Origin of the sequence: Enterobacter sp. GD03975 (assembly GCF_029838645.1) — a bacterium.
Classification (GTDB): Bacteria; Pseudomonadota; Gammaproteobacteria; order Enterobacterales; family Enterobacteriaceae; genus Enterobacter; species Enterobacter quasihormaechei.
In genome coordinates this window covers 1-54235 of sequence record NZ_JAOBZC010000019.1, presented here as the reverse complement: position 1 = coordinate 54235, position 54235 = coordinate 1, and the positions used below count along the sequence as shown (strand labels likewise).

General features: G+C 55.8%; 54 protein-coding genes, 1 tRNA gene and 2 pseudogenes. 24 read left to right on the top strand and 33 right to left on the bottom strand.

Annotation, left to right across the window (positions count from 1 at the left end):
* The 10 genes from N5C09_RS20680 to N5C09_RS20635 form a co-directional block, all read right to left on the bottom strand.
* The coding region (locus N5C09_RS20680; protein ID WP_279749794.1) for an alpha/beta fold hydrolase at positions 1–360 on the bottom strand (360 nt) is incomplete at its 3' end.
* A gap of 9 nt (positions 361–369) precedes the next feature.
* Positions 370–900 (bottom strand): cupin domain-containing protein, encoded by a 531-nt coding sequence (locus tag N5C09_RS20675; RefSeq protein ID WP_279749793.1) that lies wholly within the window; start codon positions 898–900, stop codon positions 370–372.
* Positions 901–910: 10 nt separating this feature from the next.
* Positions 911–2167 (bottom strand): MFS transporter, encoded by a 1257-nt coding sequence (locus N5C09_RS20670; RefSeq protein WP_279749792.1) that lies wholly within the window; start codon positions 2165–2167, stop codon positions 911–913.
* 25 nt (positions 2168–2192) lie between these two features.
* Positions 2193–3380, bottom strand: coding sequence for an FAD-dependent oxidoreductase (locus tag N5C09_RS20665; protein ID WP_279749791.1), 1188 nt, complete (start codon positions 3378–3380; stop codon positions 2193–2195).
* On the bottom strand, positions 3377–4303 hold the full coding sequence (locus tag N5C09_RS20660) for a VOC family protein (protein ID WP_060572201.1): 927 nt from the start codon (positions 4301–4303) through the stop codon (positions 3377–3379). The genes N5C09_RS20665 and N5C09_RS20660 overlap by 4 nt, the downstream gene beginning before the upstream one ends.
* Before the next feature lie 78 nt (positions 4304–4381).
* Positions 4382–5170 carry an IclR family transcriptional regulator gene (locus N5C09_RS20655; RefSeq protein WP_041908334.1) on the bottom strand — a complete coding sequence of 263 codons (789 nt, stop codon included), beginning with the start codon at positions 5168–5170 and terminating at the stop codon, positions 4382–4384.
* Positions 5171–5182: 12 nt separating this feature from the next.
* On the bottom strand, positions 5183–5932 hold the full coding sequence (locus tag N5C09_RS20650; RefSeq protein WP_003860050.1) for an SDR family oxidoreductase: 750 nt from the start codon (positions 5930–5932) through the stop codon (positions 5183–5185).
* Positions 5932–6954: an aromatic ring-hydroxylating dioxygenase subunit alpha gene (locus N5C09_RS20645; RefSeq protein ID WP_279749790.1), complete on the bottom strand. Its 1023-nt coding sequence runs from the start codon at positions 6952–6954 to the stop codon at positions 5932–5934. Before N5C09_RS20645 ends, N5C09_RS20650 begins: the two co-directional genes overlap by 1 nt.
* A 10-nt stretch (positions 6955–6964) precedes the next feature.
* Positions 6965–7273, bottom strand: a complete 309-nt coding sequence (locus N5C09_RS20640) for a recombinase-like helix-turn-helix domain-containing protein (RefSeq protein WP_028014353.1) — start codon at positions 7271–7273, stop codon at positions 6965–6967.
* The gene (locus N5C09_RS20635; protein ID WP_003860044.1) at positions 7270–7593 is read right to left on the bottom strand and encodes a non-heme iron oxygenase ferredoxin subunit; all 324 of its coding nucleotides are present in this window, start codon (positions 7591–7593) and stop codon (positions 7270–7272) included. Before N5C09_RS20635 ends, N5C09_RS20640 begins: the two co-directional genes overlap by 4 nt.
* 414 nt (positions 7594–8007) lie before the next feature.
* Between N5C09_RS20635 and N5C09_RS20630 the strand changes: the two genes are divergently transcribed.
* A complete protein-coding gene (locus N5C09_RS20630; protein WP_279749789.1) occupies positions 8008–9219 on the top strand; it encodes an MFS transporter in 1212 nt (403 codons plus the stop codon).
* 3 nt (positions 9220–9222) lie between these two features.
* Here N5C09_RS20630 and speB read toward each other — a convergent pair whose 3' ends face one another.
* The 4 genes from speB to N5C09_RS20610 form a co-directional block, all read right to left on the bottom strand.
* Positions 9223–10143 carry an agmatinase gene (gene speB / locus N5C09_RS20625; protein ID WP_017382921.1) on the bottom strand — a complete coding sequence of 307 codons (921 nt, stop codon included), beginning with the start codon at positions 10141–10143 and terminating at the stop codon, positions 9223–9225.
* 286 nt (positions 10144–10429) lie between these two features.
* Positions 10430–12406 carry a biosynthetic arginine decarboxylase gene (gene speA / locus N5C09_RS20620; protein WP_022649348.1) on the bottom strand — a complete coding sequence of 659 codons (1977 nt, stop codon included), beginning with the start codon at positions 12404–12406 and terminating at the stop codon, positions 10430–10432.
* 8 nt (positions 12407–12414) lie between these two features.
* On the bottom strand, positions 12415–12546 hold the full coding sequence (gene yqgB / locus N5C09_RS20615) for an acid stress response protein YqgB (protein ID WP_129741668.1): 132 nt from the start codon (positions 12544–12546) through the stop codon (positions 12415–12417).
* Between the two features lie 351 nt (positions 12547–12897).
* Positions 12898–13068: a hypothetical protein gene (locus tag N5C09_RS20610; protein ID WP_279749788.1), complete on the bottom strand. Its 171-nt coding sequence runs from the start codon at positions 13066–13068 to the stop codon at positions 12898–12900.
* A gap of 138 nt (positions 13069–13206) precedes the next feature.
* On the opposite strand from N5C09_RS20610, the gene metK reads away from it, so the two are divergent.
* From metK to ruvX, 8 genes are all read left to right on the top strand, one after another.
* On the top strand, positions 13207–14361 hold the full coding sequence (metK, locus tag N5C09_RS20605; protein WP_003860037.1) for a methionine adenosyltransferase: 1155 nt from the start codon (positions 13207–13209) through the stop codon (positions 14359–14361).
* Between the two features lie 407 nt (positions 14362–14768).
* Positions 14769–16166 (top strand): galactose/proton symporter, encoded by a 1398-nt coding sequence (gene galP / locus N5C09_RS20600; RefSeq protein WP_063867839.1) that lies wholly within the window; start codon positions 14769–14771, stop codon positions 16164–16166.
* A 58-nt stretch (positions 16167–16224) separates the two neighbouring features.
* Positions 16225–16722 (top strand): SprT family zinc-dependent metalloprotease, encoded by a 498-nt coding sequence (locus N5C09_RS20595; protein ID WP_193526987.1) that lies wholly within the window; start codon positions 16225–16227, stop codon positions 16720–16722.
* A gap of 94 nt (positions 16723–16816) precedes the next feature.
* Complete coding sequence (gene endA, locus N5C09_RS20590) at positions 16817–17524, top strand: deoxyribonuclease I (protein ID WP_063867834.1); 708 nt, start codon at positions 16817–16819, stop codon at positions 17522–17524.
* Between the two features lie 51 nt (positions 17525–17575).
* A complete protein-coding gene (gene rsmE / locus N5C09_RS20585; RefSeq protein WP_279749787.1) occupies positions 17576–18307 on the top strand; it encodes a 16S rRNA (uracil(1498)-N(3))-methyltransferase in 732 nt (243 codons plus the stop codon).
* 19 nt (positions 18308–18326) lie between these two features.
* Complete coding sequence (gene gshB / locus N5C09_RS20580) at positions 18327–19274, top strand: glutathione synthase (RefSeq protein ID WP_279749786.1); 948 nt, start codon at positions 18327–18329, stop codon at positions 19272–19274.
* Between the two features lie 74 nt (positions 19275–19348).
* Positions 19349–19909 carry a YqgE/AlgH family protein gene (locus N5C09_RS20575; protein WP_022649353.1) on the top strand — a complete coding sequence of 187 codons (561 nt, stop codon included), beginning with the start codon at positions 19349–19351 and terminating at the stop codon, positions 19907–19909.
* Positions 19909–20325, top strand: coding sequence for a Holliday junction resolvase RuvX (gene ruvX / locus N5C09_RS20570; protein ID WP_006811925.1), 417 nt, complete (start codon positions 19909–19911; stop codon positions 20323–20325). The genes N5C09_RS20575 and ruvX overlap by 1 nt, the downstream gene beginning before the upstream one ends.
* Before the next feature lie 10 nt (positions 20326–20335).
* Here the strand turns inward: ruvX and N5C09_RS20565 are convergent, their stop codons facing one another.
* A complete protein-coding gene (locus tag N5C09_RS20565; protein ID WP_279749784.1) occupies positions 20336–21316 on the bottom strand; it encodes a type IV pilus twitching motility protein PilT in 981 nt (326 codons plus the stop codon).
* A 17-nt stretch (positions 21317–21333) separates the two neighbouring features.
* Here N5C09_RS20565 and N5C09_RS20560 point away from each other — a divergent pair, with 17 nt between their 5' ends.
* The 6 genes from N5C09_RS20560 (at position 21334) to N5C09_RS20535 (ending at position 25074) form a co-directional block, all read left to right on the top strand.
* The gene (locus tag N5C09_RS20560; protein WP_063451232.1) at positions 21334–22035 is read left to right on the top strand and encodes a YggS family pyridoxal phosphate-dependent enzyme; all 702 of its coding nucleotides are present in this window, start codon (positions 21334–21336) and stop codon (positions 22033–22035) included.
* A 21-nt stretch (positions 22036–22056) separates the two neighbouring features.
* Positions 22057–22623 (top strand): YggT family protein, encoded by a 567-nt coding sequence (locus tag N5C09_RS20555; RefSeq protein ID WP_063451231.1) that lies wholly within the window; start codon positions 22057–22059, stop codon positions 22621–22623.
* Positions 22620–22916, top strand: coding sequence for a DUF167 family protein YggU (gene yggU / locus N5C09_RS20550; RefSeq protein ID WP_003860023.1), 297 nt, complete (start codon positions 22620–22622; stop codon positions 22914–22916). Before N5C09_RS20555 ends, yggU begins: the two co-directional genes overlap by 4 nt.
* Before the next feature lie 3 nt (positions 22917–22919).
* Positions 22920–23513: an XTP/dITP diphosphatase gene (locus N5C09_RS20545; RefSeq protein ID WP_015571839.1), complete on the top strand. Its 594-nt coding sequence runs from the start codon at positions 22920–22922 to the stop codon at positions 23511–23513.
* Positions 23506–24648: a radical SAM family heme chaperone HemW gene (gene hemW, locus N5C09_RS20540; RefSeq protein WP_279749783.1), complete on the top strand. Its 1143-nt coding sequence runs from the start codon at positions 23506–23508 to the stop codon at positions 24646–24648. The genes N5C09_RS20545 and hemW overlap by 8 nt, the downstream gene beginning before the upstream one ends.
* 63 nt (positions 24649–24711) lie before the next feature.
* Positions 24712–25074, top strand: coding sequence for an endonuclease domain-containing protein (locus tag N5C09_RS20535; protein ID WP_279749782.1), 363 nt, complete (start codon positions 24712–24714; stop codon positions 25072–25074).
* Positions 25075–25355: 281 nt separating this feature from the next.
* On the opposite strand, the gene N5C09_RS20530 is transcribed toward N5C09_RS20535, so the two are convergent.
* From N5C09_RS20530 to trmB, 3 genes are read right to left on the bottom strand one after another with little or no spacing between them, the layout of a single operon-like run.
* Complete coding sequence (locus N5C09_RS20530; RefSeq protein WP_107533729.1) at positions 25356–26072, bottom strand: DUF2884 domain-containing protein; 717 nt, start codon at positions 26070–26072, stop codon at positions 25356–25358.
* 57 nt (positions 26073–26129) lie between these two features.
* Positions 26130–26456: a YggL family protein gene (locus N5C09_RS20525; protein ID WP_006178455.1), complete on the bottom strand. Its 327-nt coding sequence runs from the start codon at positions 26454–26456 to the stop codon at positions 26130–26132.
* Positions 26456–27175, bottom strand: coding sequence for a tRNA (guanosine(46)-N7)-methyltransferase TrmB (trmB, locus tag N5C09_RS20520; RefSeq protein ID WP_022649361.1), 720 nt, complete (start codon positions 27173–27175; stop codon positions 26456–26458). The genes N5C09_RS20525 and trmB overlap by 1 nt, the downstream gene beginning before the upstream one ends.
* A gap of 144 nt (positions 27176–27319) precedes the next feature.
* Between trmB and mutY the strand changes: the two genes are divergently transcribed.
* The 4 genes from mutY to N5C09_RS20500 all read left to right on the top strand — a co-directional run bounded on the left by mutY (position 27320) and on the right by N5C09_RS20500 (position 31347).
* A complete protein-coding gene (mutY, locus tag N5C09_RS20515) occupies positions 27320–28372 on the top strand; it encodes an A/G-specific adenine glycosylase (RefSeq protein WP_279749781.1) in 1053 nt (350 codons plus the stop codon).
* 26 nt (positions 28373–28398) lie between these two features.
* Positions 28399–28671: an oxidative damage protection protein gene (locus N5C09_RS20510; RefSeq protein ID WP_003862425.1), complete on the top strand. Its 273-nt coding sequence runs from the start codon at positions 28399–28401 to the stop codon at positions 28669–28671.
* A 124-nt stretch (positions 28672–28795) separates the two neighbouring features.
* Positions 28796–29872, top strand: a complete 1077-nt coding sequence (mltC, locus tag N5C09_RS20505; RefSeq protein WP_112791628.1) for a membrane-bound lytic murein transglycosylase MltC — start codon at positions 28796–28798, stop codon at positions 29870–29872.
* A gap of 218 nt (positions 29873–30090) precedes the next feature.
* Positions 30091–31347: a nucleoside permease gene (locus N5C09_RS20500; protein WP_063451223.1), complete on the top strand. Its 1257-nt coding sequence runs from the start codon at positions 30091–30093 to the stop codon at positions 31345–31347.
* Between the two features lie 79 nt (positions 31348–31426).
* Here the strand turns inward: N5C09_RS20500 and citG are convergent, their stop codons facing one another.
* From citG to N5C09_RS20460, 8 genes are read right to left on the bottom strand one after another with little or no spacing between them, the layout of a single operon-like run.
* Positions 31427–32230 carry a triphosphoribosyl-dephospho-CoA synthase CitG gene (gene citG / locus N5C09_RS20495; RefSeq protein ID WP_279749780.1) on the bottom strand — a complete coding sequence of 268 codons (804 nt, stop codon included), beginning with the start codon at positions 32228–32230 and terminating at the stop codon, positions 31427–31429.
* On the bottom strand, positions 32208–32747 hold the full coding sequence (gene citX, locus N5C09_RS20490; RefSeq protein WP_279749779.1) for a citrate lyase holo-[acyl-carrier protein] synthase: 540 nt from the start codon (positions 32745–32747) through the stop codon (positions 32208–32210). Before citX ends, citG begins: the two co-directional genes overlap by 23 nt.
* Positions 32744–34267: a citrate lyase subunit alpha gene (citF, locus tag N5C09_RS20485; RefSeq protein ID WP_279749778.1), complete on the bottom strand. Its 1524-nt coding sequence runs from the start codon at positions 34265–34267 to the stop codon at positions 32744–32746. Before citF ends, citX begins: the two co-directional genes overlap by 4 nt.
* A gap of 10 nt (positions 34268–34277) precedes the next feature.
* On the bottom strand, positions 34278–35153 hold the full coding sequence (gene citE / locus N5C09_RS20480) for a citrate (pro-3S)-lyase subunit beta (RefSeq protein ID WP_063867814.1): 876 nt from the start codon (positions 35151–35153) through the stop codon (positions 34278–34280).
* Positions 35150–35443 (bottom strand): citrate lyase acyl carrier protein, encoded by a 294-nt coding sequence (gene citD, locus N5C09_RS20475; RefSeq protein ID WP_107533737.1) that lies wholly within the window; start codon positions 35441–35443, stop codon positions 35150–35152. Before citD ends, citE begins: the two co-directional genes overlap by 4 nt.
* Before the next feature lie 16 nt (positions 35444–35459).
* A complete protein-coding gene (citC, locus tag N5C09_RS20470; protein WP_112791622.1) occupies positions 35460–36482 on the bottom strand; it encodes a [citrate (pro-3S)-lyase] ligase in 1023 nt (340 codons plus the stop codon).
* Between the two features lie 13 nt (positions 36483–36495).
* On the bottom strand, positions 36496–37359 hold the full coding sequence (locus N5C09_RS20465) for a fumarylacetoacetate hydrolase family protein (RefSeq protein WP_015571851.1): 864 nt from the start codon (positions 37357–37359) through the stop codon (positions 36496–36498).
* Positions 37360–37376: 17 nt separating this feature from the next.
* Positions 37377–38738, bottom strand: coding sequence for a 2-hydroxycarboxylate transporter family protein (locus N5C09_RS20460; RefSeq protein ID WP_279749776.1), 1362 nt, complete (start codon positions 38736–38738; stop codon positions 37377–37379).
* Positions 38739–39083: 345 nt separating this feature from the next.
* Between N5C09_RS20460 and N5C09_RS20455 the strand changes: the two genes are divergently transcribed.
* Together N5C09_RS20455 and N5C09_RS20450 are read left to right on the top strand one after the other, a co-directional pair.
* Positions 39084–40721 (top strand): sensor histidine kinase, encoded by a 1638-nt coding sequence (locus N5C09_RS20455; RefSeq protein WP_193035130.1) that lies wholly within the window; start codon positions 39084–39086, stop codon positions 40719–40721.
* A complete protein-coding gene (locus tag N5C09_RS20450; protein WP_064909937.1) occupies positions 40711–41403 on the top strand; it encodes a response regulator in 693 nt (230 codons plus the stop codon). The genes N5C09_RS20455 and N5C09_RS20450 overlap by 11 nt, the downstream gene beginning before the upstream one ends.
* 76 nt (positions 41404–41479) lie before the next feature.
* Here the strand turns inward: N5C09_RS20450 and N5C09_RS20445 are convergent, their stop codons facing one another.
* Positions 41480–43618 carry an ornithine decarboxylase gene (locus N5C09_RS20445; RefSeq protein ID WP_279749775.1) on the bottom strand — a complete coding sequence of 713 codons (2139 nt, stop codon included), beginning with the start codon at positions 43616–43618 and terminating at the stop codon, positions 41480–41482.
* 181 nt (positions 43619–43799) lie between these two features.
* Between N5C09_RS20445 and N5C09_RS20440 the strand changes: the two genes are divergently transcribed.
* The 3 genes and pseudogenes from N5C09_RS20440 to N5C09_RS20430 form a co-directional block, all read left to right on the top strand.
* The gene (locus N5C09_RS20440) at positions 43800–44513 is read left to right on the top strand and encodes a DUF554 domain-containing protein (RefSeq protein WP_064909939.1); all 714 of its coding nucleotides are present in this window, start codon (positions 43800–43802) and stop codon (positions 44511–44513) included.
* A gap of 95 nt (positions 44514–44608) precedes the next feature.
* Positions 44609–44684, top strand: a tRNA-Phe gene (locus N5C09_RS20435).
* A gap of 102 nt (positions 44685–44786) precedes the next feature.
* A pseudogene (locus tag N5C09_RS20430) lies at positions 44787–45767 on the top strand (DEAD/DEAH box helicase); the annotation flags it as partial.
* A gap of 50 nt (positions 45768–45817) precedes the next feature.
* Here the strand turns inward: N5C09_RS20430 and N5C09_RS20425 are convergent.
* From N5C09_RS20425 to N5C09_RS20400, 6 genes and pseudogenes are all read right to left on the bottom strand, one after another.
* Positions 45818–46696, bottom strand: a complete 879-nt coding sequence (locus N5C09_RS20425; protein WP_279749772.1) for a Wadjet anti-phage system protein JetD domain-containing protein — start codon at positions 46694–46696, stop codon at positions 45818–45820.
* Positions 46693–47931: a hypothetical protein gene (locus tag N5C09_RS20420; RefSeq protein ID WP_279749769.1), complete on the bottom strand. Its 1239-nt coding sequence runs from the start codon at positions 47929–47931 to the stop codon at positions 46693–46695. Before N5C09_RS20420 ends, N5C09_RS20425 begins: the two co-directional genes overlap by 4 nt.
* Complete coding sequence (locus N5C09_RS20415; RefSeq protein WP_279749768.1) at positions 47931–48554, bottom strand: hypothetical protein; 624 nt, start codon at positions 48552–48554, stop codon at positions 47931–47933. Before N5C09_RS20415 ends, N5C09_RS20420 begins: the two co-directional genes overlap by 1 nt.
* Complete coding sequence (locus tag N5C09_RS20410) at positions 48554–52219, bottom strand: ATP-binding protein (RefSeq protein ID WP_279749767.1); 3666 nt, start codon at positions 52217–52219, stop codon at positions 48554–48556. The genes N5C09_RS20415 and N5C09_RS20410 overlap by 1 nt, the downstream gene beginning before the upstream one ends.
* 819 nt (positions 52220–53038) lie before the next feature.
* On the bottom strand, positions 53039–53596 hold the full coding sequence (locus N5C09_RS20405) for a hypothetical protein (RefSeq protein WP_279749766.1): 558 nt from the start codon (positions 53594–53596) through the stop codon (positions 53039–53041).
* A pseudogene (locus N5C09_RS20400) lies at positions 53593–54235 on the bottom strand (hypothetical protein); the annotation flags it as partial. The pseudogene N5C09_RS20400 and the gene N5C09_RS20405, both read right to left, overlap by 4 nt.

Sequence of the window (54235 nt, the reverse complement as noted above, 5' to 3'; positions counted from 1 at the left end):
CCGCTGCGCCGGCGCGGCATTGCCGTAGCCCTGCGCGGCGTCCGCCAGCACCAGATGAATGACGCGTTCAGGGAACTTCGCCGCAAACGCGCTGGCCACCAGCGCGCCCAGGGAATGGCCCACCATCACCGCCTGCCAGACACCGGCGCGATCGAGCATCGCCGCCAGCGCGTCGGCGTAATCTCCCGCGTTCGCCCGCTCAACCGCCAGCATCGGGCTTTCGCCGTAACCGGGCATGTCCCACGCCAGCACGCGAAAACCGTTCAGCGCCATCTGCTTGTGCCAGGACGCAGCGCCAGAGCTGATCCCGTGCAGCAGCATCAGCGGAATGCCGCTTCCCTGTTCACGAAAACCCGTCATGGCGCCCCCTTAGTTCCGCTTCACTTTTGAGAGCGGATGATCGGAAGGGTAGGTCGGGATTTCCGGCTTGTTGGTTCCCAGCATGACGCACATCAGCGCCTCTTCTTCCCCGTGGTTAAACAGGCCGCGATAGATACCCGGCGGGACGGAGATCAGGTCACGCTCGCGCAGCACGGTTTCGGTGTAGTTGTCGCCGTCCTGGATCATCAGCGTGATCTGCCCTTTGAGCATGAAGAACACCTCCTCCACGTCGTCGTGCAGGTGCAGCGGCCCTTCGCACTTCGACGGCAGCACCATGGTGGAGAAGGTGAAATGATCCGCCTGCACGGTGTTGGTGTCGTTCGCCACGCCGGTTGCGCCGGTGCCGATGTAGCGCATCTGCGCCCGGCGGTATTTCGGGTCAAAATCGGACTGGAACTTCAGCGCGTTCCAGTCGTATTTACGGCCTTCGAAGCGCGCGATGCGCGACTCGACCCACTCTTCCATTGTCAGGTGGTCAGGTTTGATGCCTGAAGTGTTGGTTACGGTTGAATCAGTCATGACACTCTCCTCAGTAACGTCTCAGCAGCGGCAGTAACAGGACGCAGCCCACCGCCGCCATCACCGCCAGAAAAATCAGCCCGGAATCCATGCTGTGGGTGAAGGCGATAAGTGCGCCCATCACCGCCGGCGACAGCGCGCCCGCAAAGTTTCCCAGCCCGTTGAAAATCCCCCCCGCCGTGGCGCTCACCCGGGGATGGGTAGCCTTCCCCAGCAGGGCGAAAATGTTGGGGGCGCCGGTGCCCCACATAAAGGTGCTGAAGCTCATCGCCGCGATGATGGCAAGCGGGGTATCAAGGTGCATCACCGCCGCCAGCCCGAAGGCCGCCCCCGCCATGGAGATAAAGCAGGCCGCCGCGCGCTTATCGACCCGGTCAGAGAGCCACGCGCCAATCACCTCTCCCGCCAGCATGGCGATGAACGGCATCGACGACAGCCAGCCCGCGTGCTCCAGGTGGATGCCTTTGCCCTTGATTAAGTAGCCAGGCAGCCAGCCATTGATGCCCCACAGGTAGGTCAGGAACGCGATGTTGAAGATGCAGATGATCCAGAAGTGCGGGCTGACAAACAGCTCGCGCCGCGCCGCGCGCCGCTCGTCCTGAGACGCCTGCGAGGTGCCGGGTTTTGCTTCCAGACGGATCCCGCGCAGGCCGATGCGCACAAAGATAAGCACCGGCACGGTCAGCATTGCCATGACAAAGAAGGTGCTCTGCCAGCCGAAGGTGTTCAGCAGCCAGAGGGAGAGCGGGAAGCCAATCGCCGCCCCTACCGGCGTGCCCAGCAGCCACAGCATGGTGGCGCGCGCCTGTAAATGCTGCGGGAAGTTGTGGCGCACGATGGCGAAGGCCAGCGGGAACAGCGGCCCTTCCGCCACGCCCAGCAGGATGCGCAGAACGATCATCAGCGTGTAGTTATGGGTAAAGCCCATCGCCACCATCAGCACGCACCAGATCGCCATCATCCCGGTGAGCAGGCGCAGCGGCGCAATTTTGTCGCCTAACCCGCTCAAAAATACCGACGAAAAGCCGTAGCTCAGCAGGAAGGCGCTCATCAGAATGCCGAGGCGCGTGGTGTCAAAATCGATGCCCATCGCCTGCTGGAAATGGGTATCGGAAAAGAGCGCCGCGATGCTGATTTTGTCGAAAAACGCCAGCAGCACGCAGGCCAGCAGCGACAGCGGGATGGCCCAGCGCACCGCTTTTTCAGGCGTGCGGGTTCCCTCACCGCTCGCCTCGACGGGCGCGGTGTTGGTCTCTAATGTGGTCATGTCTCCCCCTACGGGTGCGGGTTAGCTATCGCAGTGACATCAGTGAAAAAGTCGGGTCGGCGAGCGGTACGTCCGACAGGTCCCGTCCCGCCGCCATCCAGCGCTTCGCCAGCTTGACGGTGCGCGCATCGTTGAACGCCACCAGCTGCGTCAGCCGCCCGCGTTCATCCAGCGAGAAGAACAGCGCGTCTTCACGCACCCGCGTTTTGCCTCCCGGCTGCGGAATGCCGAGGATCTGAATATTGTGCTGGTATTGATCCGACCATAGCCACGGCGCGTCGTCGTAGCCTGGCGCATCGGGGTTAAGCATGGCTTTCGCCGTCGCCACCGCCTGATTCTGCGCGAAGGCCCAGGACTGGATGCACAGGCCGTAGTGATGGTGCTGTGCCACGTCGCCTGCGGCAAAGATGAACGGATCGGACGTGCGCCCCTGGGCGTCCACCACGATCCCCCGCTCGGTGCGAAGTCCCGCATCGCGCGCCAGCTCCAGATTGAGATCGACGCCGATCCCCACCACTACCGCATCAAAGGTTTCACGCTGGCCGTCGCAGTGGATGACCGGCAGGCCGTTATCGTCCTCCAGCTCCAGCGCGCCGCAGCCGGTACGGATATCCACCCCCTGCTCGCGATGGATAGCTTCTAAGCGCTGCGACACCTCGCCGCTCACCGAGCGCATGCACAGCGCGGGCTGCTGCTCGAACAGCGTGACCGCCACGCCGCTTTTGCGCGCGGAAGCGGCAATCTCCAGGCCGATCCAGCCGCCGCCGACAATCGCCAGTTTTTTACTTTCTGCCAGACGCGCCTTCAGGCGCTGCGCGTCCTGCCAGTGGCGCAGAGTGTAGACCTGCGGGTGCGCCGCCCACGCCTGCGAAGGCAGGCGCGCCCGCCCGCCGGTGGCCATTAAAAGGATGTTGTAACTAAGGCGTTCGCCGTTGCTCAAACGCACGGATTTCGCTTCACGATCGACTGATTCAGCACGCAGCGGGCGGTACCATGTCAGATTCAGCGCCTGCTGTGCTTCTTCGCTAAACAGCCGCGGGAGCGCCGCGTCCGGCTCCAGCAGAGACGCTTTCGACAGGGGCGGACGTTCGTAGAAATCCCACTCCTCTTCCGCCACCACGCAGATCTCGCCGTCGAAGCCCTCGTCGCGCAAGGTTTTCGCCGCCCAGCCGCCCGCCTGACCGCCGCCGATAATGACAATGCGCGACGTCATACCGCCTCCGGCTTTTTCTGCTGGCGGCGCGTGTCGTGGTCGATGCCGCCCTCCACCGCCCATTCGGTAAAGGAGACCAGGGAGTGCTCCAGCTCGCGCGGCTGCCAGTTTTCCGTCAGATAGTCGTCGTTGGTGTAATACTCAAACGCGCCGCCGGTCGGGCTATTGACGTACCAGAAGTACGCCGACGACACCGGATGGCGGCCCGGCCCGATAAAGGTGCTCCATTCATTTTTATTCATCGCGATACCGCCGCCGATCACCTCGTGGATGTCGCGCACGGTGAAGGCCACGTGGTTGAGGCCGCGCTTGCGGTTCGGCAGTTGCAGCAGGAACAGGTTGTGATGGCCGCCGCGCGCCCCGCAGCGCAGGAACACGGCGCGGTTGATGTAGCGGTCCGAAACCTGGAAGCCGAGCACCTCGCGGTAGAATTTCTCCACCGCCGCCAGCTCCTCCACGAAGAACACCACGTGCCCGACGTTGATCGGCTGGGCACGCTCATAAACCGGGCTCGGCGTGTCGATGCGGCGGGCGTCGCCCCACTGGTTAATCGGCTCAACATTCAGCTCCACGTCAGTCTGCTGGCTGACCTGCACGCGCAGGGTCATGCCGTTCGGATCGAGGCATTCCAGCGCGTCGCCCACTTCACGAAAGCCGGGCTGCTGCGCAAGCTTCGGGCGCAGCGCGTCGAGATCGGACTGTGCGGCCACCGCCCAGGTCATGCGGCGCAGGGTGTTGCCCGCTTCAAACGCCGGCGGCAGGTCGGGGCTGTCGATGGGGTTCAGCTCCACGCGCGCGCCGCTCAGGGTGGTAAAACGCTGGCCGCTGGCATCGCCCGTCAGGCCAAAATCACGCATAAATTTGGCGCAGTGCGTCAGGTCTTCCACGCCAAATTCCAGCTTTTCAATTCCGGTTACACTCATCGTTCGTTGCCTCATCTGGCCCAAAATGGGCGTAAAACATGCCCGACGCAGTCAAGCGCCTGACGTTAACTCACTGATTTAGCTGGCCTGTGACAAATATCCTAAGAAGCCAGAAATTTTATCCGCCGCGAGGCGAACCTCGTTTTGCAGCCGCTCGCGGTCGGTCTGCGGGATCTCCTCCGACGGCACAAGAATGCTGACCACCGCCGCCACGCGTCCGCTTCGGTCATACACCGGGTAGACGATGGAGGAGATGCCGTGGCGGAAGAAGGATTCGCCGATGACATACCCGCGGGCTTTGTCCTGCTGCACCATCTGCCACAGGGCCTCGCGGTCATGAAGCTGCCCCGGCGTGTTGCCCGGCAGGCGCTCGTGCGGGAACAACTGTTCGAAATCGGCGCGGGAAATATCGGTCAGCAGCATGCGGCCCAGCGAGGTGCAGTGCACCGGCAGGCGGGTGCCAATGCTGACCTGGTTGATGCGCGACCCGGCGGCGCTGACGCGGGCGATGTAGATAATGTCGCGCCCGTCGCGGATCGCCAGATGGCTGCTGCACTGGCTCACGTCGCGCAGTTGCTCGATCACCGGCTGGCCGACCTGCGCCACGTCCAGCGAGGCAATGTACTCAAAGCCGAGACGCAGCACGTTCATGCCCAGCGAAAAGGTATTGGTGCGCGCGTTCCGCTCCAGAAAGCCCATGTACTCCAGCGTCTGCACCACGCGATAGGCGGTCGCCTTCGGCATATCCACCAGCCGGTGCAGCTCGGCAAAGGTCAGATCGCGATGCTGCTCGCCAAAGGCCAACAGCAGCTGTAAACCGCGCTCCAGCCCCGGCACCAGATACTTCACTTCCTGATCGTTTGCCATAATCGCCACACCTTAGTTAAAAACAAAACCGCCGTTGACCGGGATCAGCTGCCCGGTGATAAACCGCGACAGATCGCTTAACAGCCAGACCACGCTGCCGGTGACGTCTTCCGGCTGCTGCGCGCCGGTTAACGCGCGGCCATTCTCGTAGAGCTGGTGGCGCTCGGCCGGAACATATTCGGTTGCCTCGACGCGGGTTAACCCCGGCGCGATGGCATTAATGCGGATACGCTTTTCACCCAGTTCGCGCGCCATTGAGCGGGTCATCGCAATCACGGCGCCCTTGCTGGCGACGTAGGCCATCAGGCGCGGCGCGCCCCACAGCGCGGTGTCGGACGCAACGTTCACGATGCCCGCGCCCTCGCGCAGCAGCGGCACCGCGGCGCGCGTCACCAGCCAGGTGCCTTTGACGTTAACGCTCATCACCCGATCCCAGAGATCCGGATCGTAATCGAGCATATTTTTGCCGCCGACGCCCGTCGCCATCGCCGCGTTGTTCACCAGGCCATCAATCTGACCCTGCTCGCCAATCGCGCTGAACACCTGCTCAATGGACTGCGGATCGGCCAGATCGATAACGTGCGGTTCGATCGCATAGCCCCGCTCGCTCAGGGCGTGGGCGCTCTCGGCCAGCTCGCCCTTGAGGATGTCGCACATCACCACCGCCGCGCCCTGCTCCGCACAGGCTTTGGCAAAGTGAAAGCCCAGCCCGCGCGCGGCGCCGGTTATGACGATGCGCTTGCCGCTCAGCAGCCCGTTCATCAGGCGGCTCCCTGCTGTTCTTCGCGCATCGCCAGCTGCTCTTTGGCGGCCTTTTGCATCATGCGGCGCAGGCGCGAGAGGCCGACGTCGTGCTGATACAGGTATTCATGGTCGCGGGCGTTGGGCGCCAGGCTTTCCAGCACCACGCGGTCCTGCTCCAGCACTTCCCAGTGCAGTTTTTCCAGACGGTTGCGGTACATGAAGCGCCACATGTCGCGCTGCCAGCCCTGCACCCGGCGAATGCGCCAGAAGAAGACGCGGCAGTTGTCGTTATCTTCCGGCACCACCATGCCGACGATAAAGAAGTGGCCGCCCGGCCCGAAGCGCTTCTTGTACGGAATGGAGAGGCGCATCCAGCAGGTGCCGCTGTTGCCCAGCTCCACCCAGTCAAAGTTGACGCCGCTCTGCCCTTTTTTCTCGAAAATAAAGCCGGTTTTGGTCGGCTGGAGCACCATGTCGGCCTTGCGATCCCCTTCCGCCATTGAGTGCGACGAGGAGTGCAGATAGGTGCCGTGCATCGGGTCCATCACGTTTTCCAGCGCGTACTGGTAATTGCATTTCCACGCGGCGGTGCAGAGGAAGTTGCTGAAGCTGTCCGTATCGGCGAGCTCGTCCGGGAAGGTCAGTTCGTCCGGCTGCTGGTCTGCGGTGACGCCAAACCACAGGAAGATGGCGCCGTGCGCCTCCTGCACGTTGTAGCTGCGCACGCACTGCTGGCCGACAAGCGGGCATTTGTCCACGGCGGGCACGTCTTTCACCTCGCCGTTGCCCGCGACCTCCACGCCGTGATACCAGCAGGCAATGCGGTCGCCCAGGTTCCAGCCCATCGACAGGCGTGCGCCGCGGTGCGGACAGCGGTCCTCCAGCGCCTGCACCTGGCCGTCTTTGTTGCGCCAGACCACAATCTGTTCGCCCAGGCGGGTAATGCCCACCGGCGCAGACTGCACCTCCCAGCTCGTCAGCACCGGATACCAGAGGCCGCGCAGACCTTTATCGAGATAGTGTTGTACGGTAGTCGTCATCGCGTTGCCCTCAGTAGCCGTTAACCTGTAAGAATGCCTGGAAGCTGGCCTCGCTCCACGGCTCGCCCTGCTGATCGTGCATGCGCACCGCGTTCAGCCCGTTCACCAGCTCCGGTAAGGTTTCAACTCCCTGCTCGAAGAGATCTTCCAGCGTGGCGATGAGGTTCACTTCCCAGCTTTCCGGCTCGCGGCTGCGGGTCTGCCAGATCAGGTTCTGGTAATCACCCGGCTTATGGATCGCACCGTTACCGCCCTCAGCCGGTGGGGCAAACTGACGGCTTTCCGGCAGCGCCGGGTTGTAATTCAGGGTGTCGCTCATGCCACGGTCTCCTCGACGAAGGTAATCTGAATCTGGTTTTCAAAAACCCGAACCGGGTAGCGGTTAAGGTTGCGTCCGCCGGGGCCGTGCAGGCACTGGCCGGTTTTAACGTCGAAGACCGCCTCGTGCAGCGGGCATTCCACTTTGCCGTCTTCCACGAAGCCCTGGCTCAGCAGGGCATAGGCGTGGGGGCATACGTCTTCCAGCGCGTAATATTCACCGTCAATCAAATACACGCCGATCTCTTTACCGTCGACGTTGCCGCTAAAAGGGAAATCTTCCTGTACTTGTTCTGCGTCACATACGCCTATCCAGCTCATCACGATCCTCCAGGCTTTTGTTTCATATATGAAACTCTGTTTCTTATTTAATACGGTCAATATAAAAGCGATGAATGTTTCGTCAAGCCGCAATGTGACGAATTTGTTAATCAAACGGTAATTAATTAACTAAGTGTGCAAAGGATCACGAAAAAATGCAGCGATATGAAATTTTCATTATTGCGGCGTGAAAGAATACGATTTATCGATGGCCTGAAATTTTAATAAAGAGTGATTGACTTCTTTTCTTTTTGTTCCTTAAAAATAAAAGAAGGGAAAATTATGGCGTTTCACCTGTGAAACTTAATTTTATTTTTCCTTTAATAAACAATGAGTTTCATAGGTGAACCATTTTCCCCCTGTGACAATCACGCGCATAAAAAATAGAAATAAGCGAAAAATAAGGCAGGCGTTATGACGGCAAGATGGCAAGGCACAGTGGCATTGTTATTACTCATTATTATTTCCTACGTCGACCGGGTAAATATTTCCGTCATGATTTTAAACCCGGAATTTGCCCAGCATTTTCAGCTAAATGAAAACAGAATGTTACAAGGAATGCTGATGACCTGTTTTCTGCTGGGTTATGGATTTTCGGCTTTATTATTAACGCCGGTTATTGAAAGTAAACTCCATTATCGACAGGGATTATTGAGCAGCATAGCGATTTGGGCAGCGGTATGCGCCATTTCCCCGCTGCTCGGATCGCTGATGGGCATGCTTATCGCACGCACGATCCTGGGGATCGCTGAGGGGCCGCTCTTTTCGCTGAAAACGCGCTTCATCAGCGATCACTTTAGCGCGCAGGAGATCGGCAAACCCAACGCCGTGACCGCGCTGGGCGTCTCGCTCGGGCTGGCCGTGGGCTTTCCGCTGGTGACATGGCTGATGGCGCATCTCGGCTGGGCCGGGTCGTTTTATGCCCTGGCGGTACTGAACCTGGTGCTGGGTGGCGGCCTTGTCTGGCGCTTCCTGCCCGCGCCGCGGGGTGCGGAGCAGATCAAAAAACCGGGCTTCGCAGAGACGTTTTCGCTTGCCTGGCAGACGCCGCTGCTCGGGTGGATCCTGCTGGTGGAGATTGCCACCCTGAGCTATCTCTGGGGGAGCAGCGCCTGGCTGCCCGCGTGGCTGCGCGATGAGCATCATTTCTCGCTGCACGCTACGGGCATGCTTGCGGCCATTCCCTTCCTGCTGAGCCTGGGCTCGAAGTTCCTCGGCGGGGTACTGCTCGACAAAATGCGCCCGGAACAGGCGCCGGTGCTGTTTGTGGTGGGCGGCGCGCTGACGGCGCTGTCCGTGGTCGCGCTGATGCTCAGCCATCAGCCTGCCTGGCTGGCGCTGTTTATGCTCTCGGCGAATATCTTCTGGGGGCTACAGGGGGCGGCTATTCCGGCGGTGATCCAGCATCACGCCGCGCGGGAAGCGGTGGGCAGCGCTTACGGCATTATCAATGGGATCGGCAATATCTGCGCGGCGTTTATTCCGCTGCTGATGGGGATGGTGATGAGGTCGGTGGGGTCGGTCAGCTCAGGCTTTTCGGTGCTGGTCGTCTCGCAGGCAATTACCCTGCTTGCCGGGGGAATGTTGCTGCTGCGCATGCGTCGCGCAGCAGCAATCAGCGCGTAAGGCTTATTCGCCTTTTTTCGCCGCCTGGATGTAGAGCATTTCCAGCGCCAGGGTCGCCGCGGCAAGCGCGGTGATCTCGGACTGGTCATAGGCTGGCGCCACTTCCACCACGTCCATCCCAACGATGTTCAGATCCTTCAGGCCACGCACCAGCTTGATGGCGCGGTCTGACGTCAGGCCGCCAATCACTGGCGTGCCGGTACCCGGTGCAAACGCCGGATCCAGGCAGTCGATGTCAAAGGTCAGATACACGGGCATATCACCGACGATCTGCTTAACCTGAGCCAGAATATCGTCCACGCCGCGATCGTTCACCTGGCCGGCGTCCAGCACGGTGAAGCCGTTATCTTTGTCGAACTCGGTACGGATGCCGATCTGCACGGAGTGGTTCGGATCGATCAGGCCTTCTTTCGGCGCGGTGTAGAACATGGTGCCGTGATCGAACTCGCAGCCGTTCGCGTAGGTGTCGGTATGCGCATCGAAGTGCACCAGCGCCATTTTACCGAAGTGCTTCGCGTGGGCGCGCAGCAGCGGCAGAGTGACGAAGTGGTCACCGCCGAAGGAGAGCATGCGCTTGCCGGCCGCCAGCAGTTTCTCTGCGTGCGCCTGCAATTTTTCGCTCATTTCGCGCGCGTCGCCGAAGGCGTACACCAGGTCACCGCAGTCCACCACGTTCAGGCGCTCGCGCATGTCGAAGTTCCACGGGAAGCGGTTGTGCTCCCAGGCCAGGTTGGTGGAAACCTGACGGATTGCCGCCGGGCCGTGACGACCACCCGCACGACCGGAGGTTGCCATGTCGAACGGTACGCCGGTGATCACCCAGTCAGCGTCGCTGTCGTACGGCTGGAAGTTCATTGGAAGGCGTAAAAAACCAAACGCGTTAGATACCAAAGAGTTATCGTACTGATGACCTAAAGTGCTCATGTCCAGACCTCTTTTAACGTCGATACATTAAAAACAGATGAAAAAAAATCCCCTCCGCGTCGTTAAACCCGACGAGGAAGGGATTGATTCGTAAATCGCATATTAGGGCGAATTATCGCCGTTAATTCATACGGGTTCAAGTGAGTATAGCATTCTGTCGGATGGCGGCTGCTCCTTATCCGGCCTACATTCGTAGGCCCGGTAAGCGCAGCGCCACCGGGCATTGGCGGCACAGCAGCCTGATGCCCTCACCCCACCCCTCTCCCACACGGAGAGGGCGTTTTACCTACTCGTCTTCCAGGTAGGTGTACCCGTACAGACCCGCTTCAAACTCTTCCAGGAACTGCTGCTGCAAGGCATCGTCCAGACCGGTGTTTTTCACCTGATCGCGGAACTGGGTGAGCAGTTTTTTCGGATCCAGCTGCACGTATTCGAGCATGTCCGCCACGGTGTCCCCTTCGTCGGACAGCTCAACCTCGACGCTGCCGTCAGGGAAGACAAACACGTCAACCGCTTCGGTATCGCCGAACAGGTTGTGCATGTTGCCGAGGATCTCCTGATACGCACCCACCATAAAGAAGCCCAGCATGGGCGGGTTCTCAGGATCGTACTCCGGCATTGGCATCGTCGTTGCGATACCATCACCGTCAACGTAGTGGTCAATCGCGCCGTCAGAGTCACAGGTGATGTCCAGCAGCACCGCGCGACGTTCCGGGGCGTGGTTCAGGCCTTCCAGCGGCAGAACCGGGAACAGCTGGTCGATACCCCAGGCATCCGGCATCGACTGGAACAGGGAGAAGTTGACGTACATTTTGTCCGCCATACGCTCCTGCAACTCGTCGATAATTGGACGATGCGCGCGGTTACTCGGGTCGAGCTGTTTCTGCACTTCATGGCACATGTTCAGATAGAGCTGCTCGGCCCAGGCACGCTCTTGCAGGCTAAAAGTGCCTGACGAGTAGCCGACGTGAATATCGTGCAGGTCCATCTGGCTGTCGTGCAGCCATTCGCGCAGGGAGCGACGCGTGCCCGGCTCGTGCATCTCCTGCCAGGTTTCCCACATGCTTTGCAGGGAACGTGGGGCATCGTCTGCCGGAGGCGTGGCTTCGGTGATTTCGCTACGCTCGACGCCGATGATGTTAGACACCAGCACCGTATGGTGCGCGGTAACCGCGCGGCCAGATTCGGTGATCACCGTCGGGTGCGGCAGGCCGTGCTCTTCGCAGGCATCGCCAATCGCCCAGATGATGTTGTTGGCGTATTCGTTCAGGCCGTAGTTGACCGAGCAGTCAGACTGGGAGCGGGTCCCTTCGTAGTCCACGCCCAGGCCGCCGCCCACATCAAAGCACTGGATGTTCACGCCAAGCTTATGCAGCTCAACGTAAAAACGCGCGGATTCACGCACGCCGGTGGCGATGTCGCGGATATTGGCCATCTGCGAGCCGAGGTGGAAGTGCAGCAGCTGAATGCTGTCCAGACGTCCGCGCTCGCGCAGAATCTCCACCAGCTGAAGCACCTGGTTCGCCGCGAGGCCAAACTTGGATTTTTCACCGCCGGAAGACTGCCATTTACCGGAACCCTGCGACGCCAGTCGCGCACGCACGCCAAGGCGCGGGATCACGTTCAGACGCTCGGCCTCTTCCAGCACGATCGCGATTTCGGTCATCTTCTCGATCACCAGATAGACCTTGTGGCCCATCTTCTCGCCAATCAGCGCCAGACGGATGTATTCGCGGTCTTTATAGCCGTTACAGACGATCACCGACCGGGTCATGCCCGCGTGCGCCAGAACGGCCATCAGCTCCGCTTTGGAACCGGCTTCCAGGCCCAGCGGCTCGCCGGAGTGGATCAGGGACTCAATCACGCGGCGGTGCTGGTTTACCTTGATCGGGTAAACGAGGAAATAGTCGCCGTTATAACCATACGATTCGCGCGCGCGTTTGAAGGCGGCGTTAATAGAACGCAGGCGATGTTGCAGGATCTGCGGGAAGCAGAACAGTGCAGGCAAGCGCTGGCCCTGCGCTTCACGGGCTTTCACCAGCTTAGCGAGATCCACGCGCGCTTCCGGGACGTCCGGATCCGGGCAGACGCTGATATGGCCCAGTTCGTTAACGTCGTAGTAGTTATTGCCCCACCAGGCAATATTGTAAGTGCGCAGCATCTTGCTGGCTTCCTGGGAGCTCATCGCAACCTCCTGCATAGAACGTAGTACACCCTGTTCGCCTGCTGACGAAGGCGAAAGCGAAGACATGTCGTCAGACATAGCGAACCTCAACTCTTTGTAGTAAGTGTAAAACAGTTGACTACTATCGCAGCGTTATACGGCGATAACAACCCATTAACGGCTCCATTTCCCAGCAGAGTATGCTGAAATCCAGACCGTGCGACCGGTTTCTTATTCATATCATTGTAAAACACGTATCCGAACTCTGTATGACAAGGTTCGGCGAAACCACGAGAAAACTCCTGTATTAACAAGAGCGCCCTTGTTCAGTTTTCACAAAGCGTGACCGGCTCTGGAATCCTGAGAAGCACCGAGATGGGTATAACATCGGCAGGTGTTTAAACCAGAAGTGCGGGTGGGAATCACATGCGCGCCAGAACGGCTGCGCTGAATGAGCGGAAAACGATGGTTCATTATCTCGTATCACCTCCACGGCCGCCTCTGCTGAAACGGACCACAAGCCAAAGCTAAAAGTTCACTGCTTAACCCGGCTGGAAGTGGCGACACGATGTGTTCATCGAGCGCTGATTTTATATGAGCCGCGCGCCGCGTTTTATACCGAGAAGGTCGCTAAAAAGCAAAATAAAAATGTGCAGGTTGCCAGCGCCGTCAGGAAAAATTTCCAGCAATGTTTTCAACGCAGTGAGAGGTGAGTCAAAAAAAACTGGAAATCGGGCGAAGAAGTGACCTAAAATAGCCATCCAGATGTTAATCCATCCATACCGATTAACACTCAGACTGCCAGTGTCAAAATCCTGTAGGCCTTGGTAGAATTATCTCCTTTGGCTATTCCACACAGCAGCTTGAGCTAACCAAATTCCTCTTAGGTGAAATAAAACATGGCAAAACACCTGTTTACGTCCGAGTCCGTATCAGAAGGACATCCTGATAAAATTGCTGACCAAATCTCCGATGCGGTGCTGGATGCGATCCTCGCGCAGGATCCAAAGGCGCGCGTAGCGTGTGAAACCTATGTCAAAACCGGCATGGTTCTGGTTGGCGGTGAGATCACCACCAGCGCATGGGTTGATATCGAAGAGATCACCCGTAACACGGTACGTGAGATCGGCTATGTGCATTCTGATATGGGCTTTGATGCCAACTCCTGCGCCGTACTGAGCGCGATTGGCAAACAGTCTCCGGACATCAACCAGGGCGTTGACCGTGCCGATCCGCTGGAACAGGGCGCGGGCGACCAGGGCCTGATGTTCGGCTATGCGACCAACGAAACCGACGTGCTGATGCCGGCCCCTGTGACTTACGCACACCGTCTGGTGCAGCGTCAGGCTGAAGTCCGTAAAAACGGCACTCTGCCGTGGCTGCGTCCGGATGCGAAAAGCCAGGTGACCTTCCAGTACGACGACGGGAAAATCGTCGGTATCGATGCCGTGGTTCTCTCCACGCAGCATGCTGAAGAGATTGATCAGAAATCGCTGCAAGAAGCGGTGATGGAAGAGATCATCAAGCCGGTTCTGCCGACTGAGTGGCTGAGCTCTGCGACCAAATTCTTCATCAACCCAACCGGACGCTTTGTTATCGGCGGGCCTATGGGTGACTGCGGTCTGACCGGTCGTAAAATCATCGTTGATACCTACGGCGGCATGGCGCGTCACGGTGGCGGTGCATTCTCCGGTAAAGATCCGTCTAAAGTTGACCGTTCTGCCGCGTATGCTGCGCGTTATGTGGCGAAAAACATCGTTGCTGCCGGCCTGGCTGACCGCTGTGAGATTCAGGTTTCCTACGCTATCGGCGTGGCTGAGCCAACCTCCATCATGGTGGAAACCTTCGGTACTGAAAAAGTGCCTTCAGAACAGCTGACCCTGCTGGTGCGCGAGTTCTTCGACCTGCGCCCATACGGCCTGATTCAGATGCTGGATCTGCTGCACCCAATCTACCAGGAAACTGCCGCGTACGGTCACTTTGGTCGCGAACATTTCCCATGGGAAAAAACCGACAAAGCCGCTCTGCTGCGTGACGCTGCCGGTCTGAAGTAATCGACTGACAGCTGCTAAAACAGGCCAGCCTTTGTGCTGGCTTTTTTTATGCCGGGTGGCGGCTGCGCCTTACCCGACCTACGATTATGTAGGCCGGGTAAGGCGCAGCCGCCACCCGGCAATCTTTGAAACCGCTTACACTATGCCGGATATACCCCGCTTTCAGAATATTCTCTTTGCATGATCGTAATTCTTCTGCTGTTACATTTCCTTTCAGTTAAGTCTGAAATTCATGCAAACGCGATGCATATCAATTAATTTACCTCTATATTTTCAAAGCTTTAATTATTTTTACGGTTACGGGTTAGTGTAACCGATTACACCATTGTGATTTGTCTCACATATTTTTATGAGCCGCTCACCTACCCTTAATATCGATAAAACTGATAACCCAACTGGAGGGCATAATGCCTGACAATAATAAACAGGGGCGTACGTCCAATAAGGCAATGACGTTCTTCGTCTGCTTCCTTGCCGCTCTGGCAGGATTACTCTTTGGCCTGGATATTGGCGTCATCGCCGGTGCATTACCTTTCATCGCCGATGAGTTCCAGATTAGCGCACACACTCAGGAATGGGTGGTTAGCTCCATGATGTTCGGCGCCGCCGTCGGCGCGGTCGGCAGCGGCTGGCTCTCCTTTAAGCTCGGGCGTAAAAAGAGCCTGATGATCGGCGCGATCCTGTTCGTTGCCGGCTCATTGTTCTCTGCCGCTGCGCCTAACGTTGAAGTGCTGATCCTCTCCCGCGTGCTGCTGGGTCTGGCAGTGGGCGTGGCGTCTTACACTGCCCCGCTGTACTTGTCTGAAATCGCGCCGGAAAAAATTCGCGGCAGCATGATTTCCATGTATCAGCTGATGATCACCATCGGTATTCTCGGGGCTTATCTCTCCGATACCGCGTTCAGCTACAGCGGCGCATGGCGCTGGATGCTGGGTGTGATCATCATCCCTGCCGTCCTGCTGCTGATCGGCGTCTTCTTCCTGCCGGACAGCCCGCGCTGGTTTGCCGCCAAACGACGCTTCCACGATGCCGAACGCGTGCTCTTACGCCTGCGTGATACCAGCGCCGAAGCTAAAAACGAGCTGGAAGAGATCCGCGAAAGCCTGAAGGTGAAACAGTCCGGCTGGGCGCTGTTCAAAGAGAACAGCAACTTCCGCCGCGCGGTGTTCCTCGGCGTGCTGTTACAGGTCATGCAACAGTTCACCGGGATGAACGTCATCATGTATTACGCGCCAAAAATCTTCGAACTGGCGGGTTACACCAACACCACCGAGCAGATGTGGGGCACCGTGATCGTCGGCCTGACCAACGTGCTGGCGACCTTTATCGCCATCGGTCTGGTGGACCGCTGGGGACGTAAGCCAACCCTGACGCTGGGCTTCCTGGTGATGGCTGTCGGTATGGGCGTGCTGGGTACCATGATGCACCTGGGCATTCACTCTCCAACGGCACAGTACTTCGCCGTGGCGATGCTGCTGATGTTTATCATTGGGTTTGCGATGAGTGCCGGTCCGCTGATTTGGGTACTGTGCTCTGAGATCCAGCCGCTGAAAGGGCGTGATTTTGGTATCACCTGCTCTACCGCAACCAACTGGATTGCCAACATGATCGTCGGCGCAACGTTCCTGACCATGCTCAATACCCTGGGTAACGCCAATACCTTCTGGGTCTACGCGGGTCTGAACCTGTTCTTTATTGTTCTCACAATCTGGCTGGTTCCTGAAACCAAACACGTTTCACTGGAACACATTGAACGTAACCTGATGAAAGGTCGTCCTCTGCGCGAAATCGGCGCACACGACTGATCCTCTTGCGGGAGGCGCCTCTTGCGCCTCCCCGCTTCCCGCTTTATGCTCTGCCCCTATGAAAGCTCCCCGTCTCCCCATCGCCATTCAGCAAGCCGTTATGCGCAGCCTGCGGGAAAAACTCGCCCTGGCCAACCTGAAGCTCGGCCGCAGTTATCCTGAACCGAAGCTGGTCTATCAGCAGCGCGGCACCGCGGCAGGCACCGCCTGGCTGGAAGCCTACGAGATCCGCCTGAACCCGGTGTTGATGATGGAAAATCAGCAGGCGTTTATCGAAGAAGTGGTGCCGCACGAGCTGGCCCATCTTCTGGTGTGGAAACACTTTGGCCGCGTCGCGCCGCACGGCAAAGAGTGGAAGTGGATGATGGAGGCGGTGCTCGGCGTTCCGGCACGCCGAACCCATCAGTTCGAGCTGGAATCGGTGCGCCGCAATACCTTTCCCTACCGCTGCCAGTGCCAGCAGCACCAGCTTACCGTCCGCCGCCACAACCGCGTGGTGCGGGGCGAGGCGACCTACCGCTGCGTGAAGTGTGGCGAACCGCTGGTCGCGGAATAATCAACTGAACTATCAGGAACTTTCCTGATCTGACTGATTGCATACAGGAACAACATTCGTTACGTTGCGGGCTCGTTTTGACACGGAGTGTAAGATGTCCCGTAATGTTTCTCTCGCGGTCGCTTTTCTGGCGACGGCGCTTTCCGGCCATGCTCTGGCCGACGGTATTCACAGTTTTTCTCAGGCTAAAACGGCAGGCGTAAAGATTAACGCTGACGTGCCGGGTGATTTCTACTGCGGCTGTAAAATCCACTGGCAGGGTAAAAAAGGGATCGTGGACCTGGAGTCCTGCGGCTATAAGGTGCGCAAGAACGAGAACCGCGCCAGCCGAATCGAATGGGAACACGTTGTTCCGGCCTGGCAGTTTGGCCACCAGCGCCAGTGCTGGCAGGATGGCGGACGTAAGAATTGCGCAAAAGATCCGGTCTATCGCCAGATGGAAAGCGATATGCACAACCTGCAACCCGCCGTGGGTGAAGTCAATGGCGATCGCGGTAACTTCATGTACAGCCAGTGGAACGGTGGCGAAGGCCAGTACGGTCAGTGCGCGATGAAGGTCGATTTCAAAGATAAAGTAGCCGAACCGCCTGCGCGCGCGCGCGGCAGCATCGCCCGTACGTACTTCTATATGCGCGACCGCTACCATCTCAACCTTTCCCGCCAGCAGACGCAGCTGTTCAATGCCTGGGACAAACTCTATCCGGTAACGGACTGGGAATGCCAGCGCGACGAACGTATTGCCAACGTCCAGGGGAATCACAACCCTTACGTCCAGCGGGCTTGCCAGGCGCAAAAGAGCTAACCTACACTACGCCCATTCGCTTATATCGCATGACATATGGAATTTCTGACTATGCGCATCCCTCGCATCTATCACCCTGAACTGATTACCGCTGGCGGCGAAATCGCCCTGTCTGATGATGCTGCAAACCACGTAGGCCGCGTGCTGCGCATGGGTGCAGGCCAGGCCATTCAGCTCTTCGACGGTTCTAATCATGTTTTCGACGCTGAAATTACGCGCGCCGACAAAAAAAGCGTGCACGTAAAGGTGCTGCGTGGCGAAGTGGACGACCGGGAATCCCCGCTGCACATTCACCTCGGCCAGGTGATGTCGCGCGGGGAAAAGATGGAGTTCACCATTCAGAAATCCATTGAACTGGGTGTAAGCCTCATTACGCCACTTTTTTCTGAGCGCTGCGGCGTTAAACTGGATGCGGAACGTCTGAACAAAAAGCTCCAGCAGTGGCAGAAAATTGCCATTGCGGCCTGCGAACAGAGTGGCCGGAACCGTATTCCGGAGATCCGCCCGGCGATGGATCTGGAGGACTGGTGTGCAGAAGAGGAAAGTGGGCTTAAGCTTAATCTTCATCCGCGCGCCAGCGCCAGCATCAATACGCTGCCGCTGCCCGTTGAGCGCGTACGCCTGCTGATTGGCCCGGAAGGCGGCCTGTCGGCTGACGAAATCGCCATGACGGCGCGTTACCAGTTTACTGATATTCTGTTGGGACCTCGCGTTCTGCGCACTGAGACAACGGCACTCACAGCCATTACCGCGCTACAGGTACGGTTTGGCGATCTGGGTTGACCCATTAACGGAGAAGAAGATGATTAAGCTCGGCATCGTGATGGACCCCATCGCAAACATTAACATCAAGAAAGATTCCAGCTTCGCTATGCTGCTGGAAGCGCAGCGTCGCGGCTATGAACTCCACTACATGGAGATGAACGATCTTTACCTGATCAACGGTGAAGCCCGCGCACGCACCCGCATCGTTAACGTCGAGCAGAACTACGACAAATGGTACGAATTTGGCACCGAGCAGGATATTGCCCTGGCCGACCTCAACGTCATCCTGATGCGTAAAGATCCGCCGTTCGACACCGAATACATTTACTCCACCTATATCCTTGAGCGTGCCGAAGAGAAAGGAACGCTGATCGTCAACAAGCCGCAGAGCCTGCGCGACTGCAACGAGAAGCTTTACACCGCCTGGTTCTCTGACCTGACGCCGGAAACGCTGGTCACCCGCAGCAAAACGCAGCTGAAAGCATTCTGGCAGAAGCACGGCGACATCATCATGAAGCCGCTGGACGGCATGGGCGGCGCGTCGATCTTCCGCGTGAAGGACGGCGATCCGAACATTGGCGTGATTGCCGAAACGCTGACCGAGCTGGAAACCCGCTACTGCATGGCGCAGAACTATCTGCCTGCCATCAAAGACGGCGACAAGCGCGTGCTGGTCGTAGACGGCGAGCCGGTGCCTTACTGCCTGGCGCGCATCCCGCAGGGCGGCGAAACCCGTGGCAACCTGGCGGCCGGCGGCCGTGGCGAACCGCGTCCGTTAAGCGAAAGCGACTGGGAAATTGCCCGCCGCGTCGGTCCTACGCTGAAAGCTAAAGGTCTGATCTTCGTCGGCCTCGATATCATCGGCGATCGCCTGACCGAAGTGAACGTCACCAGCCCGACCTGCATTCGTGAAATTGAAGCGGAATTCCCGATCTCGATCACCGGAATGCTGATGGATGCTATCGAAAAACGTTTACAGAAATAACCTGTGACAGCGCCTGTGTTTATCCCCATACTGGGCGCTGTCGCTTTTTAAACCAGGAAACAGTACCTCTGACAATGAATTTACAGCATCACTTTCTTATTGCCATGCCTGCTCTCCAGGATCCGATTTTCCGCCGCGCCGTGGTGTACATTTGTGAATACAACGAAGACGGCGCGATGGGGATTATCATCAACAAGCCGCTGGAAAACCTCCAGGTTGAAGGGATTCTGGACAAGCTGAAAATCCCCGCTGAAGCGCGACTGCCGGAGATCCGTCTCGATAAACCGGTGATGCTGGGCGGCCCGCTTGCAGAAGATCGTGGCTTTATCCTGCATACCCCGCCGGTTTTCTCGTCCAGTATTCGTATCTCCGATAACACCGTCGTCACGACGTCTCGCGACGTGCTCGAAACGCTGGGCACGGCAAATCAGCCTTCTGAAGTGCTGGTTGCGCTCGGCTACGCCTCCTGGGAAAAAGGGCAGCTGGAACAAGAAATTCTGGACAACGCCTGGCTCACAGCCCCTGCGGATATGAATATCCTGTTCAAAACCCCTATTGCCGATCGCTGGCGCGACGCGGCGAAGCTGATTGGCATTGATATTCTGACCATGCCTGGCGTTGCGGGGCACGCGTAATGAGCGGCACCCTTCTCGCCTTCGACTTCGGCACCAAAAGCATCGGCGTCGCCGTGGGTCAACGGATCACCGGCACCGCCCGCCCCCTCACGGCGCTGAAAGCTAACGACGGCACGCCGGACTGGAACCTTATCGAGCGCCTGCTCAAGGAGTGGCAGCCGGACGACGTGATTGTCGGCCTGCCGCTGAACATGGACGGCACCGAGCAACCGCTTACCGCCCGCGCGCGCAAGTTCGCGAACAAAATCCATGGCCGCTTTGGCGTCTCCGTTAAGCTGCACGATGAACGTCTGAGCACCGTTGAAGCGCGCGCTGGCCTGTTCGAGCACGGCGGCTTCCGGGCGCTGAACAAAGGCAGCGTGGATTCTGCTTCCGCCGTCATTATCCTCGAAAGCTATTTCGAACAAGGTTACTGAGCGCCGGGGCTTACAACCGCCCCTGCGCCCGCCGCTCTGCCAGACTCTGCTCAAAGTTCTGCATCCCCGCCTGCTGCCCCGTTTGGATAATGCCCGGAAGTTGCCAGGTTTTGCCTTCGCGGATCAGGTTCGCCGCCGCAGAGGTGTTCACCAGTAATTCGTACAGCGCCACGCGCCCGCCCTGGAGATCCTGACGCAGCTTCTGCGCCAGCACCGCGCGCAGGCTTCCCGCCAGCTGATTGCGCACCGGATCTTTTTCCTGCGCCGGGAAGGTATCGACCAGGCGCTCAATGGCCTGCGCCGCCCCACGCGTGTGCAGCGTGGCTAAAACCAGATGGCCGGTCTCAGCCGCCGTCAGCGCCAGGCGTATCGTCTCGCTGTCGCGCAGCTCGCCAAGCAGAATCACATCCGGATCTTCACGCAGGGCGCTGCGCAGGGCCTCGGCAAAGGACGGGCTGTGCTGGCCTATCTCGCGCTGCTGGATCAGACAACGTTCGCTCTGGTACATAAACTCCACCGGATCTTCCAGGGTCAGAATATGCCCGTCCGTATGGTGATTGAGGAAATCGACCATCGCGGCCAGGGTGGTCGATTTTCCGCTGCCGGTGGCGCCGGTGACCAGAATCAGGCCATTGTCATGGGTCAACAGCGCCGGGATCGCTCGCGGCACGCCCAATGCAGAGAGCTGCGGGCACGTCAGCGGCAACAGCCGCAGCGCGATCGAAGCGCCGTGCATATGCTTAAACGCACTGCCGCGCAGCCGCTGACCGCCTGCGAGGGTAACGGCAAAATCCACCTGCCCGTTTGCCCACCATGTGCCCTGCTGTTCGTCGTTGAGCCACGCTTTTATTAATCCGTCCACATCCGGGGGCGGAAACGGCGCCGGTTCAAGCCGGCCTAACCTGCGCCAGCGCGGTGGCGAATCACTGCACAGGTGTAGATCGGAGACGTTATGCTTTACACTAAGGGCCACAATTTCTTCCACATCCATAGACTACTCCTCGGAAAATGAACGACATTGCGCATAACCTGGCACAGGTCCGGGACAAAATCTCAGCCGCTGCAACGCGTTGCGGCCGTGCTTCAGAAGAAATTACGTTGCTTGCAGTCAGCAAAACCAAGCCTGCGAGCGCCATCGCAGAAGCGATTGCCGCCGGCCATCGCGCTTTCGGCGAAAACTATGTGCAGGAAGGGGTGGATAAGATTCGCGCTTTCCGGGAACAGGGCAATACGGACCTGCAATGGCACTTTATCGGCCCGCTACAGTCGAACAAAAGCCGACTGGTAGCAGAGCACTTCGACTGGTGCCACACCATCGATCGTCTGCGCATCGCCACCCGTCTGAGCGACCAGCGCCCGGCAGAGATGCCAGCGCTTAACGTGCTGATTCAAATCAACATCAGTGATGAAAACAGCAAGTCCGGCATTACGCTGGGCGAGCTGGATGCGCTGGCGGCTGAGGTGGCGGCGCTGCCGCGCTTAACCCTGCGCGGGCTGATGGCAATTCCGGCGCCTGAGTCAAGTTATGAAAGGCAGTTTGCCGTGGCACAGCAAATGGCTGTAGCATTTGAGGCGCTTAAAGCGCGCTATGACACGGTAGACACGCTTTCTCTGGGCATGTCGGACGATATGGAAGCCGCCATTGCGGCAGGCAGCACCATGGTGCGCATCGGCACGGCTATTTTCGGTGCGCGCGATTACACCCAATAATAAGGAAAACTGAGGAACGCCATGAAGACGTTGACTTTCCTGCTCTCAACGGTCATTGAACTGTATACGATGGCGCTGCTGCTGCGCGTCTGGATGCAGTGGGCCCGTTGTGATTTTTACAATCCATTCTCACAATTTATCGTGAAAATCACGCAGCCCGTTGTGGGGCCGCTTCGCCGCATCATTCCGGCAATGGGGCCGATTGACAGTTCATCCCTGCTGATGGCGTTTATTCTGAGCGTTATCAAAGCGATCGTGCTGTTTATGGTCATTACTTTCCAGCCGATTATCTGGATTTCAGCCGTTCTGATTCTCGTGAAAACCGTCGGCCTGCTGATCTTCTGGGTCCTGCTGGTGATGGCGATCATGAGCTGGGTAAGCCGGGGCCGTAGCCCGGTGGAATACGCGTTGATTCAGCTGACGGAACCGCTGCTGCGTCCGATTCGTAGCCTGCTGCCTGCCATGGGCGGGATCGACTTCTCCCCGATGCTCCTCGTTCTGCTGCTGTACGTGCTGAATATGGGTATCGCGGAACTGTTGCAGGCGACGGGCAATATGCTGCTGCCGGGGCTGTGGATGGCGTTATGAGTGCAGTAAGCCCCTGCGCCGACGGGCTGGTTTTACGGCTGTACATTCAGCCGAAAGCCAGCCGCGACAGCATTGTTGGGCTGCATGGCGACGAGTTAAAAGTCGCCATCACCGCCCCGCCGGTTGACGGCCAGGCGAATGCGCATCTGACCAAATACCTGGCTAAACAGTTTCGCGTCGCTAAAAGCCAGGTCATCATTGAGAAAGGTGAACTTGGCCGCCATAAACAGGTAAAAATCCTTAATCCGCAATCTATCCCGACGGAAGTCGCGGCTCTGACAGAACAGGACTAAACCATGCAGAAAGTTGTTCTCGCCACCGGTAACGCCGGTAAAGTGCGCGAGCTGGCCTCGCTATTAAATGATTTTGGGCTGGACGTGGTGGCTCAGACCGAGCTGGGCGTGGATTCCGCCGAAGAGACGGGCCTGACGTTTATCGAAAACGCCATTCTGAAAGCGCGCCACGCCGCGCAGATCACGGGGCTGCCCGCGATTGCCGATGACTCCGGTCTGGCCGTGGATTTTCTCGGCGGTGCGCCGGGGATTTACTCCGCCCGCTATTCCGGGGTGGACGCCACCGACCAGCAGAATCTGGAAAAGCTGCTCGTGGCCCTGAAGGACGTTCCCGACGAACAGCGTACCGCGCAGTTCCACTGCGTGCTGGTCTACATGCGTCATGCGGAAGACCCAACGCCGATCGTCTGTCACGGCAGCTGGCCGGGCGTGATTACCCGTGAAGCGGCGGGCAACGGCGGCTTTGGCTATGACCCGATTTTCTTTGTCCCGACCGAGGGCAAAACCGCTGCGGAACTGACCCGCGAAGAAAAAAGCGCGATCTCCCACCGTGGTCGCGCGCTGAAACTGTTACTGGAAGCGTTACGTAATGGCTAATTTGCCGCCTCTGAGTCTTTATATTCATATCCCGTGGTGCGTGCAGAAATGCCCGTACTGTGATTTCAACTCGCACGCGCTGAAGGGCGAAGTGCCGCACGATGATTACGTCGCGCATCTGCTGGCCGACCTGGATGCCGATGTACCGTACGCGCAGGGACGTGAGGTAAAGACCATTTTCATTGGTGGCGGTACGCCGAGCCTGCTCTCAGGCCCGGCGATGCAGACGCTGCTGGACGGCGTGCGTGCGCGCCTGAAGCTGGCAGCGGATGCTGAAATTACGATGGAAGCCAACCCCGGCACCGTTGAGGCCGACCGTTTTGTCGAGTATCAGCGCGCAGGCGTGAACCGTATCTCCATCGGCGTGCAGAGCTTTAGCGAGCCGAAGCTGAAGCGTCTGGGGCGCATTCACGGCCCGGAAGAGGCAAAGCGGGCGGCAAACCTGGCAACGGGGCTTGGGCTGCGCAGTTTTAATCTCGACTTGATGCACGGCCTGCCGGACCAGTCGCTGGAAGAGGCGCTGGACGATTTGCGTCAGGCGATTGAACTGAACCCGCCGCATCTGTCGTGGTATCAGCTCACCATTGAGCCGAACACGCTGTTTGGCTCCCGCCCTCCGGTGCTGCCGGACGACGAAGCGCTGTGGGATATCTTCGAGCAGGGTCACAGGCTGTTAACCGCGGCAGGGTATCAGCAATATGAAACCTCGGCGTATGCGAAGCCGGGCTATCAGTGTCAGCACAACCTGAACTACTGGCGTTTTGGTGATTATCTGGGGATTGGCTGCGGCGCTCACGGCAAAGTGACCTTCCCGGACGGTCGCATTCTGCGTACCGCCAAAACGCGTCATCCGCGCGGATTTATGGAAGGCCGCTACCTGGAGCGTCAGCACGACGTCGAGGCGGCGGACAAGCCGTTTGAGTTCTTTATGAACCGCTTCCGTCTGCTGGAAGCCGCGCCGCGCGCCGAATTTTCGCGTTATACCGGGTTACCGGAATCAGCGATTCGCCCGCAGATTGACGAGGCGCTGGCGCAGGGGTATCTGACGGAATGTGATGATTACTGGCAGATCACCGAGCACGGTAAGCTGTTCTTAAACTCCCTTCTTGAGCTGTTCCTCGCTGAAGGATCCTGAAGGCTGATTCAGGATTTTGCATCCCGTTCTGCCGGCTGAGGGAAAGGCTGGCAGAGTGTGGGGATGGAAATTATTCGTTCATACGCAAAGCGGCTCAGACGCGAGCTGACACCTGAAGAAAGACGGCTTTGGCATTTGCTGCGCAGCCGCCGTTTCGAAAATTATAAATTTCGTCGACAGCATCCGGCAGGCAACTACATTCTGGATTTCGCCTGCTGCGAGGTGCGGCTGGCAGTTGAGCTGGACGGCGGACAGCATGATGAAAATCAGGAATACGATCGCCAACGGACGTTGTGGTTGAAGCAAAAGGGCTGGCACGTCATTCGGTTCTGGAACAATGAACTCTGGAATAACGAAGAGGGCGTGTTAGATAAGATCCTTGAAACGCTGCAAGCGCTGCAACCCTCACCCCAGCCCTCTCCCTGAAAGGGAGAGGGAGCAAACCATCTCACTTTTTAGCAAACGGGTGTAAAAAAAGATCCATGAAACACCGCAAATGCTGCAACCCTCACCCCTGCCCTCTCCCTGAAAGGGAGAGGGAGCAAACCATCTCACTTTTTAGCAAACGGGGGTAAAAAAAGATCCATGAAACACTGCAAATGCTGCAACCCTCACCCCTGCCCTCACCCTGAAAGGGAGAGGGTGCAAATCATTCCCTCGCCCCTTTGGGGAGAGGGTTAGGGTGAGGGGCCCTGCGCGCAGAGGCGTTACTTCAACGTCCCCACCAGCGCTTTCCGGCTATCTTCCAGCGACACCACGCGCTTACACACGTCTTTGCCGAACTGCTGGAAATCAGCTTCCTGATTCTTCCACTCGTTCTGAATTGAGGTTTGCAGTCCACCCAGGCTACCCAGTACGCCCTGCAACGGATTACCGCCGCCCTTCAGCACCGCCTGGGCGCCCATCTCGTTAATGCTGTCCTGGAGAATGCCGCCCATCGCCTGGTTCACCAGCTGCTGACCGTCGGCACGCACCTGATCGATCGCCTTATAGTGGAACGTCAGGCCATCAGAGCGCGTCTCGATAATACGGTTCATCTGCTCTTTCAGCTGTTTATCCAGCTTGGTCAGGCGGGTACGCATATTGCTGCTCTCCCCCACCTCTTTAGTGATGATTTTATCCAGCGCCACGCGGCTCTTTTCAACGCGGGTCAGCGCGCCGTTGTTGATCCACGGCAGCGCGGTGCGCAGCTCGGCCTGGTAGTCCATCGCCTGCTCGCGCTGGGCGGCCGTCAGGTTTTGCGGTTTGCCGTTAAAGGTCACGTTGCCATCCGGCGTAATCACCAGATTGCCATTCTCGCCCTTAACCTGCACGGTTTGCGGACTCAACACCACGTCATCGCGCGGGGTGACGCTACATTTATATTCCGCATGGGCGGTGGATCCGATTGCCAGTAAAGCAACAGCCAGCAACGTTTTGCGCATCTTTAACACTCCCTCAGACAAAATGGGCCAGCTAATGCTGGCCCCGTACCTGCTTTATTAGTCCCACCAAACGTCGAAAAGTTCGCTCACGCGGACATCTTCCATCTTGTGGTCTTCAAGCCATTTACGTACCAGCGCCTGATGTTCTTCGGTGCATTTACCCACTTCCTGGGTGCAGATCAGACCTTCCCACGCCAGATAGCCGCTACCGTCGAAGGCCAGCTTGTTTGGTTCGATGACCTCGTTGATGAACGCATCAACGTCCTGATCGATCTGCTCAACGCTGGTGCCTTCCGGGAAACGCCAGGCAACGGAGAAGCCCACTTCCTGGAATTCTTCGATGTGCATCTTTTTACGCAGACGACGGCTACGATTCTTTGCCATTATTTCACCCTCTCGAACATTAAGTCCCATACGCCGTGACCAAGACGATGGCCACGCTGTTCAAATTTTGTCACCGGACGTGAATCCGGACGCGGTACGTAGTCGTTGCTCTCGGACTGGTTTTTATATCCGTCCAGCGACGACATCACTTCCAGCATGTGTTCCGCATAAGGTTCCCAGTCGGTCGCCATGTGGAAAACGCCGCCCAGCTTGAGCTTACTTTTCACCAGCTCGGCAAACGGTGCCTGAACGATACGGCGTTTATTATGACGCGCTTTGTGCCATGGGTCAGGGAAAAAGAGCTGAACCATGTTCAAAGAATTGTCAGGAATCATTTTGTGCAGCACTTCCACCGCGTCGTGACACATCACGCGCAGGTTCTCAACGCCCTCTTCGTGGGCCGTTGCCAGGCACGCGCCGACGCCCGGCGAGTGTACTTCTATGCCGAGGAAGTTCTGCTCCGGGCGCGCTTTCGCCATAGTGACCAGCGAGGTGCCCATACCAAACCCGATCTCCAGCGTGACGGGCGCGTCGCGGCCAAACAGCTCGGTAAAGTCGAGCGGCTGCTCGCTGAACTCAACGCCCATCACCGGCCAGTAGTTGTCCAGCGCGTGTTGCTGCCCTTTTGTCAGGCGGCCCTGACGGCGGACAAAGCTGCGAATACGGCGCAGCGGGCGACCGTTTTCATCAAATTCCGGTGAAATGACGTCGTTTTTCATAAAAGAGTTGTCTGCTTGTGAGAGTGTTCGGGAAACGGGCATTATCCAAAGTTAAGGCTTCTATGCAAGCATGGGAAAGATCCGGTTTACAGCAGATTGACGCTGTGCTGCAATCTGCGTCCCTGATTATGCGAATCGATGACCATGCAAGCCTCTCAATTTTCAGCCCAGGTGCTGGACTGGTACGACAAATACGGGCGTAAAACCCTGCCCTGGCAAATTGAAAAAACGCCCTACAAAGTATGGCTCTCCGAGGTGATGTTGCAACAAACGCAGGTCGCCACGGTTATTCCCTACTTCGAGCGTTTTATGGCGCGCTTCCCGACGGTCACCGACCTGGCAAACGCGCCGCTGGACGAAGTGCTGCACCTGTGGACCGGGCTGGGCTATTACGCCCGTGCGCGCAACCTGCATAAGGCCGCGCAGCAGGTCGCCACGCGCCACAACGGTAAATTCCCGGAAACCTTCGACGAGGTGGCGGACTTACCCGGCGTCGGGCGTTCAACCGCAGGCGCGATCCTCTCCCTTTCATTAGGCAAGCATTTCCCGATCCTCGACGGCAACGTGAAGCGCGTGCTCGCACGCTGCTACGCCGTTGACGGCTGGCCGGGTAAGAAAGACGTTGAAAAACGCCTGTGGGAAATCGCTGAAGCGGTCACCCCGGCGAAGGGCGTAGAGCGTTTTAACCAGGCGATGATGGATCTCGGCGCGATGGTCTGCACGCGCTCAAAACCGAAGTGCGAACTCTGCCCGGTGAACAACCTCTGCGTGGCGTATGCCAACCAGTCATGGGCGCAGTATCCGGGTAAGAAACCCAAACAGACGCTGCCGGAGCGCACCGGCTATATGCTGCTGATGCAGCACGGCGACGACGTCTTCCTCACCCAGCGCCCGCCGAGCGGCCTGTGGGGTGGTCTATACTGCTTCCCACAGTTTGAAGATGAAGCCTCGCTTCGGGAATGGCTTGAACAGCGCGGCATTGCGGCAGATACCCTGACGCAGCTGAACGCGTTCCGCCATACCTTTAGCCATTTCCATCTGGATATTGTGCCTATGTGGCTTCCCGTGTCCTCGTTCACCTCCTGCATGGATGAAGGCACCGCTCTCTGGTATAACTTAGCGCAACCGCCATCAGTCGGGCTGGCGGCTCCCGTGGAGCGCCTGTTACAGCAATTACGTGTCGGTGCAATGGTTTAGCATCGGCAACACAAAGAGGAATGAGTATGGCCAGAACCATTTTTTGTACTTTCCTACAGCGCGACGCTGAAGGCCAGGATTTCCAGCTCTACCCGGGCGACCTGGGTAAGCGCATCTATAACGAGATCTCCAAAGAAGCCTGGGGACAGTGGCAGAAAAAACAGACCATGCTGATCAACGAGAAAAAGCTCAGCATGATGAACCCGGAGCACCGCAAGCTGCTGGAGCAGGAGATGGTGAACTTCCTGTTCGAGGGCAAAGACGTCCACATCGAAGGCTATACGCCACCGGAAAAATAATACTCTGCGGCTGTTGCCCGGCGGCGCTTTGCTTGCACGGGCCTACAGTTTTGTAGGCCGGGTAAGCGCAGCGCCACCCGGCGAAAGCAACGACTAAGCAAACACAACACGCACTCCCGGAATGATGAAAAAACTTTTAGCGCTAGCACTTGTTGCGCCGTTGCTTGTGTCTTGTTCTTCCAAAAAGGGCGATAGCTATAACGAAGCCTGGGTTAAGGACACCAACGGTTTTGACATTTTGATGGGGCAGTTTGCCCACAACATCGAAAATATATGGGGATTTAACGAAGTCCTGATTGCCGGACCGAAGGACTACGTTAAGTACACCGACGCCTATCAGACCCGTAGCCACATCAACTTCGATGACGGTACGATTACGGTTGAAACCATCGCGGGGACTGAACCTGCGGCGCATTTACGTCAGGCCATCATCAAGACCCTGCTGATGGGCGACGATCCGGGATCTATCGATCTCTACTCTGATGCCGATGACATTACTATCTCCAAAGAGCCGTTCCTGTATGGCCAGGTCGTAGACCAGACCGGTCAGCCGATCCGCTGGGAAGGCCGCGCCACCAAATTCGCTGACTACCTGCTGCAAAACCGCCTGAAAAGTCGCACCAACGGCCTGAAGGTGATTTACAGCGTGACCATTAACCTGGTGCCTAACCACCTCGACAAGCGTGCGCATAAGTATCTGGGCATGGTGCGTCAGGCGTCGCGTAAGTATGGCGTGGACGAGTCGCTGATCCTGGCGATTATGCAGACCGAATCCTCGTTCAACCCGTACGCGGTGAGCCGTTCCGACGCGCTGGGGCTGATGCAGGTTGTGCAGCACAGCGCCGGTAAAGACGTGTTCCGCTCGCAGGGGAAATCCGGCACGCCGAGCCGCAGCTACCTGTTCGATCCGCAAAGCAACATTGATACCGGCACGGCCTATCTGGCGATGCTGAACAATGTCTATCTCGGCGGAATTGATAACCCAACGTCACGCCGCTATGCGGTGATCACCGCCTACAACGGCGGGGCGGGCAGCGTGCTGCGCGTCTTCTCGAACGACAAGGTGCAGGCTGCGAATATCATCAACAGCATGGCGCCGGGGGACGTGTACGCTACTCTCACCACCCGCCACCCGTCTGCGGAATCCCGCCGGTACCTGTATAAGGTGAATACGGCGCAGAAAAACTATCGTCGTCGATAATCAACACACCTTCTCCTGTAAGGAGAAGGTGTTCTGCTTCTCTCCATCCATACGAAAATGCTATTTGCATCACAATCCAGACTGCAAATTAATGTGGATTGCATTTTTTTGCGGGAGGTAACAAAACATAACCTCGCCTGCTGATAGAATTGCATCAAATAACAACCCTGAATGTTCCTATAACAACATATCTCCCGCTCACTTGTGAGGAAAGTAACATGAACCTTAAGCTGCAGCTTAAAATCTTGTCGTTTCTGCAGTTCTGCCTGTGGGGTAGCTGGCTGACTACACTCGGCTCCTATATGTTTGTGACGCTCAAGTTTGATGGTGCGTCAATCGGTGCCGTCTACAGCTCGCTGGGTATTGCGGCTGTTTTCATGCCAACACTGCTCGGTATCGTGGCGGATAAATGGTTAAGTGCGAAATGGCTGTATATGCTTTGCCATCTGGTGGGTGCGGGGACGCTGTTTATGGCGGCCGAAGTGACCACGCCGGGGGCGATGTTTATGGTGATCCTGCTTAACTCGCTGGCGTATATGCCAACGCTTGGGCTGATCAACTCCATCTCCTACTACCGCCTGAAATCTGCCGGCCTGGATATCGTCACCGACTTCCCGCCAATCCGTATATGGGGCACCATCGGCTTTATCATGGCGATGTGGGGCGTAAGCTTCGCGGGCTTCGAGCTGAGCCACATGCAGCTGTATATTGGTGCTGCGCTCTCCGTACTGCTGGCGCTGTTTACCCTGACGCTGCCAACCATTCCGGTGTCTAACCAGCAGAAAAACCAGAGCTGGAGCACCATGCTTGGCCTGGACGCCTTCGCCCTGTTCAAAAACAAGCGCATGGCGATCTTCTTTATCTTCTCCATGCTGCTGGGCGCGGAGCTGCAAATCACCAACATGTTCGGCAACACCTTCCTGCACAGCTTCGATAACGATCCGCTGTTTGCCGGGAGCTTTATCGTTGAGCACGCGTCGGTGATGATGTCTATCTCGCAGATCTCCGAGACGCTGTTCATCCTGACCATCCCGTTCTTCCTGAGCCGCTACGGCATCAAAAACGTCATGCTGATCAGTATCGCCGCGTGGATGCTGCGCTTCGGCCTGTTCGCCTACGGCGACCCGAGCGCGTTCGGTACCGTGCTGCTGGTGCTGTCGATGATTGTTTACGGCTGCGCCTTCGACTTCTTCAACATCTCCGGTTCGGTGTTTGTGGAAAAAGAGGTGAAGCCTGAAATCCGCGCCAGCGCGCAGGGCATGTTCCTGATGATGACCAACGGCTTCGGCTGTATTCTGGGCGGCGTGGTGAGCGGTAAAGTGGTTGAGATGTACACCACCAACGGCATTACCGACTGGCAGCCCGTGTGGCTGATCTTCGCGGCGTATTCGCTGGTGCTGTTCTTCGCGTTCCTCGCGCTGTTCAAGTACAAGCACGTTCGCGAACCGCACGGTGCGCAGCCGATCGCACATTAATTGTTGTGCCCGGTGGCGCTTCGCTTACCGGGCCTACAAAACCAGACCGTAGGCCGGGTAAGGCGTAGCCGCCACCCGGCTATTTTATAGCAGACAGCACCCACCCCACCGACAGCAAATCCGCGCTGCCGCCCGGACTCAGGTTTCGTTCAATCAACGCGCTATCCATCCTCAGCAACGCATCGCGATCCCAGCCGTTCGCCAGCAGTTCCCGCGCGTAACGTTGTACGTAGCGCAGCCCCTCCATACCGCCGCGCGACACCAGATTGCTGTCCTGGTTGATGGCCATCAGGCGTAACAACAGGTCATGAAGGGAATTCCCCTTCCACTGCTTCAGCGCGTTACGCACCGTGCTGAAGCCGCTTTCTGCCTCGCCGCGCGCGCCGGTGAGACCGTACAGCTGAAACTGCCGCTCGCCCGCCGTTGCCTGCCCGCTGCGCCCGGCGAGCTCACGCGCCACCAGTCCACGACAAATGTTACTTACCTCACAACAGAGGCTGCCGGCGGAGACATTTTTCACACGCCCGGCAGCGAAGCAGAGCAAACCGAGTGCAAAAATCCCGCCCTTGTGCGTGTTTACCCCGTCCGTCGCGGCGTACATCGCCTGTTCGCAGGCCATCCCCATCGGGCGGATAATCCGCAGCTGCTGAGCGGCTGGCTTGTCCGCATGAGCCTCACCCAGCTCCGCAAAACGGGCAAACCACGGCGTAATCGCCGTAATGCTGCGGACAAACAGGGCATGATCCATATCGCGATGGGAACCGTTGTTAAGCTTGTCCACCAGCCCCGGCTTGGGCGTCAGCTCCAGCTCCTGCCACAGCGCCGCTTCGGCAAGCGCGGGCACATCAATCGGGCGCGGTTTAGTCGCGAGCAAACCAGTCATCGATCGTCTTCTCCACGCGGGAAACTACCTGCTCAACGGGATGGCGCCGCGAACGGGAGCAGGCATGCGCGGGCTCGTCACAGATCAGGCAGCGCCTGAGGTTTGCCCCCAGCGACTGGCGCCCGACGTGGCCGTTCTGAGGACAGATGACATCCAGGTCCCACAGCCTGCCGAGCGGGTGCGTCTGCTCCAGTTCCGCACAGTGCGCTTTGATTTCCGCCGCCGGATGGGCGACGCACCACAAGGCTTCCGGTCCGGTGGGCAGCCACAGCACCTGGCGGTCCAGCACCTGCCAGCGGTTCTCCCACAGCAGCTGGTCGCACATCTGGAGCGCCACGCCCATGGTGTTGCGATAGCGCAGGCTGTCTTTAATGTCCCCGGGCGTGACCAGCGTGAGGGAAATCACCGGTTGTTGATAGTGCGTGAGCATGTCGGCCTGGCGCGCCGCGCGGCGATCTTTCGCCGCCAGCAGTTCGTCCAGGCTGACACCCGTCCGCACGGGTGTCGCTGAAATCATACTGACTCCTTCACCTGTCGCACGGTGTCGATCACGCTGCCGTCGCGGTAGCGGATGACGCCGACGATTTTGTCGGTAAATTCAATCGGTTTCGGTACACCGGTCAGGGAGATCGCCCGCTCGTAGAGCGCATGGATATCCACAACCTTTAATCCTGCCGCCATCAGACGCTCGCGGATCTCCGGGCGCGCCGGGTTGACCGCAATGCCGTGGTCGGTGACCAACACGTCGATGCTCTCTCCCGGCGTGAGGCGCGTGGTGACGCGCTTGACCACCGTCGGAATGCGGCTGCGCAGCAGCGGCGCGACGACGATGGTCAGGTTGGCTGCCGCCGCCACGTCGCAGTGCCCACCGGATGCGCCACGCATCACGCCGTCGGAGCCGGTGATGACGTTAACGTTAAAATCAATGTCAATTTCCAGGGCGCTGAGGATCACCACGTCAAGCTGGTCGCAGCTTGCCGCCTTGCTGCCGGGGTTGGCGTAGACGTTGGTGGAGATCTCAACGTGGTTCGGATTGCGCGCCAGCGAAGCCGCCGCCTGGCCATCAAAGCACTGGGTGTCGAGCAGCTTTTCGATAAGCCCCTTCTCGTGCAGATCCACCAGGCTGCCGGTGATGCCGCCGAGCGCGAAGCGGGCCTTCACGCCGCTGCGCTCCATCTTCTCTTCCATAAAGCGGGTGCAGGCGGTGGCCGCCGCGCCGGAGCCGGTCTGCATCGAGAAGCCCGGTTTGAAATAGCCGGAGTGCTCAATCACGTCCGCCGCATAGCGGGCGATCATCAGCTCGCGCGGGTTGCTGGTGACGCGCGCCGCACCGACGCTGATTTTCGCCGGATCGCCCACGCTCTCCACCTGCACGACGTAGTCCACCTGGTCCTGCACCAGGCTGGCGGGCATATTCGGGAACGGCACCAGTTCTTCGGTCAGCAGCACCACCTTGCGGGCAAAGTGCGCGTCCACCATGGCGTAGCCCAGCGAACCGCAGCACGATTTTCCGTGCGTCCCGTTGGCGTTGCCAAACGCATCGCTGCACGGCACGCCGAGAAACGCCACGTCGATGTTCAGTTCGCCGTCCTGGAGCAGCTTCACGCGCCCGCCGTGGGAGTGAATCTGTACCGGCTCGTCCATCAGCCCGTGGGAGATGGCGTCCGCCAGCCTGCCGCGCATGCCGGAGGTGTAAATCCGGGTAATCACGCCGCTTTCGATATGCTCGATCAGCGCGTCGTTGCAGGTCATCAGCGAGCTGGAGGCCAGGGTCAAATTTTTAAATCCCATCCGCGCCAGCAGCGCCACAACGGTGTTGATCACCCGGTCGCCTTCGCGAAAGGCATGGTGGAAGGAGATGGTCATTCCGTCCTGCAAGCCGCTGCGCGCTACGGCTTCTTCGAGGGAGGCACAGAGCTTGCGGTTGTGCTTCGCGTCGCTGTCCGCCAGCCAGGGCGTCGCGCTGTGGGCGGTATCAAAGGTCTTTAAGTCCCGCAGATGGGGGAAGTTCACGTGGAGAAGTTCTGTCTGATTCATTTTGTCATCCTTACCGACGCACGCCGGAAGCCGCCGCGCGCTCCAGCACCACCTGCGCGTGGTTAATAATCGGGGCGTCGACCATTTTGCCGTTGAGCGAGACCACGCCCAGGCCGTTACGCTCGCCCTCTTCTGCCGCTTCAATCACCCTTTTGGCGTGCTCCACCTCTTCCTGCGTCGGGGCGTAGGCGTTGTGCAGCAGGTCAATCTGGCGCGGGTTAATCAGCGATTTGCCGTTAAAGCCCATCTTGCGGATCAGGTCGACCTCGCGCAGGAACCCGGCTTCATCGTTAACGTCTGACCACACCACGTCGAAGGCGTCGATGCCGGCAGCGCGTGCCGCGTGCAGCACCGCGCAGCGGGCATAAAACAGCTCGGTGCCGTCGCCGCGCTCGGTCTGCATGTCCATTACGTAGTCAAAGGCCGCCAGCGCAATGCCGATCAGGCGCGGCGAGCTGCGGGCAATCGCCACGGCATTGATGACGCCAATAGCCGATTCAATCGCTGCCATCACGCGGGTAGAACCCACCTCGCGCCCGCACTCCTTTTCGATACGCTCAAGGTGGCCTTCCAGCTCGTAGATGTCATCCGGCGTGTCGGTTTTCGGCAGGCGGATCACGTCCACGCCCGCATGCACGGCGGCTTCCAGATCCAGCAGGCCAAACGGCGTGCTCAGCGGGTTTATGCGCACCACGGTTTCGATATCCTGATACATCGGATGCTGCAACGCGTGGAACACCAGCATGCGTGCGGTATCTTTCTCGCGCAGGGCCACCGCATCTTCAAGATCGAACATGATGGCGTCTGGCCGGTAGATAAACGCGGTGGAGAGCATGGCGGCATTGGCGCCCGGCAGGAACAGCATACTGCGGCGGAGTTTGCTCATTTCAGCGCCTCCCAGTTGATGGCCTGTTCATCGGCAGCACGCAGAAGCGCGCTTTGCAGGCGGGCGCGGATTGCACAGTCCAGCGCCCCTTTGTCTTCAATAATGATTAATCCCTGATGCACGTTCATGGCGCGCAGCGTGTCGTCGACCACCTGGCGAATGTGCTCGCCAAACTGCTTAATCACTTCACTGTGGATGACAATCTCCAGCTCGCCGTGAGCGGGGGCGATTTTCACCATCAGGTCGCTGGACTCCTGCGTTCCGGCCAGCGCCTCCCTTACAATATTCATGATAAATTCCTGATAGTTATGCGACTTCCGCACTCGCGCGATAATGTGCTTCGAGATGCGCGAAGGTGGAGTCCGGGACGATCTCCCGGATCCGGGTAAACTGCTGTGTCTTGAGTAAACGGCGCACTTCGGACGCCGAAATGGCGTTGCCGGTGGCCTTGATGCGCGGCATCTCCACCACCTCGATATGCGAGGCCAGCAGATCGTGCAGCGTCTGGTTGTACTGGCGGGTGATATCGCAGAACGGCTCCGAGCCGATAAAGCGGTGCGTGATGCCGAGCGCCGGGGCGATGAAGTCCCGGAAGATCAGCACGTCGATCTCGCTCCACGCCTGCTGCACTTTACCGGTCTCTTTCAGAAAGTAGGCCGGAAACGTGGCGCGCGAGATGATGTACTGCGAGCCTTCATGCACCACCACGTTCGGCAGATGCGCCACGCCCGCGCGCACCATCTCAAGGCGCGCGCTGAACGGGAAGAACGAGGCGTCTTCACGCACCACAAACAGATGCAGGGCATCGCACTGCGCCGCCGCCTGCTCCACCAGATGGCGGTGGCCGAGGGTGAACGGATTGGCGTTCATCACGATCGCGCCAGTTTTCTCCCCGCCCTTTCGCATCCGGCTTAAGGTACGGCAGTAGCGCGCGATCCCCTGCGGGGTGTTCTCCATCAGCACCGCGTTGTTCCCGCTCTGGGCAATTGGCCAGAAGCCGCTGCGGCCAAAGCGCTCCTTATTGCACGGACGGGTGCAGAGGAAGAGGTGAAAATGGCCGCGCTCCAGCGCCGCATTCTCCACCTCTGCCAGCAGCCGCGCGCTGAGGTTTTCCCCACGAAGCTGCTCGTTGACCGCCACGCACTTGATGACGTTGGCAGCCAGCCCTGCGCAACCCACCAGCTGCGCGCCGGACCAGGCTTCAACAAACAGCGTGATGTCGTTGTCCAGGCCAAGGCCGCTGTCTGCCAGCAGGTAGCGGATCTGGCTTAAGCGTTCCGGGTGTTTCGCCACAACGGTATGGCGAAAATCAATGGGTTGCGATTGCATGCTGCCGCCTTACTCAGTGTGCCGCCGCAAGCCCGACGGCTGGCGCTTCCACGATCACGTTGCTCAGATGACCGATATGCTCGATCTCCACCTCAATGCGATCCCCCTCCTTCATAAACAACGGCGGGTTACGCTTTTTACCCACGCCGCCCGGGGAGCCGGTAATGATCACATCGCCCGGGCTGAGGCGGGTGAAGGTGCTGATGTATTCGATGAGCTCCGCGACCTTGTGGATCATGCTGCTGGTGTTGTCCTCCTGCACCATGCGGCCGTTAAGCCAGGTGCGGATCGCCAGGCTGTGCGGGTCCGGGATCTCATCCGCCGTCGCCATCCAGGGGCCAAACGCGCCGGTCTGGCGCCAGTTTTTACCGGCGGTGAACCAGGTGTGCTGCCAGTCGCGGGCGGAGCCGTCCATGTAGCAGCTGTAGCCCGCCACGTGGCGCAGGGCGTCATCGCGGCTGATGTTCTCCCCACCCTTACCGATAATCACCGCCAGCTCGCCTTCGTAATCGAATTCGCTGGAGTGGCGCGGCTTCAGCACCGGCTCGTTGTGGCCGGTCTGTGAATCGGGGAAGCGGACAAACAGCGTCGGGGCCGGGTTGTGTTGGTCAAACTCCTTGCGCTTGTCGGCGTAGTTCATGCCCACGCAGAGGATTTTTTCCGGCTGCACGATCACCGGCAAGAAGGTGATGGCGTTCAGCGGCACGTCCACCGCGTCGTTCAGAAAACGGGTGGCCTGCGCCAGTCCGTTGCCCTGCAACAGCGCTTTAAGGTCGCCGTAGCGGTCGCCCAGGCGGCGGCCTAAATCAATCACGCCCTCGGCCTGAACGATGCCGTAGCTGCGTTTTCCCTGGTATAAAAAGCTTGCGAGTTTCATTGTTTTTTCCTGAATACTTAGACGAGGAAGTTGCCCAGAATCAGCAGTGAGACAGAGACGTTAATCGCGCCGCCGATACGGGTAGCAATCTGGGCGAAGGGCATCAGGCTCATGCGGTTGCCTGCGGTCAGGATCGCCACGTCGCCGGTACCGCCCTGTCCGCTCTGGCAGCAGGAGACGATGGCGACATCAATCGGGTGCATACCGATTTTTTTGCCGACGAAGAATCCGGTCGCCACCAGCGCAGACACGGTGCTAATAATCACCAGCAGGTTGCTGACGGTGAACGCCGCGACCAGCTCGTGCCACGGGGTAATTGCCACGCCAACGGCGAACAGGATTGGATAGGTCACGGAGGTCTGGAAGAATTTGTACACCACCTGGGAACCCTCCAGCAGACGCGGAGAGGCGCCGTTGCAGAGCTTCACCAGCACCGCCATAAACAGCATGCCAACGGGCGCAGGCAGGCCAATCAGCTTGTGGCCGAGCATGCCCAGCATGTACAGCAGCACCGCCAGCAGCGCGCCGGAGGCGATAGTGGTCACGTCCGCTTTACCGGAGAACGCAGGCTGAGAGACGGTGGCATCCGCATTCGCGCGGTTAGGCATCAGCTGGCCTTCGCCGGTCAGGTGCGGGTAGCGTTTCCCGAGCTGGTTGAGGCAGCCGGAAATAATGATCGCCGTCAGGCCGCCGAGCATCACCATCGGCAGCACGCGGCCAAGCGCTACGCCCTGGTCCATGTGCAGCAGGGTGGCATAGCCGATGGAGAGCGGGATCGCCCCTTCCCCTACGCCGCCCGCCATGATCGGCAGAATGATAAAGAAGAAGATCTGGAACGGCTCAAGGCCCAGCGCCAGCCCCACGCCCATGCCAACAATCATGCCGACGATTTCACCGCACAGCATCGGGAAGAAGATGCGCAGGAAGCCCTGGATCAGCACGGTGCGGTTCATGCTCATGATGCTGCCGACGATGATGCAGCAGATATAGAGGTAGAGAATGTTGGTGGATTTGTAGAATTTGGTCGTGGATTCCACCACCACGTCCGGCAGCAAACCGTAGTAGACCAGCGCGGAAGGGATAAAGGTGGCGCAAATCGCCGCCGCGCCGAGCTTGCCGACAATCGGCAGGCGTTTGCCAAATTCGCCGCAGGCAAAGCCGAAGAAGGCCAGCGTGGCCACCATGACCACGATGTCGCTCGGCAGCTTTCCGCCCAGACAATCAATCGCAATCAGCGCGCCCGCCAGAACGAACAGCGGCAAAGGAATAATGCCGATTTTCCAGGTATCCATAATATGCCACCAGCGCTCCTTGAGGGATGGCCGCTGAATATTAATCGGGTCGTGGGTAACAGAGAATGAATCGTCAGTTGTGCTCATAATAAGCCCCTTAGTTATTTTGTGCGTTCAGCTTAGAGTCACAAAGGCTTACTTTATGTGAGGGATGACATATTAAAGGCGAAGTTTTAATGGCCGCTATGGTTTTAATGGTTTCTATTATTTAATGTGATTTACGCCTTATTTATTACCGTGGTTTTTATGGTTTCTTTTCCTAACCGAACAAAGAAATAACATTTATTCAGTTAGCATCCAGAGAATGAGACTTTCGGAAAAATCTTTTACAGACCGTGCTGTGCAAGGGATCACAAGTTTTCGGCAAAGCGGGCATCCTGGCGTTAAAAGATGATATATTCAGCCAACCTGTTGATACCTTGCGTGATAGTTATGAAAGTATCGTTTCAGATCAAGCTGTTTATTTCGCTGGTCGCCTTTTTCTCAGTGCTGTTCGCATTACTGGGCGGATATTATTATGTCGACGTCGGCAGGCAGCTTTATCAGGAAATGAGCGCACGCGCAAAAATACAGGCTGAAGAGATAGCGCTTATTCCCACTCTGCGAAAAGAAGTCGAACAAAAGGATATCCAGAGCATCCATGACTTTATGCAGAAAATAGCCGCCCACAGCGACGCCAGTTTTATTGTGATTGGTGACAATAAAGGGCTGCATCTTTTTCACTCCGTGTTTGCTGACCGGGTGGGCAAAACGCTGGTTGGCGGGGACAACGACGAGGTATTACACGGCAAAAGCACCATTACCATCCGCAAGGGCGGGTTAGGCATTTCGCTACGCAGCAAAGCCCCTATTTTTAATGATGCCGGGCAGGTGGTGGGGATTGTTTCGGTGGGCTATCTCACAAGCTATCTGGACACCATCACCGTCAACAAGGTGGTCAATATCCTGATTGCCGCCGTGCTGCTGCTTATCGCCCTGTTTATTTTCTCCTGGTTCTTCACCCGCAGCATTAAGAAGCAGATATTCTCTCTGGAACCACGCGAAATCGGCCTGCTGGTGCGCCAGCAAAAGGCGATGATGGAATCCATTTATGAAGGGGTGATTGCCATCGATGACGACCTGCGCATTGAAGTGATCAATCAGGCGGCGCGTAAATTATTAGGCTTACGTCAGCCCGCCCGCGAACTGCGCGGTCAACACATTAGCCAGGTGATCGCACCCGTCCCGTTTTTTAACGCGCAGACCATGCTTGCGAAAGACACCCACGATGAGATCTGTCGCTTTAACGATCTCACGGTCATTGCCAGCCGGGTGCGGATCATGCTGGAAGATGCGTTGCAGGGCTGGGTGATCACCTTTCGCGATCGCAACGAGATCGACTCGCTCAGCGCCCAGCTTAGCCAGGTGAAGCGCTACGTTGATAACCTGCGCATCATGCGCCACGAACAGCTGAACCGCATGACCACGCTGTCCGGCCTGCTGCATATGGGCCGTTATGACGAGGCGATCCGCTACATACAGGCGCAGTCGGAACACGCTCAGGAGCTGCTGGACTTTATCTCGTCCCGCTTTAGCTCCCCGACGCTGTGCGGTTTGCTGCTTGGAAAAGCCGCCCGCGCCCGTGAGAAAGGCGTTGAGCTGAGTTTCGATCCGGCCTGCCGGGTAGATAAACCGTTCCTGCCGCTGCTCGAATCGGAACTTATCTCGATCATCGGGAACTTGCTGGATAACGCCATCGAAGCGACCCAGCGCGCCCCGCTCCCGCATGCACCGGTAGACGTGCTGATAAAGCTGAACGAGCAGGAACTGATTATTGAAGTCGCCGACCAGGGCGTCGGCATCACACCGGCGATCCGCGACCGGATCTTTGAGCGCGGCATCACCACCAAAACGCGCGGCGATCATGGTATAGGCCTGTATCTGATTGAAAGCTACGTCACGCAGGCTGGCGGCGCAATTGAAGTTGCCGATAACACCCCACGCGGTGCCATTTTCTCACTGTTTATTCCCGCCACGGGAACGGCCCGGCACCCCGCACAGGAACTGGAAGATACCGACTATGCAACATGAACTTATCGACGTACTGATTGTTGAAGACGAGAACGAACTGGCGCAACTGCACGCGGAGCTTATCGGTAAACATCCGCGCCTGAGGCTGGTGGGAATTGCCGCGTCGCTGGCCGACGCGCAGCAACAGCTGGAGAGCAAACAGCCGAAGCTGATGCTGCTGGATAACTACCTGCCGGACGGCAAAGGCATCACCCTTATCAGCCACCCGATGCTCGCCCGCGCCAACTGCTCGGTGATTTTCATCACCGCCGCCAGCGATATGGACACCTGTAGCCAGGCCATTCGTAACGGCGCGTTCGACTATATCCTTAAGCCGGTTTCCTGGAAGCGCCTGAGCCAGTCGCTGGAGCGTTTTGTGCAGTTTGCCGAGCAGCAGCGGGTCTGGAAGATTGTTGACCAGCAGAACGTGGATTCGCTCTATCAGCTACAGGCGAAAAACTATCGTCTGGACAACGGCAGCAAAGGGATAGAGGAGAACACGCTGGCGCGGGTGCAAACGCTGTTCAACAGCAAGGCGGCGCACTGCTTTACGGTGGATGAGGTGGTGAGCGAGACGGGCCTGAGTAAAACCACCACCCGGCGCTATCTGGAACACTGCGTGGAGGTGGGTTTTCTGACGGTGGAGATGCTGTACGGGAAGATTGGGCATCCGAGAAGGATGTACCGCCGCGCAGAAGCCTGACGCAGTATTGTAGGCCGGGTAAGCTTGCGCCACCGGGCAACTCGCCGGGTGGCGCTAACGCTTACCCGGCCTACGTTCAAACATTCAATACGTACCCATACAGCCGCTTAATCCCGTCCGCATCCTTCTCACTGTACACGCCCTGCAACTCCGGCGAGAAGCCCGGCAGCATATTAATGCCCTCCTCCAGCGCCAGAAAGTAGCGCTGCACCGCTCCGCCCCAGACTTCGCCCGGCACCACGCACAGCACGCCCGGCGGATATGGCAGCGCGCCTTCGGCGGCAATGCGCCTTTCAGCGTCACGAATAGGCACCAGCTCCACGTTTCCGCGAATGTACTCCTGGTTGGCATCCTGCGGGTTCATCACTACGGCGGGCAGGCTCTCCTGGCGGAACATCGCCTTCTGGAGATCCTTCACGTTAAAGCTGACGTAGAGATCGTGCATCTCCTGGCACAGCTGACGGATCGTGTAGTCGCGGTAACGCACCGGGTATTTCTGATAGATGGTCGGCAGCACATCCGCGAGCGGCGTGTCGTCTTCAATATGCTGTTCGAACTGCCCCAGCATCGCCACCAGCTGCATTAACTTCTCCTCGCTCTCCGCTGGCGTCAGCAGGAACAGGATGGAGTTGAGGTCGCACTTCTCCGGCACAATGCCGTTTTCGCGCAGGTAGTGGGCGAGAATGGTCGCCGGAATGCCGAAATCGGTATAGTGACCTGTTTCTGCATCAATGCCCGGCGTGGTCAGCAGCAGCTTGCACGGATCGACGAAATACTGCTCGCGAGCATAGCCTTCAAAACCGTGCCATTTTGCACCCGGCTCGAAGCTAAAGAAGCGACGCTCGCTGGCGATGACCTGCGTGGGGTGATCCTGCCACGGCCGCCCCGCCACCATCGGCGGAATAAACGGCTTGATCATATGGCAGTTGGCGATGATGGCCTTGCGCGCCTCAATGCCCAGCTCGACGCACTCCGCCCACAGCCTGCGCCCGCTCTCGCCCTCGTGAATTTTGGCGTTTACGTCCAGCGCCGCAAACAGCGGGTAAAACGGGCTGGTAGAGGCGTGCAGCATAAACGCATTATTAAGACGCTTGTGCGGACAGAAACGCGACTGGCCGCGAATATGGTTATCCTTTTTATGGATCTGCGACGTTTGCGAGAACCCGGCCTGCTGCTTGTGTACCGACTGGGTCACAAAAATTCCCGGATCGTTCTCGTTCAGCTCCAGCAGAAGCGGAGACGTTTCTGCCATCATCGGGATAAACTGCTCGTAGCCCACCCACGCGGAGTCAAACAGAATGTAGTCACACAGGTGACCGATCTTGTCGATCACCTGACGGGCGTTGTAGATCGTGCCGTCGTAGGTACCGAGCTGAATGATCGCCAGGCGGAACGGGCGGGCCTCGCTGGCCTTGTCCGGCGCCGCCTCGCGGATCAGGTCCCGCAGATACGCGTCATCAAAGCAGTGTTCATCGATTCCGCCGATAAAACCAAACGGATTACGCGCGGCCTCAAGATACACCGGCGTGGCGCCCGCCTGGATCAGCGCCCCGTGATGGTTGGATTTATGGTTATTACGATCGAACAGCACCAGATCGCCACGGGTCAGAAGCGCATTGGTCACCACTTTATTGGCAGCCGATGTGCCGTTCAGCACGAAGTAGGTTTTGTCCGCGTTGAACACCTTCGCCGCGAACTTTTGCGCGTGCTTGGCAGAACCCTCATGGATCAGCAAATCCCCGAGCTTCACGTCGGCATTGCACATATCGGCGCGAAACACGTTCTCACCGAAGAAATCATAGAACTGTCGCCCTGCCGGGTGTTTTTTGAAAAAAGCCCCATGCTGATGACCAGGGCAGGCAAAGGTGCTGTTCCCCATTGCGACATACTGGCTCAGGGTGTCAAAAAAAGGTGGCAGCAGGTTCTCTTCATACCGGCAGGCGGCGGATTCCAGTTCCAGGAACTCCTGCGCTTTACCCGAGATAATCGCCGTGACGCCATCAGGCACCTCTCCAGGCTCATGCGAGAACATAAACACCGGTAGCTGAAAGCCCGTACGCTTCAGCAACGCGAGAATGCCGCTGTAGCTTTCAACCACCGTAATGACGACTGCCGCCACATCAGTGAAATCGGTGTTATCCAGCGTCACCTTTTCACGGTGCGTAGAAACTTTGGATACCAGCTCACGGCTGACGGCAATTTTCATGGTTTTCATAAGCGCAAATACCCTCACCGAACGGTGAGAAAGGGAGGAGAAAATTCGCGCAATCATGTCACCTTTTATTTTCAGGCGCAAGAAGGAATCAGTATGCATTACGCCTCCCAAAGCTAACCATAAACAGGGCTGGACGTGCCATAATCATGCAATGCCAGTGCTTAAATAACAGGAGTTAAACGTGGTAATTGGACCCTTTATCAATGCGGGAGCTGTACTGCTGGGCGGTGTACTTGGGGCAGTATTAAGCCAGCGCTTGCCGGAGCGTATTCGCGTCTCCATGCCCTCCATTTTTGGCCTGGCGTCGCTGGGGATTGGTATCCTTTTAGTGGTGAAGTGCGCCAACCTGCCGGTAATGGTGCTGGCAACCTTGCTCGGCGCGCTGATTGGCGAATTTTGCTATCTGGAAAGAGGCATAAATAGCGCGGTAGGCAAAGCTAAAAACCTGATTGCCCGACCGGGCAAGGCGAAGCACGGCACGCACGAGTCGTTTATTCAAAACTACGTTGCGATCGTTATTCTGTTCTGCGCCAGCGGTACGGGGATATTCGGTTCGATGCAGGAAGGAATGACCGGCGATCCCAGCATCCTGATTGCGAAAGCGTTTCTGGATTTCTTCACCGCCACTATTTTTGCCACTACGCTCGGCATCGCCGTCGCCGCGATTTGCGTGCCAATGCTGCTGATTCAGCTGGCGCTGGCCACCTGCGCCACGCTGATCCTGCCGCTGACGACGCCCGCGATGATGGCAGACTTTACCGCCGTCGGCGGCCTGTTGCTGCTGGCGACAGGGCTGCGCATCTGTGGCATCAAAATGTTTGCAGTGGTGAACATGCTCCCTGCCCTGCTGCTCGCCATGCCGCTTTCCGCGCTCTGGACGCACTTTTTCGCTTAAGTTTGCGGCGAAATGGTGAGAGAGTGTGCAGTCTGCACCGAAAGCAATAAATTTCGTTGACGTCGGAGGGCGGATCGGGTTTAATGCGCCCCGTTGCCCGGATAGCTCAGTCGGTAGAGCAGGGGATTGAAAATCCCCGTGTCCTTGGTTCGATTCCGAGTCCGGGCACCACTATTCAGAAAACCCGCCCTTGAGGCGGGTTTTTGCTTTTGGGCTAATTCAGCAACGTGATACGCCCCTGCTTCCAGTGCCGGCAGGTTTATCTCATGAAGCAAATGGTTTGAGCCCGCCGATGCCCGGCGGATGCACTCTTCCACCCTGTCCCATCAAATTCTGGCGATCGTGGTACAGTGGGGAGGCGTGCGTGCCGATCAGATCTGGTCGCAGCTATGCCAACAAGGGCCATTTCAAAAAGTCAGAATCGATGACTTCAAAACGTTATTGAAGCATATGGGGGAGCACCAGTTTCTGACCCAGCTATCAAGCGGTGAACTGGTTCTGGGCGTCGAAGGCAAACGTCAGGTTAATCAATATACCTTTTATGCAGTGTTCAGCACGCCGGAAGAGTTTCGTATTGTGGCGGGGAACAAAACACCGGGCTCCATTCCCGTTGATTCACGACTGATGCCTGACCTACACATTATTTTTGGCGGTCGACGCTGGAAGCTAACCGATAACAATAGTGATAAAAAAGTCATCTATGTCGAGGCGACAAAGGGCGGGCAGCCGCCGTTATTTGGCGGACAAGGGATGTTCATTCATGATGTCGTCCGCCAGGAAATGCTCACCATTTATCGGGAGGGCGACTATCGCATTACCGTTGGCGATCGCAAGTCCAATTTTGCCGATACCACGGGCAGAAACCTGTTTGATGAAGGGCGGCGCTGTTTTCACAACAATAATCTGGCTTTGGAATGTTTTATTCAGCAGGGGCTGCATATCTGCATTCTTCCCTGGCTGGGCGATCAAACCGTAAACACACTGTCGGCAATGCTTTTCCAGCGCGGTTTCAAGGCGGGCTCATTTGCTAGTGTGGTTGAAGTAGAAAAAACTACGAACTCGGAGGTTAAACAGGCGTTATCCAGCGCACTTCTGGAAGGTTTGTCTTCCGAATCCCGTCTTGCCGAAAGCATCGCTGAAAAGTGCCTCGAAAAATATGATGAGTTTTTACCAGAGACGTTGCTGACGCAGGAGTATTGGTTACGTATTTTAAATGTTGAGCGCGTGACGGAGTGGTTGCAGGGGCATTTGTAGGTTAATGGCCTGCTCATCAGATAAAAATACACGGCAAACATCAAAATATTTCAATCTGATGCATTCAACATAACCATTTTCAAAATTTCACCCTGCATTTTTTGCTGCCTCAGTGCCTGATGTTTTTCCAAAACCAACAGATAGTCACGAAAATGGCAATGTATTTCACCTTTTAATAATTCAGGTAAGAATTTTAACTGCACATCAGGAAACATCACTGGAGAGGATTTTTTTAACACCGCATCTGGCGAAGGTAATAGCATAAAATGATAACCTTCATTCATAGCGATACTGACCCCCTTCGGGTCAAAATCGCCAAAATAGATCGCAGTTTTCCCTGTTTTCAACCAGTAACGCTTCAACGCAACAGCCCCCTTGCTATATGCCCGATCGCCACGGTAAATAATCAGGGGCGAATGGAAGTCGCATTGGGAATAGTCAAAAAGCGCCAGATGGTAGAAACAATCCTGATTCTCCACCACAATAAGAACATCAAACTGTGTCAGCGCAATATTACGCCAATCCGTATCGACAACCTTAATAGTCATCCCCAACTCACTGACCAAGGGCTGATTAAGATGGAGCAGTACCCGATGCTGCTGTGGTCGAATTCCCGCCGTTTTAATTTCCTGATCGCTTAACTGCGCACTCTCGATACGATTTTGTTCGCTGATATCGTCACGGAAATTTGCCTGTTTGAGACGTTGCTGGGTCTCTGAAATCTTATTCAGCAATGCCATTGTAAAAATGAAATCAGGCAGCAATAAACTGTTAGTCGGAATCAAATCCAGCGCAGTACACCAACGCAAAACCTGAATCACGATTTTACCGTCTGTATTTTTCTTCTCGCAATTTTTCGCTTTCAGCCGATGATCAAGCTTTTTCAGCCAGACGAGCGCGTTATACGATAACGGTTCTGCTTCTGTCATTTTACCCTCACGCCAATACTCACATCCGATATAATACGCAGATCGTTTACCGGGCTGGCCTGACACTCATCACAACGCAGCCAGAAACGCGGCTTATCCGCTAACGGCAATGATTGATATTCCGTAATAACCTGGTAAAGCCATAGCTCACAGTCCCAGTTCAGATGATTTTCCGTCAGATAATGCAGCGCGCTCACCGGCCCTGATTGCCCGGCAGCGAAAACATAAAAGTCCTCAACATCCATTTTAAGCGCAATCTGACGAGCAGCGACCTCCTCATCAATGGGAGGTATTACTGAGCCCGCACTTTTTGGCACAGGCGGAAGCATGACCGATGCCCGAGGCAAAGCGAGTAACATCTCCGCCATCACTTGTCGATCCACGGGCCTGTCGAGCGAAATGGAGGCTTGCAGTGAAAGTGAAGCCGCAATGTTGAATATATCCGGCACTTCCCGGCGTTCAGGGTAGCTGGCGGGTTGATATTGTGGATGCTGGCGCAAAAAAGCAGCCATATTCGTCACTAACAATGTACGTGACTGCTGTTGGCGAAATTTAGCCATCAGATCCACCAGTCGCTGCTGAACGGCCAGTAGTGAACTATGGTGAAGACTTACACGCAATTGTAACTGGCTCACTAATAATTTGCGCAGTGAGCTATTATTTTCAGCAAACTCGATCAATTCATGGAAAACGATCAAATCTAGTCCATCAAGCAATCGACGAACCTGGTTTTGCGCCCGCGCATTCTCGTTAATTTTTTCATTCAGACTGCTGACGAAACCGAAATCATTATTCAGACGATGCCAGAGGCTGTCGATGGCCTCTTCAAATTGCCCGCTGAGATCGTGAACGAGCTCAGTCAGCCTCTGCATTTGCCGTTCAGCAATACTGTAATCGCCTTTATAATAAGCATCGCGCCAGGCCTGCACCTTATTGCGGATCTGCTCCAGCTTTTCTGCTACATCCGCATTAACCTGCCGTCGGCTCTCATCAGCAACCATACTGGCGATAAGTTCGCTCACCAACGGGCGTAACATCAGCGGCTGTTGCTCATCAGGACGCCACACAATACGCGCAGCGATCAGCTTTTTTAATGCCTGGTCGCTAAAAGCCGTTTCATTAATAAACCCATCGACATAACCCTTCATTAAGGCGTGATGGTGTTTTCCTAATAATGCCAACCGTTCAGCACCGTTTTTAAACAGACCGGATAACGGAGAAATATCCTGTGCCATTATAAAAGCTCCTGCTGAACAGGCGGTGTATCTTCAACCGGTAAACGCTCTTCATCACGGATAAATCGGATCACGTCAATCAAATAATCAATTTTCCCGGTGGCAATAAATATCTGTTGCTCGGCGTTGGGTTGTCTGACATAACCATGCTCTTTCAAACGTCGGAAAATTTGTTTAAGCTGAAGATCAATGGAATCACTCTTACAATTGAAAAAACGATCGCTGGAAAGCTTATTCAGACGCTGTTGCAGGCTCTGATTATCCTCTACACGCGTCATAATTTCCGACAACCTGATGTAGTCGCCGGCTGTCAATGTACTCTCCCGCCCTTGCGTCTCCTGTATGAGTTGTAACCACTCAAGCAGAGGCAATAGAGAAGAGATGATGTCCTTAAACTGATTCATAAGCTGACTGCGGGTGTCGCGATTCATCTCACAAAAACCCGCATAATAGACAGTTTGCGTTTCATTACTGACAATTCTGTAATTAAGAGGGCGCAAATAGCTATCCATCGCTTGCCGGGTACTCTCATCCAGTAAATGACGATAAGCATCCGGGTCGTTGATACGACAAATAAATTCCCCTGTCAGCAGCCTTTTGATTAAAGGTCCATGTTCCAGCATTATATTGCCTCCTGTTCCATCTGCGCCAGTCGGGCAGCCAGGCGGCTCACTTTCGGCTGGATCCTTTTCAGCCTGCGCTGAGTCGGCTCAAGCTGATCGGCATCAAGCAAATAACGATGCTTAAACAGCATTAACACATCAGACTCCGCATTCGGAAAAGCGCCTACAATCACAATATTATTATTGCTACAGGCAATAAATAATTTCTCCACATTGTGGTAGGCCAGCGTGCCGATTTCATCAATAGGCCAGTGAATATCGGCGTCTGATTTACCCCTTAACAAACGCGTGAACGCTAAAAGATATTTGCACAAGATCAGATAGGCCATACCGTGGCTTGATGCTTCCAGTAGTTGGCGATCGTTTTTGATGACAATATCTTCCCCTCCTTCATTAAGATGAAGTTCGAGGTTTAATAACGATTCCATAGTGAAACGCTCATCGGCATGAAGCAGCTCAACCACATCCATAAGGGCATTCAAATAGCTTTCGGGAGGAATTTGCTGACCAGACGAGCGCCAGTCACTATAGTTTTTAGCGAAGCGCTTTAATGGTTTCCAGAATCGTAATTGGTCGATAGTCGATAAAATGCGAACCTCTGATTTATTGATGCCTTCCAGTTGTAAATCGTCGGTAACCGCATCGCTTAAGCGTCGACTTTGTTGCGAAATCCGGCGATTAATATCACTGAAAACATCAAAGAATTTTTTCAGATCGCCACCGATATTTTCTCCCATCTCCAGCAATTGCTGCTGTTTATCTTTAAGAAGCTGTAGTAGTTTCTCGAGTATTGGCAACTGCTGCCGGGTCCTTGAAGGGTCGGGTAATTTAACAATCTCAGAGTCCAATAATTCAAGGAAAGTAGGGTCAGCATCCTGATTAAAGTGTGACTTAAACTCATTCAGTTTGCTCTCCAGCGTGCGGGTCACGCTGGCGTGTTGCTCCAGCATATCGCTGGTACGTGACATACGTTCATTAATATCAGCAGCTGCGTCAATATGAGTCGGAATCATTTCGGCCAAAGGCAAAGGTGATAATCGATCCAGTAATATTTTTAACTGACCGACAAACTCACTGGCCTGTCGTATCTGCATCTCATACTCTTTTTTCTCATTATTAAGCCTGTCTTTTTTATTCTGATACTCTGCCTGTACTTGCTGTTTTTTCTGCAACAGTTCACGATTTTGTTGAGAGAGTGCACTTTCTTTATTCTGTTGTTCCTGGCGCAACGTCCCGTAATCAACTTTGATAAAACGCAGCCATTCGGTTAACTCATCCCGACGAGACTCCACTTCCTGAATCTCTTTTTTAAGCGTTTCAATACGCTGCCGTAGTACTTTGACTTCGCGGGGATCAATTCCCTTCTTCGCTAAATTATCGTCCATCGCCTGCTGGAAGATCTTAATCTGCTCCTCCATATCGGCGTATTTTTTATTTATCTGGCTAGACAGTTCCTCAATCTTCTCATCAATAAGCTGCTGCTCACTTTGCAAGTCAATATTTAATTGTAAGGTTTGCGTATTATATTCTTCCGTCAACGCACCAATATCTTGTTCTTTCTGCTGCGTTAATTCGGCATGTGCTTTGTCTAAAGCGCTTAAAAGGGCACGTTTTTCCTGCCGACGTTGTTGCTCCAGCGCATCATGCTTTGCGATTAAATGCGATCGAGCATCGCGAGCATAGACAACTTCCCGGCTTTGACGCTGATGTTGCCTTTCACACTCCTCCGCTTGCGATTTCAAACGGTTAACGTTCTGATGATGCTCCTGAAAAGTGGCTTCGGCCATGTTCTTCACTTCTTCAGCACGGGCTCTGGTTTGCTCTGCCTTATCAAGACTGTGTCGAATTGAAGCCTCATCTTGCGCAAAATCCTGCATATCTAACACGCTTAAATCCAGTTGCAGGCCGTACAGCGATTCCGACAGCTCGCCTGTTTCTGGTAGCAAATCTTTGCGTTCCAGCAGATTTTCATTCAGAACCTTACCCAGATTCTGTTCCCAGCCCTCATAATGTAAACGCAGAAAGTGACATAAAGTACCCTGTTCAGGATCCAACTGACGATGCAGCCGCAGCAGTTGTTCTTCAGTCTGATGTAAGTTAGCACGGGCGTTGTGCAGCTGTTGCTCTACACTATCTTGCTTTATACGAGCCTCAGACAGCGTTGTCAGTGCATTTTGTCGCTGCTCAGTCAGTTGCAATAATCGCTCCTGAGCTTGCTCAATGCGTAGCTCAGCAAACTGGCGCTCTTCATGCTCTTGAGCTGTTAACTGGGAATGTTTAAGCTCAATGCTAACAGCCATTCGATCGCCTGAAATTTTCTCCAGTTGTTCACCGTAGTGATTTTCCTGCTGTTGTTTTCGCTCTTCGAAGCGCTGCCAAAGTATCTCTTTCTGACTGTCAGATTTATTCCTGACCGCCTCTTTTTCCCGCTGGCAGTCCTGAATTTTTTGTTGGGTCAGCCGTTCCTGGCGGTAAACACTGTCTTTTAGTTTTGCTTTGTGCTGTTCAAATTCTCGGGAAAGTTCACCAACCAGCTCCTGCATAAGCTGGAATTGTTCGCTTTGCACAGACAGCGCCTCGCGCCATTGAGGTAACTCTTCCATGTGTGTCTGTAATAGGCGTATCTCTTTGCGTTCATAACAGTCGTATTGATTCTGGACATGATCCAGCCATGCCTGAATCGTTTTCAGGTCGCTTTGCGTTTCGCTTAACCTGTCATTCAGTGTATTACGCTGTTGATTAAAGCTATCCTCTAATTGAACGAGCTCCCCACGACGCTGGTGAAGCATCTGCTCTGCATCCGCGCGTTTCTGCTTCTGGATTTGTTCATCGTTTCTTAACAAGGGTTGGAGCGCGGCTAGCTGTGCCTCTGCATCATCCAACTTGAGACCCAGGCGCTGTATGAACTCAAACTCCTGTTGTAATTTATCGTAGCGCAGCGACTGGCGCATTTTTTGGATCCATTCCCGCGCAAAGCCGCTTTTTACTTTTGTTTGCGGGAGCGTCACGCCATCATCGGCAAAAATCGCCGCCAGCATGGTTTTAAGCGTTTCCATCTTGCCTTCACCGGCATGAACGGCGCTCACTAATTTCTCAATATGCCTGAGCTTATAATTACCACTTACCAGACTAAACGATGCCGCCAAACGACGAAGCCTCATCGTCTCCGTCGAATTGCCGCGTAATGACGCGACATCATTTTGAATGATGCTACGGTACTCCGTGGTTGAACCTATTTTGGCGGAAACTGAGACGTCATCCCGGTTGCGCATCTGAGCAGACCATTCGTTATAACTCAGTCCTTTCGCGCCATCCTCCGTATAGCGAAGGAAAAATTCTGGATGATAAGGCGCTCGAACAAAACGATATTCAACGCCTCCCTCACCTTTACCCGTCAAAACAACCAGGCAATTTTCGCCCGTTTCTCGCTGGTATTCATAAATGATATAGCTATTGCTACAAGGGAGATAAAATTCGTCGAACTTCTTGCGCGTTCTTGGTACGACTCTATTGGGCTGTTCACCGTAGAAGACCGGGACGAGGCGTTGCAGAGTTGTTTTTCCGGAAGCATTAGTTCCACAAATATTGGTATGCTGATCCAGTTGAATTTCAACAACGCCAGGCAGGTGAGTGTGTATAAGAATGATGCGAAGCAGTTGTGGCATGATACCTCCCTGAACATAAAATAACCCGTGGATAGTACACCTAAAATCCTTTTTAAACATTGGGTTGTTTCACAATTAGATCAGAAGGCAGGCGATGAAAAAGTCTCTACGATCTACGATCTACGATCTACGATCTTAGAAAGGGTATCGTACCAAAGGTTCAAACCGAACTACTTTCTTGATTACCAATCCATCATTATGATTTAACAGCAAAAATGCGGAGCACACGTAGGGTCTTAACAATAAGTAGCAGGAAAATTTATGATAGAAAACAAATTAGTAAGGAATTGAATGTTCCCAAGACAGGCACCACCTTTCATCTTTTTATGCTTCTTATGTTGTTTCTATAAGTTATATTTTCAGGGAGTTAGCATAAAAACCATATCAGTGCGTACCCTTTTCTCTGTACGCATCTGGAAAAATCCTGGGTCAGATTATGGGGCATTCAGTTTGATGAATGTAGTGGCCCATTATGTTGTCTGATTCCTATATCCGCTCTACAAATCTCTTTTGAATAATCATATAAGTTAGCCAATGCTCATGGCCTGTACGTGATAGTATCTACTACTGTTCACGCTTGTGGTATTTATTCTCGCTTTGCCGAAGCTGATTATAGACATTACGGGTGCGCATTCGCTGTACAAACCGATGAGCGAAAACACTATTATAATGGCGCTGCGTACTATTGGCTACGAGACCAAAACAGGGGTAAGCGGCCATCCTGAGTTCATCAGGCGCTTCTTTCAGGCCATGAAGCATGGCGCTGTCAACAACAGCACCGCTGCCCTTCTCTATAAAGCAGGGCAATACAATCAGGCATCAAAAAATTATACTTTTCAGCACAGGATCAGCGCCATTGATGGCTGAAAATTTCAGCTTAAATCTATCCTTCTCGCCCGTTTTATATTTTACCTCGCAGGAAATATAATAATTCATTTCTTTAACATTAATACCCTTAACCCTTGTATCAACATCATTAACAATTAAACCAGCCATTAATCCGTAAAAATTCCTTCCCAAGTCCATTTTTATTATGGCATTCCTTATACTTCCAGCTTCCTCTCCGGAATCGGAATTAATATTGAAGGTGTTATACTGATTCATTAACCCCAAAGCCACATTGATGCATTTCTTTCTGTCATTATAAGTAGTTACAGCACTCCATGTAAAAGCAAATAAGCCAGCAATTGATAACATTTTTATTGTCTTAATTGCAAAACCAATATCAAATACTAAAGAATGACGGTTAATGTAGTTTATAATAATTACTGTCACTACAGTAATCAAAGATAAAGAAAACACTGTTACCATATACGACACCACAAAAAAAACAATATTAACTTTATGTTCATTCGTAAACAAAGATTTTACATTCATTTTTTACCGCCTTCTCCATTAGCCTTTTCGATGTTATCACCTACACCTTCCGAAACGAGACCAGAAGCATAATCGCCAAATATGTTGGATAAAAAAGGAACCTTCCCCAACAATCCACTTACTGCTGTTCCCAGTCCTGCACCAGTAACGGCCCCAGGAGTGTCGCCTTTGTTAAGATAAGTTGTGCCCATGGCTATTAGGCTGTTTTCTATAATCGATCTACCAGGCGATAAAGCCCCTGTCAAACTAGCCCAAAATGTGTCTTTGAAATTTATCTCCCCATTTTCTACATATTGATATGTCAAATTAGCCACACATGAGACAGAACTATTTGAGAGAACTTTACCTGCTGATGCTGCAGGCCCAAAAATAGCTAAAGATGAAACGAGTGGTGCCCCCACCATCCACCCAAACACATACTCTGATAAAGGATTGTACATCCCTTGCAGTTTAGAAAAATCATTTAGTGTTGATTGTCGTTCGCTTTCGGGTAAATAAGAAACTGAATCAACTCCGTGGAATGTCCCCTGCATTGCCGGGCCAAAAAAAGTGCCAAAAGTCGTTGGAGACAACCCTAGGGGATCCGTAACTATGATCGGATCTAACGTGTAATTGTAAAAATTCCACCCGCCCATCAAC

Bases quoted from the DNA above. Each gene is read 5' to 3' on its own strand.
- N5C09_RS20535 (WP_279749782.1), top strand. From the start codon at position 24,712: ATGGAAATTATTCGTTCATACGCAAAGCGGCTCAGACGCGAGCTGACA.
- hemW (WP_279749783.1), top strand. From the start codon at position 23,506: ATGGCTAATTTGCCGCCTCTGAGTCTTTATATTCATATCCCGTGGTGC.
- gshB (WP_279749786.1), top strand. From the start codon at position 18,327: ATGATTAAGCTCGGCATCGTGATGGACCCCATCGCAAACATTAACATC.
- N5C09_RS20635 (WP_003860044.1), bottom strand. From the start codon at position 7,593: ATGAGCTGGATAGGCGTATGTGACGCAGAACAAGTACAGGAAGATTTC.
- rsmE (WP_279749787.1), top strand. From the start codon at position 17,576: ATGCGCATCCCTCGCATCTATCACCCTGAACTGATTACCGCTGGCGGC.
- N5C09_RS20425 (WP_279749772.1), bottom strand. From the start codon at position 46,696: ATGACAGAAGCAGAACCGTTATCGTATAACGCGCTCGTCTGGCTGAAA.
- N5C09_RS20560 (WP_063451232.1), top strand. From the start codon at position 21,334: ATGAACGACATTGCGCATAACCTGGCACAGGTCCGGGACAAAATCTCA.
- N5C09_RS20670 (WP_279749792.1), bottom strand. From the start codon at position 2,167: ATGACCACATTAGAGACCAACACCGCGCCCGTCGAGGCGAGCGGTGAG.
- N5C09_RS20405 (WP_279749766.1), bottom strand. From the start codon at position 53,596: ATGAATGTAAAATCTTTGTTTACGAATGAACATAAAGTTAATATTGTT.
- N5C09_RS20410 (WP_279749767.1), bottom strand. From the start codon at position 52,219: ATGCCACAACTGCTTCGCATCATTCTTATACACACTCACCTGCCTGGC.
- speB (WP_017382921.1), bottom strand. From the start codon at position 10,143: ATGAGCACTTTAGGTCATCAGTACGATAACTCTTTGGTATCTAACGCG.
- N5C09_RS20575 (WP_022649353.1), top strand. From the start codon at position 19,349: ATGAATTTACAGCATCACTTTCTTATTGCCATGCCTGCTCTCCAGGAT.
- metK (WP_003860037.1), top strand. From the start codon at position 13,207: ATGGCAAAACACCTGTTTACGTCCGAGTCCGTATCAGAAGGACATCCT.
- N5C09_RS20630 (WP_279749789.1), top strand. From the start codon at position 8,008: ATGACGGCAAGATGGCAAGGCACAGTGGCATTGTTATTACTCATTATT.
- N5C09_RS20655 (WP_041908334.1), bottom strand. From the start codon at position 5,170: ATGGCAAACGATCAGGAAGTGAAGTATCTGGTGCCGGGGCTGGAGCGC.
- N5C09_RS20420 (WP_279749769.1), bottom strand. From the start codon at position 47,931: ATGGCACAGGATATTTCTCCGTTATCCGGTCTGTTTAAAAACGGTGCT.
- N5C09_RS20640 (WP_028014353.1), bottom strand. From the start codon at position 7,273: ATGAGCGACACCCTGAATTACAACCCGGCGCTGCCGGAAAGCCGTCAG.
- N5C09_RS20465 (WP_015571851.1), bottom strand. From the start codon at position 37,359: ATGAAACTCGCAAGCTTTTTATACCAGGGAAAACGCAGCTACGGCATC.
- ruvX (WP_006811925.1), top strand. From the start codon at position 19,909: ATGAGCGGCACCCTTCTCGCCTTCGACTTCGGCACCAAAAGCATCGGC.
- N5C09_RS20660 (WP_060572201.1), bottom strand. From the start codon at position 4,303: ATGAGTGTAACCGGAATTGAAAAGCTGGAATTTGGCGTGGAAGACCTG.
- N5C09_RS20545 (WP_015571839.1), top strand. From the start codon at position 22,920: ATGCAGAAAGTTGTTCTCGCCACCGGTAACGCCGGTAAAGTGCGCGAG.
- speA (WP_022649348.1), bottom strand. From the start codon at position 12,406: ATGTCTGACGACATGTCTTCGCTTTCGCCTTCGTCAGCAGGCGAACAG.
- N5C09_RS20415 (WP_279749768.1), bottom strand. From the start codon at position 48,554: ATGCTGGAACATGGACCTTTAATCAAAAGGCTGCTGACAGGGGAATTT.
- N5C09_RS20530 (WP_107533729.1), bottom strand. From the start codon at position 26,072: ATGCGCAAAACGTTGCTGGCTGTTGCTTTACTGGCAATCGGATCCACC.
- yggU (WP_003860023.1), top strand. From the start codon at position 22,620: ATGAGTGCAGTAAGCCCCTGCGCCGACGGGCTGGTTTTACGGCTGTAC.
- N5C09_RS20565 (WP_279749784.1), bottom strand. From the start codon at position 21,316: ATGGATGTGGAAGAAATTGTGGCCCTTAGTGTAAAGCATAACGTCTCC.
- citG (WP_279749780.1), bottom strand. From the start codon at position 32,230: ATGACTGGTTTGCTCGCGACTAAACCGCGCCCGATTGATGTGCCCGCG.
- citF (WP_279749778.1), bottom strand. From the start codon at position 34,267: ATGAATCAGACAGAACTTCTCCACGTGAACTTCCCCCATCTGCGGGAC.
- N5C09_RS20525 (WP_006178455.1), bottom strand. From the start codon at position 26,456: ATGGCAAAGAATCGTAGCCGTCGTCTGCGTAAAAAGATGCACATCGAA.
- N5C09_RS20610 (WP_279749788.1), bottom strand. From the start codon at position 13,068: ATGGCTATTTTAGGTCACTTCTTCGCCCGATTTCCAGTTTTTTTTGAC.
- citD (WP_107533737.1), bottom strand. From the start codon at position 35,443: ATGAATATTGTAAGGGAGGCGCTGGCCGGAACGCAGGAGTCCAGCGAC.
- citC (WP_112791622.1), bottom strand. From the start codon at position 36,482: ATGCAATCGCAACCCATTGATTTTCGCCATACCGTTGTGGCGAAACAC.
- N5C09_RS20500 (WP_063451223.1), top strand. From the start codon at position 30,091: ATGAACCTTAAGCTGCAGCTTAAAATCTTGTCGTTTCTGCAGTTCTGC.
- N5C09_RS20460 (WP_279749776.1), bottom strand. From the start codon at position 38,738: ATGAGCACAACTGACGATTCATTCTCTGTTACCCACGACCCGATTAAT.
- galP (WP_063867839.1), top strand. From the start codon at position 14,769: ATGCCTGACAATAATAAACAGGGGCGTACGTCCAATAAGGCAATGACG.
- N5C09_RS20555 (WP_063451231.1), top strand. From the start codon at position 22,057: ATGAAGACGTTGACTTTCCTGCTCTCAACGGTCATTGAACTGTATACG.
- N5C09_RS20450 (WP_064909937.1), top strand. From the start codon at position 40,711: ATGCAACATGAACTTATCGACGTACTGATTGTTGAAGACGAGAACGAA.
- N5C09_RS20455 (WP_193035130.1), top strand. From the start codon at position 39,084: ATGAAAGTATCGTTTCAGATCAAGCTGTTTATTTCGCTGGTCGCCTTT.
- endA (WP_063867834.1), top strand. From the start codon at position 16,817: ATGTCCCGTAATGTTTCTCTCGCGGTCGCTTTTCTGGCGACGGCGCTT.
- N5C09_RS20445 (WP_279749775.1), bottom strand. From the start codon at position 43,618: ATGAAAACCATGAAAATTGCCGTCAGCCGTGAGCTGGTATCCAAAGTT.
- N5C09_RS20665 (WP_279749791.1), bottom strand. From the start codon at position 3,380: ATGACGTCGCGCATTGTCATTATCGGCGGCGGTCAGGCGGGCGGCTGG.
- N5C09_RS20650 (WP_003860050.1), bottom strand. From the start codon at position 5,932: ATGAACGGGCTGCTGAGCGGCAAGCGCATCGTCATAACCGGCGCCGCG.
- yqgB (WP_129741668.1), bottom strand. From the start codon at position 12,546: ATGAATAAGAAACCGGTCGCACGGTCTGGATTTCAGCATACTCTGCTG.
- citX (WP_279749779.1), bottom strand. From the start codon at position 32,747: ATGATTTCAGCGACACCCGTGCGGACGGGTGTCAGCCTGGACGAACTG.
- N5C09_RS20645 (WP_279749790.1), bottom strand. From the start codon at position 6,954: ATGACGACTACCGTACAACACTATCTCGATAAAGGTCTGCGCGGCCTC.
- mltC (WP_112791628.1), top strand. From the start codon at position 28,796: ATGAAAAAACTTTTAGCGCTAGCACTTGTTGCGCCGTTGCTTGTGTCT.
- citE (WP_063867814.1), bottom strand. From the start codon at position 35,153: ATGAGCAAACTCCGCCGCAGTATGCTGTTCCTGCCGGGCGCCAATGCC.
- mutY (WP_279749781.1), top strand. From the start codon at position 27,320: ATGCAAGCCTCTCAATTTTCAGCCCAGGTGCTGGACTGGTACGACAAA.
- N5C09_RS20510 (WP_003862425.1), top strand. From the start codon at position 28,399: ATGGCCAGAACCATTTTTTGTACTTTCCTACAGCGCGACGCTGAAGGC.
- N5C09_RS20675 (WP_279749793.1), bottom strand. From the start codon at position 900: ATGACTGATTCAACCGTAACCAACACTTCAGGCATCAAACCTGACCAC.
- trmB (WP_022649361.1), bottom strand. From the start codon at position 27,175: ATGAAAAACGACGTCATTTCACCGGAATTTGATGAAAACGGTCGCCCG.
- N5C09_RS20595 (WP_193526987.1), top strand. From the start codon at position 16,225: ATGAAAGCTCCCCGTCTCCCCATCGCCATTCAGCAAGCCGTTATGCGC.